Raw genomic sequence first — 43,534 nt, 5'->3', positions numbered from 1 at the left:
ATAAAACTGCTGGAGGCTCTTTTAGGTCAAGGACGGGCGCAGCCCGGCGATAGCGAATCCTTGACCTAAAAGAAGCCGGAAGCAGTAAAATTTAAAGATTAGTGGTGATAATTTAACCTGATTCTAGCCAGAGGGAATTTTACACAAAAATTTGGACTTGATCTGAAAATGCCATATAGGCAAACTACGGATCATGATTATTGGATTGACGATGTAAATTCACCTGATTATAACAAATGGGTGACATATGAAGGAGACCCAAAAGAAAGATGGAATTCTTTTGAAAAGCTAAGGATTCCTGCGTATAAATATGCCGTGGTTATAAATTATAATGTTACCAACATAGAACCTGGCAAGGGAAGTGCTATATTCTTGCATATATGGCAAGGGCCAAACAAAGGCACCTCTGGATGTACGGCGGTATCAGAAGAAAATATGTTGAAAATATTGAAGTGGTTGGACCCTAATAAAAAGCCTATAATTATCCAGGGTACTCAGTCATGGATTAATTCACTGACAAAATGATGTTATTTTCACATTGCTGGTTGAGATGGATAAATCGACTTTGACCCCTTGCTGTTATTGACATTCGATAGTACATATGTCGTGTGGCAACCCACAGGGCCACTTAAATTGCTTGAAAAACGGTAGGCGGTACTGTATAATAAAGTCGATGATAGGGCTATCAGGTGGGTTGTCTTAACTATGTTTCAAGAGGTGTAATAAATGGATGACACCACGTTGACTGTTAGACAGCGAATAATGCGGTTTATTGATGGGATTGAAAGTCGCGATGATATAAAGCTCGAGGAGATACCCGAATATCGCCTTTATATTTCTCAGCTGGAGGAGTTTTTCGAGAAAAAGCTTGGCAAGGCCCTGGGTGATGATGAGGAGAAGCGAACCATTTCAAAAACCATGATTCAGAACTACATTAAAGAAGGGCTGTTGATGCCTCCAAATGGTAAGTGTTACAACCGTGCTCATATTATATTGCTTACGTTGATATACAATTTGAAGTCTATACTCACTATCAAGGATATTAAGAAATTGCTTTCGCCTCTGTTGAGCGAGGCCAATGACGAAGCAAACATTGAGAAGATCGAGCATCTTTATAACGTCTATCTGGCTTTGAAAAAAAGGGATACATATGCCGACTGTATCATGGATAGCATGGAGACCATCAAAAATTATTTAGATGATGATAAATTGTCAGGAGAGAAGGATGAAAAAATCCGTTTGTTTCTTCTGGTTTTGATTTTAATTGAGCAGGCCAATGTGCGTAAAAAGATAGTTGAATACATTATAAATGAATTCTTTGGCAGCGAATTAGAGAAGGAGCCTTAAAATAATAGGGCTCCTTTTTTTATATTAAAAATCAACAAAAGTTATGCCAGTTAATTGTTGGGAATGTAGTATTTAGGAATATTTTGTATCTGTCGTTGAAAAATAGTTTTGAATACTATATAATAAAGGTAGTCATTATCACAATAAAATGTAATGGACAATGATTATTTAAGTACATTAATACCATGTAAGGTTGTATCCATATATTTTAAAATATCGGATAGCCTTAGGATATAAACTTCTCTTTTAAGAAAATGCTCAATATATAAAATTCCCAGAATGATCAGCTACACCATGGTTAGCATGCTGTACATAAAAATGCCTTATGTTTTGCACAGAAACAAAGGGCAAGGGTAGGGCGCGTATTCTTTCAAAAGGGTGTTATGTGAAATGTAAACGATTTAAAAATTTAACATTGAGAAAGGAGTGAACAAAGAACCATGAAGAGAAAGGGGGTAAAACATGGCAGGGTCAAAAAGCGTGGGACTTTGGTAAAAACCAGCTGTTTTGCAGGTAACTACATATACGTCACCGACCATGCTATAAAGCGCTATCAAGAAAGGTTTAAGAGGGTAAGCGAGAAAAATGCCCAGCGCGCCATTATAGAAGGCGTAAAGAGGAGTCGCCTGATTGCCTTGACTAGATTCGGTGGAAGGGAGATCAGGGAGAACCGGGGAGTGCTGTATGTCTGCGAGCTCCAGGATAACTATTTATCGGTGATAACCGTTCTTATAAGCAAAGTGAAGCTGAGATTTGTAAGCTAAAACGGACTTACGTTGTTTATGCTACCAGACTTCTCACTAAGCAACCGCCTCTATAGGTGGTTGGTAGTTCACACCGCAAAATAGCTAGGATAGTAGTGTTTTGGCGTAGCGCTGCAGGAGATAGCGGATAGAATTGTGCCACTTTAAGCGAAGAAAGTTTAAAGGTGATGGCAGACCTTGAAGGGTCTGCTTTTTTGTTTAGGATAACTTTTGTTGTCGGGCTTATGATATAAGCGACTTTTAAAAAGCCAGGATATCTGATAAAAAGCAAAACAAAAAGATGTCATTCGACCCCACGAATTTACAAAATTTACAGGACAACTGTTGTATATTATCTATAAGGGGGGTTAGAGCAAATGAAAAAGATGTTTAGCATTGCAATACTGGGATATAACAGGCGCGAAGTTGAACAATATCTCTCTGATATGCGTAGGGATTATGAGGAAGAGCTTTCCAAGAAAAAGGAACGTATGCTGGAGCTTGTGGAGGAGAACAATAGGATAAAGTCGCAGATCAAAGAATTGGAAAAAAAGCTAGCAGAATTTTCTGAGAGAGAGGCTTATATTTCAAAAGCATTAGTCCGAGCTGAGCAGAAGGCTCAGGCTATTATAGAAGAAGGCCGTCAAAAGATTGCGGCGGAGATGTATCAGCTGGAAATGGAAAAGAACAAGTGGAAAGCAAGATGCAAAGAGATACGTCGTCAGCTATTGGAATTTGAACACATGGTGTGTACTCTCATGGAGAACTTCTATTCGGAGATTAATTATCTTAAATCTAAGGAATTGAGCGAGGAGCTTTTCACAGAGGGAGATTGTGAGGAAGGAAGACAGGAGGAGGGTTCTGGCTTGCTGAGCGTATCATAAAAACAAAAAGCGGTCGCCTTTATCAGGCAACCGCTTTTCTCTTCCCAATTAATACATTTCAGCGTTTTTGCCGCCAGGCATTGCCGGTTCTTTCTCAGGAATCTCGGCTACCAGGCTTTCTGTGGTTAATACCATAGCTGCTATGCTAGCAGCATTCTGCAATGCCGAGCGAGTAACCTTGGTAGGATCAATTATTCCCTTGGCTACCATGTCGCCATATTCGCCTCTCAACGCATCAAAGCCGAAGTATTTATCCTTGCTGGCCTTGACTTTTTCAGCTACCACGGAGCCTTCCATACCAGCATTGATGGCGATCTGACGCAGTGGCTCTTCTAAAGCGCGTTTTACTATGTTGATACCAGTCAGCTCGTCGCCTTCGGCCTCAAGTTTTTCTACTTCTTCTATGGCTTTAATAAGCGCTACGCCACCGCCGGGAACTATGCCCTCTTCTACTGCAGCTCTGGTAGCGTTGAGGGCGTCTTCAATTCTCAGTTTCTTCTCTTTCATCTCGGTCTCGGTTGCAGCGCCAACCTTGATTACGGCTACGCCGCCAGCCAGCTTAGCCAAGCGCTCCTGCAACTTCTCTCTATCATAATCAGAGGTGGTCTCTTCAATCTGAGCCTTGATGGAGGCTATACGGTTTTTGATCTCCTGCGGATCTCCAGCCCCACCCACAATGGTGGTATTCTCTTTATCGACCGTTACTTTAGTAGCACGACCCAGCATGTCAATGGTGGCTTCTTTGAGGGTGAGACCTACCTCTTCAGAGATTACGGTACCACCTGTCAAGATAGCGATATCCTGCAGCATAGCTTTGCGCCTATCGCCAAATCCGGGAGCCTTTACACCCACGCTGATGAGGGTGCCTCTCAGCTTGTTGACAACGAGGGTAGCTAGAGCCTCACCTTCAATGTCTTCAGCGATAATCAATAGCTTTTTACCATGCTGTACTACTTGTTCGAGTATGGGCAGAAGGTCCTGTACGTTGCTGATCTTCTTGTCGGTGATCAAGATTAATGGCTCATCTAATTCTGCGACCATCTTCTCGGTATCGGTTACCATGTAGGGAGAAATATAACCCCTGTCAAACTGCATTCCTTCCACTGTCTCCACTTCGGTAACCAACGACTTGGATTCTTCGACGGTGATGACGCCGTCTTTGCCTACTTTCTCCATAGCTTCAGCGATTAATTGTCCAATTGTCTCATCGCCAGCCGAAATGGAAGCTACCTGAGCGATGGCTTCTTTCTTTTCAATGGGCTTGCTGAGTTTTTTCAGTGCTTCAACAGCTGCATCCACAGCCCTCTGGATGCCTCTCTTTAACAACATGGGGTTAGCCCCTGCTGCTACATTTTTCAAGCCTTCACGGATAATAGCTTGTGCCAATACTGTTGCGGTGGTGGTACCGTCACCGGCTACATCGTTGGTCTTGCTGGCTACCTCTCTGACGAGCTGAGCGCCCATATTCTCATATGGATCTTCCAGCTCAATTTCCTTGGCGATAGTTACGCCGTCGTTCACGATTTGTGGAGAACCATACTTTTTCTCCAGTACGACGTTACGCCCTTTGGGGCCAAGGGTTATCTTTACAGTGTCAGCCAATTTGTTAACGCCACGTTCTATTGCTCTTCTCGCTTCTTCGCCATATATAAGTTGTTTGGCCATATGTATTTACCTCCTCCTTTTATTGTTTATTCAACTACTGCAAGAATATCGCTCTGGCGAACGATAATATATTCTTCGTTATCGAGTTTGACTTCAGTGCCGGCATACTTGGAATAAATGACTTTATCGCCAACTTTTACTTCCATTTTAACCTCTTTGCCGTCGACCATGCCACCAGGTCCTACAGCGATAACTTCTGCCATTTGCGGTTTTTCTTTTGCTGAACTGGGTAATACAATGCCGCCCTTTGTGGTTTCTTCAGTTTCCAACGCTTTGATGACAACTCGATCGCCCAATGGTCTTAGTTTCATAACTATTACCCTCCTTCTTGTGTTGGATTGGTTATATACTTTTCAATATCTATTAGCACTCATCATCGGTGAGTGCTAATCACAGTAAATAGTTTATATAAAAACCAGAAGGATGGCAAATACTGTTGTAAACGAATTTTGGTTAAATAGTGTTAATTTTAAGAATTATAAGAGTAAATCATCTATTTGCTCGTTGTATCTAAAAATAGATAAAAAATTCAAAGTTCAACATTGGAATTACAGATTACTGATTTCCAAGGATATTTTGCTGAATTCCCTGTTTGTCTACAAAATTTGACAAGAAGTGAAAGAACACCGCCTCTAAAAAAGTTGCAGTGCTTAAAGATTGTATATAGAATATATTCTAAGAATTGTTTGAGGAGGGGTCTTGTGGATAAATGGGATAAGAGGTTTATGGAGCTGGCTGAGGTGATTGCCAACTGGTCTAGCTGCTATCAGCCCAACAGGAAGATCGGGGCTGTAATAGTGAAAAACAAGCGCATACTGACGACCGGTTACAACGGTGCTCCGGCCGGCTATACGAGCTGCATGGAAAGAGGAGAGTGCTTGAGAAGGAAGGCAAACATCCCTTCCGGGACCCATCATGAGTACTGCTATGCGGTTCATGCCGAGCAAAACGCTATTGCTCAAGCAGCAAAGATGGGAATATCGATTGACGGCGCCACAATGTACTGTACCCATCAACCCTGCGTTATATGCGCCAAGCTCATCATCAACAGCGGTATCAAAAGAGTCGTATACAAATACCCTTATCCTGATGAGCTAGCGGTGCACATACTGACGGCGGTTGGGGTCAGCCTCGAGAAGTACGAGGAGTGACTGGTTCCCTTGCTGACCGTAAATGTTTCAATCCATAAATTTTCCCGTGAGCTTCTGTATGGTACGAGGAAGCGAATCCTTTGCGCTTCCCAGAGGTTTGTCCTGGTTGCGATAGTCAAATTTATTGATGAACTGATATAGCTCCTGTTCCAGATTGTGAAAGGATTTAATCTGTAGCGGGATTACATCGGCAAGCCAGAGAGTTTGCTTGGGTGCAGGCAGGGTTTCTCTGGCTATTTTTGTTGTCAGGGCCAGGTGTTTGAGGCAGAACCCCTTTGAGGATTCAAGGGCCTTTTTGAATTCCTTATCTGTATCCCACAGATAAAGAATGGTGTAGGCGTACCGGTTCATAGCGTTTGACATCCGGTTACATATGATACACTGACCATGCTGCATGGTAAGCCATCCTTCAAATTCCGCTATAAATTGGTCCACCTCTTTTTTTCTTCTAATTATATTGTTTATGACAGAAGAGCCTTTGTTCTTAGTGGCTCTTAAAAGTGCATTGCAGTGGTGTTCGAACTTCTCCATAAACTCCTTAAGATGGGTATGTGTCATGAGGGCCAGGCCTAATCGATTTTGAGCGGCATACAGCAATTTAAAATGGTGCGAACAAAATCCGGTTTTATTAACCTCTATCCTGGTGTCGGGCTCCATAACCGAAGCCCCCAGAAACGAATCTACATAGCTTTTCTCCAGCCTATCTTCCAGGTTGCACAGGGGACACTCTCCTCCCTGGTGGTAGGCATCCCATACAGGAATGGTATCGATATGGTATTTCATCGGTAACCTCCATTAAATAGAATACCACGTCCTGAATATCATTTTATCATAAATTAAGTGGACCTGCCATAGATATAAGTATGAAGTTTTCCTTCAAATAGCAATGTAAATCAAAGGAGGAATCTTTATGCGTTACTCACGGTTAAAGAGGAGAAACAGGCGGCGTTATACTTCGATGATCCTTTTAGGGCTTTTACTGTTTTTGGCTGTATATATAGGTTCTGCCAGCGCGGCTGGCAATTTCATAAGCCGAATCGTCACATCCTTTCTGGGCAGCTTTACCAGCACTAACCAGGGTGAAGACGACGCTTCTGTTCAGGCTCCCAATACCCAGCTTACCGTCCCTAATAAAACCGATAAAACCCCAAATGAAGGCTCAAGCCAAAAGGTGACCGAACAGCTCGATATAGCTCCTTTTAATCTGTATGCTATACAGCTGGGTGCCTTTACCAATAAAGAAAATGCCGAGGTGGCTGCAAAGGAGCTTCAGGCAAAAGGAGGGGCAGGGTACATTTTAAACGACAAGTATTTTCGCCTTTTGGCCATGGGTTATGCTTCCGAGGCTGATGCTCAAAAGGTAAAGCAGCAGCTGGAAAAGGAAGGAATAGAAAGCCAGATATATTCCATTTCGGCACCCGGCGTTAACATGGAAATAACCGCTTCGGCAGATAAGGTAAACAGCGTCAAATCAGCCTTTTCGCTGTGGATTGACAAAACCAAGGCCTTGGAAGGGATAGTGAAAAATCTTGATACTTCGGCTATATCGGTAGAGGATGCCAGGAAGGATATTGAAGCCATGGTTGGCGCGTTTAACTCTACTCTTGAGCAGCTCAAAGCGTATTCAGCCACACAGGAGAGCAACCATATATTGGCAGGACTTCAGGAGTTGTATCAAAACAGCATCGAAAGCCTAAACGGAATATTTGCTGAAAATGTTGTGGACAGGGTAGCAACTTCATCAAAAATAAAGTATACTTATATTGATATGGTTTATAAGTACAAGCAGTACATGGATAAAATAACCAGTGAATAAGGGGGAACTAATAATTGAAAATAGAAGAGATACGCGATTTGTTGAACGCGAAACTTCTGACGGGCGAGGATTTGCTGGACAGAGAGGTGTTTTCGGCCTGTGCATCAGACCTTATGAGCGATATATTATCCTATGTAAAGAAGCAAACGGTGTTGCTCACCAGCCTTACCAATGCCCATGTCATTAAGATGGCTGAAATCCTAGATGTTACTGCCATAGTGTTTGTTGGAGGGAGAACACCCGCACAGGAGATCGTCGATATGGCTAAAAAAATGGGTATTGCCGTGCTTGCCACCGAATACACCATGTATGAGGCGTGTGGAAGGCTATATAGTGCGGGATTACCGGGCTGTACGAGGGAGTCATAGATGACGGGCGGTTATTATTCCATTGAACAGGTGTTCCATGTTAAAGCCGGGGATTTTGCTTCAGCAGGAGAGGCTTCCAGCCAAATAAAAAAAATATTAAAGCAGCTGGGGATTGATTCCACCCTGGTGCGGCGGGTTAGCATAGCAGCCTATGAGGCCGAGATGAACCTGGTGATACACTCCGTTGGCGGGGAGCTGAAGCTGAAGGTGACTCCTCAATCCATTGTCGTAACAGCCGAAGATAAAGGCCCTGGCATTCCAGATATAGATTTAGCTATGCAGGAAGGGTACTCCACAGCTCCTGAAATAGCAAGGGAGCTAGGATTTGGTGCAGGAATGGGGCTGCCCAACATCAAGCGCTGCGCTGATCGTTTGAATATACAATCTAAAGTGGGAGAGGGAACGCTCTTGGAGATATATTTTGACATAAAAGCAAGGTGATGAAATTGAAGGAATATTATCATTCGGTTACTTTGAGAAGGGACAAGTGTAGGGGATGCACCAATTGCATAAAGAGGTGTCCTACCGAGGCCATAAGAGTGAGGGATGGAAAGGCCAGGATAATTGCCGAGAGGTGTATAGACTGCGGAGAGTGCATCAGGGTATGCCCCTATCATGCTAAGGTGGCTGTTACAGATCCTTTATCTTCCATAGAGAGGTTTCGCTATCGTATCGCGTTGCCTGCCCCAACGCTGTATGGGCAGTTTAAGAATGTGTCGGATATAAATGTCATTCTTGCAGGACTTAAAAATCTCGGCTTTGATTATGTATATGAGGTTGCAAGAGGAGCGGATTATGTGACTGCGTTTGTTAAGCAAGCGCTCAAAGATCCGAACCGTAAAAGGCCTATCATATCCTCATCCTGCCCTGCCATTGTAAGGCTGATTCAGGTGCGCTTTCCTGAGCTGATAGACAACATAGTGGATGTGGACTCGCCTATGGAGATCACAGCTCAGCTTGCCAGAAACGAATTTTGTGAGAAATACGGCGTAAAGCCCGAGGAAGTGGGCGTATTTTTTATCACGCCCTGTGCTGCCAAGATGACCAGCATACGGAATCCGGTGGGGAGAAAGGAATCCTCGGTGGATGGCGCCATCTCCATCCAGGAGATATATGGCCAGTTGTACAACCAAATAAGCAAGCTGAAAAGGGAAGACGTCGCACAGATGGCATCGCCATTTGGAGTAGGATGGGCCAATTCAGGCGGAGAGAGCCTTGCGCTGGGGATTGACAGTTATCTGGCGGTTGACGGCATACAGAACGTCATACGCGTCCTAGAAGAGATAGAGGATGATAAGCTGACTGACCTGGAATATTTTGAAGGGCTGGCCTGCCCCGGAGGATGCGTGGGCGGCCCCCTTACAGTTGAAAACGGCTTTGTAGCCAAAAACCGTATAAGGAAGCTGTCAGAGAAGGCAAAGGGTAGACCGGTGTCGGAAGATGAGCTACATGAGGTTGGGCAAAAGATAAGCTGGCGGCTTGATGAAAAGATACTGCCCAAACCGGTCATGAAGCTGGACGACGATATCGTGGAGGCTATGAAAAAGATGGAAACCATAAAGGAGATATACGAGAGCCTGCCAGGACTTGATTGCGGTTCCTGCGGTTCGCCCAGCTGCCGAACGCTGGCCGAGGATATAGTAAGGGGTTATGCTTCTGAGATGGATTGCGTCTTTAAATTAAGGGAAAAGGTGAAACAGCTTGCCCTGGAGATGATAGAGCTTTCTGAGAAAATCCCAGGGGGAAGAAAAGAAAAAGAAAGGCAGGAGTGAATGTCAATGAAAGTATCGCAAATCATCGAGGCTTTATCCCTTAAAGTATTGGCGGGAGAGAGTTTTCTGGACCGAGAAGTGTGTAGCGGTTATTGCTGTGACCTTTTGAGCAGGGTGATGGCAAGGGGAGAAAAGGGAATGGTGTGGATTACCGTGCAGACGCACATGAACATAGTGGCTGTGGCTACGCTTATTGAGATGGCTTGCATCATCATTCCGGAAGGCATTGAGGTGGAACGTAAAGTTTTGGACAAGGCCGAGGAAGAAGGCGTAATCATACTTTCATCCGATTTGACGGCTTTTGAACTTGCAGGAAAGCTGTATCAGATGGGCATTGTGCCTGTGAAAGTTAGATAATACAAGGGTGCCGCGCATTGATGTAAACCATTTTGTAAGGGTTTGCTGTGCCTTTATAACTTCCTGTAAATTTAATGCAGGGTGTTAGTTTTAGAAATTGAGGGAGTGCGAGGGAGCAGTAAGCCCCCCTTGATTTATTAAGGAGAGACGTCACATGAGGATAGCGGTAGACCTTCATATACATTCGGCGCTTTCTCCCTGCGCCGATGATGACATGACGCCAAACAACATCGTAAACATGGCCGTTTTGAAAGGGCTTGATGCCATAGCCATAACTGACCACAACAGCTGTGACAACGTTAAGGCCATCATGAAAGTGGCTGACGACCGAGTTCTGGTGTTGCCTGGCATGGAAGTGCAGACAAAAGAGGACGTCCATTTGCTGTGCTATTTTGATGATATAAAATCGCTGTTGGATTTTGACGCTCATATACGAAATTTCATGCCTAAAATGCCAAATGTTCCACATATTTTCGGCAATCAGTATATAATGGATGAAAATGATCAAATCATAGGAGAAAGGGAGCACTTGCTGCTTTCGTCGCTTGACCTGTCTGTTGATCAGATAGTACAGCTGGTCTCCCAAAGAGGCGGAGTTGTAGTACCAGCTCACGTTGATCGCCCTTCTTATAGCATCATTTCTCAGCTTGGGTTAATCCCTCCAGATCTAGGTTTTAACGTATTGGAAGTTTCAAAGTTTGACACGAATTACACAATGTATCTGCAGGGTTTTCGCTATATTCACTCATCGGATGCACATCAATTAGGCCAAATTCTGGAGAGAGAGATGTTAATTGACATATATAATGTATCATTAACTGCTATTATACAGTGGTTTAAACGTTCTGCTGTTATTTAACAAAATTATTACAAAAAATTTTGCAACAAAATTCGTTAAAATAATCGCAAACACTCTTGATTATGATGTGATTATATGAGATAATAACTGTTGTTGAATAACATCAACAATATATTATTTTAAAAAATGTGTTTATATGGTAAATCTTAAATATAAAAGCAATTGTAGCTTAGTTGCAGTTTATCTGTAGAAAGTATAATTAAGAAAAGTATAATATTAGAGTGTGGAGCGGATCAGTCAGATTTTTAAACATACGATAATACGCGGGCTTGAGCTGAATGAATTTCAACACAAGAGGTAACAGAGGAGGGAAATCACAATGGCGGTGTCTGTCTTGACCGAAAATAAAGAAAAGTTTGAAGAATTCAAAAAGGTGATTGAAGAGTATAAGGGCAAAGAAGGGCCGCTTATGCCCATATTGCAAAAGGCCCAGGAGATATTTGGCTGTCTGTCTCTGGATGTACAAAACTATATAGCAGAGGAATTGAACATTCCAATAACCGATGTGTATGGCGTTGCGACTTTTTATGCCCAGTTTACCTTAAAGCCCAAGGGGAAATATAAAATCGGAGTATGCTTGGGGACAGCCTGTTATGTAAAGGGCTCACAGAAGGTGCTGGACAAGCTGCAGGAAATTCTCAATATTAAGGTAGGTGATACCACCGACGATGGCAAGTTTACGCTGGAAGCTACGCGGTGCCTGGGGGCTTGCGGATTGGCTCCGGTCATGATGATAAATGACCACGTGTACGGAAGGCTCAAGCCAGAGGATGTAGAAGGAATAATTGCCAAATACAGGGATGAATAGGGGATGGAAGATATATCCCTTTATATACTGGACTTAGTACAGAACTCTATTGCAGCCGTGGCCACCCTTATTGAGGTGTCGGTAATCGAGGACCTGCAAAACGATAAGCTCATCTTAAGCATTAGGGATAATGGGGTTGGTATGGATTCACAGGTGGCCAAAAAGGTCACTGATCCTTTTTATACCACGCGGACCACCCGTAAAGTGGGTTTAGGCTTGGCGTTTGTAGAAGCGGCTGCTCAGGCCTGCGAAGGAAATCTACAGATTTTTTCCCAGCCCGGCAATGGCACCGAGGTAAGAGTAGAGTTTAAATATCACCACATTGATCGTCCGCCTCTGGGCAGGATTGATCAGACCATGGCAGCTCTGGTGGCCTGTAATCCATCGATAGATTTTGTATACACCCACATCACCCCTTTTGGTAGGCTGAACTTTGATTCCAGGGAGGTTCGGCAGAGGATAGGAGACCTGCCTCTTGACCATCCTGAGGTCGTTGAGTGGATTAGGGAATATATACGGGAAGGTCTTGATGAAATAAGCGGAGGTGGAGGAGTATGAAGTCTTTGAAAGAATTGGAAGAAATAAGGCAACGGGCTTTGGAGTCCGTCAATTTGAGAAAAGAAAGAGGTGGTACCAGGGTAGTGGTTGGAATGGGAACCTGTGGAATTGCCGCGGGCGCAAGGCCGGTGCTCTTGGCATTCTTGGAAGAGGTCAAGAAGCGTAACCTTCGGGATGTCATAGTCACTCAGACCGGATGTATAGGCGTATGCCGCTTGGAGCCCATGGCAGAAGTCTATAGGCCGGGAGAAGAGAAGGTTACCTACGTTAAACTGACGCCTGAAAAGGTAAGGCGGATCGTGGCTGAACACATTGTGAATGGCAAACCAGTGACGGAGTTTACCATCGGTGCTGCTGATAAGCAATGATGTGTTTGTGAGGAGGTAGATAACATGGAACTGTATCGCGCTCATGTGCTGGTCTGCGGAGGAACCGGATGCATATCATCGGGTTCTGCAGGTATTATCGATAAATTTAATGAGGAGCTTGAGAAGCATAACATAAAGAACGAGGTCAAAGTAGTACGGACGGGATGCTTTGGCCTGTGCGAAGTGGGGCCCGTCGTAATTGTCTATCCCGAGGGCGCTTTTTACAGCCGTATCAAAGTTGAGGACGTGCCCGAAATCGTTGAAGAACACCTGGTAAAAGGAAGAATTGTTAAGCGGCTTTTGTATCACGACAGCGTAGCAGAGGATCAGACCATCAAATCGCTGGATGAAGTCGGCTTCTATAAAAAGCAGATGAGGATAGCCTTCAGGAACTGTGGCGTGATTGACCCCGAAAATATAGAGGAGTACATCGCAGTCGATGGTTATAAAGCCCTGGGCAAGGTTCTTACCGAGATGACGCCCGAGCAGGTTATAGAGACCATCAAGGCGTCGGGACTGAGAGGAAGAGGCGGCGCTGGATTCCCAACGGGACTCAAATGGGAGTTTACCCGAAAGGCGCCTGGGGATAAGAAGTATGTCTGCTGTAACGCCGACGAAGGCGACCCCGGTGCTTTCATGGATCGAAGCATCCTCGAGGGTGACCCGCACAGCGTTATCGAAGCCATGGCCATTGCGGGATATGCAGTGGGGGCTGACCAGGGGTATATTTACGTCCGTGCGGAATATCCAATCGCTGTTAAACGATTGACCATAGCCATAGCTCAGGCCAGGGAATACGGCTTGCTGGGCAAAGATATCTTTGGGACCGGTTTTAATTTCGATATAGAGCTGCGCCTAGGAGCTGGAGCATTTGTGTGCGGTGAGGAGACCGCACTTATGGCTTCAATTGAGGGACGAAGGGGCGAGCCGCGACCCAGGCCACCTTTCCCGGCAGTCAAAGGCGTATTTTCCAAGCCCACGCTTCTCAACAACGTTGAAACCTATGCCAACATTCCGCCCATAATCCTGAAAGGGCCCGAGTGGTTCAGCTCTATTGGAACAGAAAGGAGCAAGGGGACCAAGGTATTTGCATTGGGCGGGAAGATCAACAATACCGGCTTGGTAGAGGTGCCCATGGGTACAACCCTGAGGGAAATCGTCTATGATATCGGTGGAGGAATTCCCGGTGGCAAGAAATTTAAGGCGGCTCAAACGGGTGGTCCATCTGGTGGCTGTATACCGGCGGAACATCTAGATACGCCCATTGACTATGAATCGCTCATTCAAGTCGGTTCTATGATGGGCTCGGGCGGACTTATCATAATGGACGAGGATACCTGCATGGTGGATATTGCCAGGTTCTTCCTTGACTTTACGGTGAGCGAGTCGTGCGGTAAGTGTCCGCCGTGCCGCATCGGTACCAAGAGGATGCTGGAAATATTGGATAGGATAGTGAGCGGTAAGGGACAGGAAGGGGATATTGAGAAGCTAGAGCTTCTGGCCAAGAACATCAAGGCGTCTGCTCTGTGCGGTTTGGGGCAGACGGCGCCCAACCCGGTGCTTAGCACCATACGCTATTTCAGGGACGAGTACGAAGCGCACATAAGGGAGAAGCGCTGTCCTGCTGGCGTGTGCCAGGCGCTGTTACGTTATGTTATTGTGGCCGAGCTGTGTAAAGGTTGTGGGCTGTGTGCCAGGAACTGTCCGGTGGGCGCTATATCCGGTGAGCCCAGGAAACCCTACAGCATAGATCCGGATAAATGCATTAAGTGCGGCGTGTGTATGGAAAAATGTCGGTTTAACGCCATCAAAAAGCAGTAAGCGCATTTTGAGGGGAAAGGGAGTGAGAGACATGGAAATGGTCAAAGTTACCATAGATGGCATCCAGGTTGAGGTTCCAAAAGGAAGCACTGTCCTGGAAGCCGCCCGTCTTGCCAATATAGATATACCAACCCTGTGCTATTTGAAAGGCATAAATGAGATCGGAGCATGTAGGATGTGCGTTGTGGAAGTAAAAGGGGCCAGGGCCCTGCAAGCTGCTTGTGTATATCCGGTTTCGGATGGGATGGAGATAAGGACAAACACGCCCGCTGTCCGTGAAGCTAGGAGGGTGAACCTGGAGTTCATTCTGTCCAATCATGACCGAAGCTGTTTGACATGCGTGCGCAACCAGAACTGTGAGCTTCAGGAGTTGGCTCAAAAGCTGGGCGTCAATAAAATACGGTTTGAGGGAGAGCGCATAGATTATCCTATAGACGATTTTTCGCCTGCCATAGTGCGTGACCCCAACAAGTGTATCTTATGCCGTCGGTGTGTGTCGGTATGCAGAAACGTTCAGGGCATAGGGGTAATCGGAGTAAGCGAGAGAGGCTTCGATACAATCGTTTCGCCGGAGTTTGGCATGAGCCTTAATGACGTTCCCTGCATCTACTGCGGGCAATGCATTGAAGCTTGTCCTGTGGGTGCTCTGAGGGAGAAAGATGACACCGAGAGGATATGGGATGCGCTCAATAACCCAGATCTTCATGTAGTGGTACAGACAGCGCCGGCAGTACGCGTAGCCTTAGGTGAAGAGTTTGGCATGGAGATGGGTACCATTGTCAAAGGTAAGATGGTAGCGGCGCTAAGGCGATTGGGGTTTGATAAGGTATTCGATACCGATTTTGGGGCCGACTTGACCATAATGGAAGAGGGGACCGAGCTGCTTAATAGGATCAAGAACGGCGGCAAGCTTCCTTTGATTACTTCCTGCAGCCCAGGTTGGGTTAAGTACTGCGAACACTATTTCCCTGAATTTCTGGATAATCTGTCAACCTGCAAATCTCCTCACCAAATGCTGGGCGCAATGATTAAGTCCTATTACGCCGAGAAGAATGGCATTGACCCTTCGAAGATATTTGTGGTTTCGGTGATGCCGTGTACCGCCAAAAAATTTGAAGTCACGCGTCCCGAGCTCAGGGCTACCGGTTATCCCGACGTCGATGCTGTGTTGACCACCAGAGAGCTGGCGAGAATGATCAAGCAGGCAGGCATAGATTTTGTAAACCTTCCTGATGAGGAGTTTGATCCCTTCTTTGGTGATTCCACCGGAGCCGGCGTCATATTCGGTGCAACCGGCGGCGTGATGGAGGCAGCCCTCAGGACGGTAGCCGAAATTGCGACAGGCAAACCGCTGGATAATGTCGAGATAATGGAAGTGCGAGGGCTGGAAGGGGTAAAAGAGGCCGAGATTTCACTGGGAGACATCACCATAAAAGCGGCGGTGGCACATGGTACTGCCAATGCGAAAGCCCTTCTTGAGAAGGTAAAATCGGGAGAGAAGGAATATCACTTTATTGAGATAATGGGATGCCCGGGTGGATGTGTCAACGGAGGCGGCCAGCCAATAGTCAAGGCCAAGGACAGGATGGATGTGGATTCCCGACAGGTAAGGGCTGCTGCCATCTATCGGGAAGACAGAAATCTGCCGCTCAGGAAGTCCCATGAGAACCCATCGATAAAGAGGTTATATGAGGAATATCTGGGCCATCCTAACAGCCATAAAGCTCACCAGCTTTTGCATACCCACTATGTACCAAGAAAGAAGTACTGATTTTATTGAGCTATGAAGGGAATAATGAATAATAGTACAAAATAAAGGAGCCTATACCGGGGATGTACCGGAGGCTCCTTTTATAATATTAGTTTTGGATATAAATAGGATTTTGTGCAGAATATACAAATTTTGGGTGTGAGTATAGCTTAAACGACACAATTTTTAGGATTTCTATTGACTAATATTATTTAATGTAATAACATAATTTGTAAAGTAAACAAACGAATATGAAGGGAGTGCACACTTATGGCTTATTTTGAAAATATCAAGCCCATCGCTTATGAAGGTCCTGATTCTAAAAACCCTCTCGCGTTTAAGTATTATAATCCTTCCGAAGTTGTTATGGGAAAAACAATGGAGGAACATTTGAGATTTGCGGTAGCTTACTGGCATACTTTTACTGGTACCGGTGCGGATCCGTTCGGAGAGAAAAACATGGTTCGTCCCTGGGATAAATATACAGGCATGGATTTGGCGAAGGCTAGAGTGGAGGCGGCTTTTGAGTTTTTTGAAAAATTAAGTGTTCCATTTTTCTGCTTCCATGATCGCGATATTGCTCCCGAGGGTGAGACCCTAGCGGAGACCAATAAAAACTTGGACGTAATAGTATCCATGATAAAGGAATACATGAAGACCAGCAAGGTAAGGCTTTTGTGGAATACCGCTAATCTGTTCAGCCATCCCAGGTACGTACATGGGGCTGCTACGTCCTGCAATGCTGACGTGTTTGCCTACGCGGCAGCACAGGTTAAGAAAAGCCTTGAGATCGCTGTGGAGCTTGGTGCTGAAAACTTCGTATTTTGGGGTGGTAGAGAAGGGTATGAAACGCTGCTCAATACGGACATGAAATTTGAGCTTGATAATCTTGCCAGGTTCCTACATATGGCAGTGGAGTATGCTAAAGAAATCGGCTTTAAAGGGCAATTTTTAATAGAGCCAAAACCAAAAGAGCCCACCAAACATCAATATGACTTTGATGCAGCTACAACCATTGCATTTTTGCAGCATTATGGTTTGAAGGATTATTTCAAATTAAATATAGAAGCGAATCATGCTACGCTGGCAGGACACACCTTTGAGCACGAGTTGAGGGTGGCAAGCATATATGGCATGTTGGGGTCTATTGATGCAAACCAGGGAGACCTGCTTTTAGGCTGGGATACCGATGAGTTCCCCACCGATTTATACATGACCACCTTGGCAATGTATGAAATATTGAAAGCCGGTGGTTTTACTACAGGTGGAATCAATTTTGATGCCAAGGTAAGACGAGGCTCTTTTGAACCTGAGGACCTGTTCTATGCTCATATTGCAGGTATGGACGCTTATGCCATAGGCTTGAAGGTAGCGGCAAAGCTGATTGAAGATAAGGTAATAGACAGGTTCATAGAAGAGCGGTATAGCAGTTACAAGAGCGGCATAGGGCTGGATATAGTCACCGGTAAAGCCAATTTCCGTACCCTTGAGCAGTATGCAATGCAGAATCCTGGAATCAAGAACCGCTCTGGAAGACAGGAAGTGATAAAGATGTTGATAAACGAGTATTTGCTCAATGTTAAATGATTATCGTTATGATAACAAGGAAGAGTATAGGAACTTCAGAACAAGGAGGAACTTGTATGGCTGAAGCTTTATATAAGGATAAAAATCAGCCGATTGAAAAGCGGGTTGAGGATCTGCTGTCTCGAATGACGTTGGACGAAAAGATAGCTCAGCTAAGCGCAGTGTGGGTATATGAAGTGTTGGATGATACAAAGTTTTCACCCGATAAAGCTGCTTCCAAGATTGGGCATGGTATTGGTCAGATTACGCGCATTGCGGGGGCTAGCAATTTGGACCCTGAATCATGCGCCAAGATAGCAAATGAAATTCAGAAATATTTAATGGAGAATACCCGCCTTGGGATACCGGCCATCGTACATGAGGAGTCATGTAGCGGTTTTATGGCAAAGGGAGCCACTTGTTTTCCCCAAACGATCGGTGTAGCAAGCACATGGGAGCCCGAGCTAGCCAAAGCGATAGGTGAGGTAATAAGGACGCAGATGAAGGCTGCAGGGGCTCATCAAGCTTTGGCCCCTCTGCTAGATGTGACGCGTGATCCTAGATGGGGTAGAACCGAGGAGACTTTTGGAGAAGACCCGTATTTGGTGGCGCAGATGGGGATTGCGTATATTAAGGGTCTGCAGGGTAGTGGATTGCACGACGGAATTATGGCCACAGGAAAACACTTTGTGGGCTATGGAATGTCCGAGGGCGGGATGAACTGGGCCCCAGCGCATATTCCAGAGCGAGAGCTTCGCGAAGTGTATTTGTTTACCTTTGAAGCAGCTGTGAAAGAAGCCAAGTTGGCTTCAATTATGCCGGCTTACCATGAAATAGATGGTATACCATGCCATGCTTCAAGCCGGTTGTTGAAGAATATTTTGCGCGATGAGTGGGGGTTTGAGGGCTTAGTAGTTTCCGACTATTTTGCTATCAATATGCTATACGAATATCATAAACTTAATCCCGATAAGGTATTGGCGGCTAAAAAAGCGATTGAAGCAGGAGTGGATATAGAGCTTCCAAGCACTGACTGTTATGGTTTACCTTTGAAGATTGCTGTGGAACAGGGTATTGTCTCTGAAGAGGTTATTGACAGGGTTGTGGCACGGATTTTAGAGCATAAGTTTAAATTGGGGCTGTTTGAGGATCCATACGTCGAGCCTTCTAAGACTAAAGCGGTGTTTGATATTCCAGAGCAGCGTCAGCTTGCGCGAAAAGTGGCGCAGAAGTCAATTGTGTTATTGAAAAATGAGAATGATCTTTTACCGTTAAGCAAAGATGTACGTTCGATAGCAGTTATTGGGCCCAATGCTCACAATGTTCGCCACATGATAGGGGACTATGCTTATCCGTGCCATATTGAGACACTGCAAAACATGGCTGATGCTTTTGATACGGCAAGGCCCGAACATGTTGATTTGGCTGATAAAGAACTGTTTGTACCAATGGTCAGCATACTGGATGGTATAAAGGAGAAGGTGTCTGACAATACCGAAGTTATGTACGCAAAAGGCTGCGATGTGCTGGGCGACGATACCAGTGGTTTTGATGAAGCAGTTGAAATCGCTAAGAAAGCCGATGTAGCTGTTGTAGTTGTTGGCGATAGGTCTGGCCTCATACATGGTTGCACTTCAGGTGAGGCTAGAGATAGAGCCGATTTGAATTTGACAGGCAAACAGGAGGAGCTTATCAAAGCGGTGCATGCTACTGGGACGCCAGTGGTAGTTGTACTGGTCAATGCCAGGCCGCTTTCGATCACCTGGATCCATGAGAACGTTCCTGCAATAGTTGAAGCATGGCTCCCTGGTGAGGAAGGCGGTCGAGCAGTTGCAGACGTGCTGTTTGGCGATTACAATCCAGGTGGCAAGCTGCCGATTAGCTTCCCGCGCACGGTAGGACAGGTGCCGGTATACTATTCCCATAAGCCGTCGGGAGGACGCTCCCATTGGCTGGGCGACTATGTAGAGTGCAGCACAAAGCCGCTGTATCCGTTTGGCTATGGACTGAGCTATACAACTTTTGAGTACAGCAACCTGAAGATAATGCCTCAGGCTGTTGATATGAGCGGTGAGGTCCGCATACAGATCGATGTTACCAATACCGGTAAAATGGCAGGGGATGAGGTGGTACAGCTGTATGTCCATGTTCCAGCCCAAAATGTGACTAGGCCCGTGAAGGAGCTCAAGGGATTTAAACGCATCAGCCTTGAGCCTGGTCAAACAAAGACCGTTGTATTTGAACTGCCGATTGCTTTGCTGGGATTTTATGATGAGAACATGGACTTTGTGGTAGAACCGGGCAAGGTTGACGTTTTCATTGGCAGTTCATCCGAAGATATAAGGGCTACAGGTCAGTTCAATCTCGTAGGAGAGAAGCTGATCATAGGGAATAACAAGAAGTTTACTACAAAGGTAACAGTAAAAGATTGAAGTACTTTTTAAACTTTTGTGACTGACAAACATAGCGCCTGTACATTTGTTGCTGAAGCCAAAAATGTACAGGCGCTAATTTTATTTACCTAAGTGGTGAAAAAGTAAAATTACGCATCAAATTCAAGTCTTCGACTTTTTAGAAGGTTATTAACAAGATAAGAACATATGGTCCGAAGTTAAAAATATTTAATGTGGATATAAAATTTTATAAAATTAATACCAAAAAATATTGAAAATATTAAAAAACATATTGAAAAAATTAATTTTAGTGATATAATGGTAACTGGATAGCGATGATATAGATTTAATTTTACTTGTAGGGGGATCAGCAGTTGCAAAACAATATCATAACAACATGCGCGGTATGTGGTACTAAGCTAGAAGTGACAGAATTGCATTGCTGCCGATGTGATACCACATATAAAGGGCATTTTAAGCTAGATAAGTTCAGCTATTTAACGCCTGAGCAGAAATATTTCATCGAGGTATTTCTAAAATGCAGGGGCAACATCAAAGAAGTGGAGAAGGAACTCAACATTTCATATCCAACTGTTCGTAGCAAACTTGATGATGTTATTTGTAGCCTGGGTTACGATGCTGATGGTAATGAGAAAAAACAGATTAACAAAAGGGAAATTTTGGAGCTGTTAGACAAAGGGGAGATTACCTACGAAGAGGCAATGAAGATGATGAAGGGGAATAGTAAATAAATTAATGAAAGGATGGGTGTGATGAAGGAAGAAATAAGAAAGATTTTGAAAATGGTGGAAGAAAAGAAGATTACTGCGGAAGAGGCAGAAAAACTTATTGATTTGGTTGAACCGGAAAACACGGGTCTTATGCAGTATGATTCAAGTGCAAACGGAAATAATGAGAAATTTTTGAGAATTAAAGTAGTTGAAAACGGGGCTAATAAAGTGAATGTAAATATTCCACTGTCATTACTTGAGGTGGGATTAAAACTGGGAACACAGGTTGGGGCACAGTTTGAGCCTAAATTGGAAGCTTTGAAAAATATTGATTTTAACGAGATCGTACAGTCTATTAAGAATGGAGCACAAGGAAAGCTTGTCGAAGTAAGAAGATGATGATACTTATGTAAGCGTTGTAGTTGAATAACGTGTGAATTGTGAAAAGTTTATTTGAGGATGATAGAAAATGGATGACATTGAGATTTTAGAGAAACTGGATAAAGGGCAAATTGATTTTAATGAGGCTTTTACCTTGATGAAAAGGAATCGGGAGACTGTAAAAACTACTAAGGGACGTTTTTTAAAGGTTAACATTAAGGATGGAGAACGGCGTTTCCCTATAGTGATACCATTGTTTTTGATTAATACGGGTTTTTCACTGGGCAAAGCAATAGTTAGACTTATTCCGAAGGATAAGCGAGACGGTAAATTAGAAGAGGCATGCAAGATTTTAGATAAAATAGAAAGAAGGGATATAAAGAGATTGGTTGATGCTTTAAGAAGGTGTAGATCATATCCTTTGGTTCGGGTAGAGGATGGTAATACCCTTGTGGATATAAGCATTATATAATTTCTTCATCAAAGGGTTGTGTGTCGAAAGGATAATATTGTTTTTGAGAGATTAAAAGCCTTTTTAAAGGCTTTTTTATTTTTTAAGCTATACAGATGAAACAAAAACAAAGGATATTACAGATTGGCTGCTTGACAAATTGCATACTACAAGAGGCTGTCCAAAATTTTGTGTATGGATAAAAATAATAAAGCTCTTTTCTGGCTTGGTTTTTAAACCTCACCTTAGCCAGAAAAGAGCTTTCGTTTTTATAAAATTAAGTATGGCTACTGTGGATGCTTACTCTTTTTTGCGTCCAAATGCTTTTCTGTTGTTGATATTGTCGCTGTTTTTGGAATTATTGCTTTTTACCATATTCTGAATATTTCCCGCTTTTTGAATGTTATTGTTACCTTGTGTATCATTTGTATCCTTATTTTTGTCTTTTGTTTTATCTTGGCTGTTTTGAGCGCTATTACCATCATCAATATTTTCTTCTTCAACTTCCTGGACAGGCTGCTGTGCGTTTACTTCTTCATTTTCATCGACGGGTTGTTCTTGGTCGGTTTCATCTACCTCATTATTTTCCTTGTTTTCCTTTTCGTTATCCTGACTGCTTTGGTTACGGACTCTGTTTTTTACGGCTGCTTTCTTTTGTGTTATTGCAGCATTTAGCTGTTCTTTGGCCTCAAGCTGAACAGCTTGTTTCTGCTCGACCAGCTTCTGCGCTTCCGCAATTTTTTCTTCATCTCCGGTTTTCATGGCTTTTTTGAGCTGTACTTCTGCCTTTTTGAGTTCCTGCTTGGCGGTATTGTATCTGTGTCTAGCTTCTACCATCTTGGCTACAGCTTCTTTCTTTTCTGTCTGCATTTCTATTACTTTTTCTATTCTTTCCCTAGCCTGTTCCGGCAGTTTATCCTTTATAGCGTTTAAAGCCCTTATGCTGTTTTCTTGCCTCAGCCTCAGCCTTACTTCTATGGTATTTGGCTCACTATTTTCGGAACTGTCATCAGGAATATCCGTGTTACTGTTGTTTTCTTCGGCTGGAGTTTGTTCGCTACCCGGATTTTCTAATCCTTCTTCTTGGGAGCTTTGTTCTGTTTCAGTGCTTTTTGTGTTTTGTTCGGTATCGGTGTTTTGTGCATCCTGCTGTTCATTTTGACCTGCCTCGTTGGAAGTGTTTTTGTTGGTAGGTTCAACTTTATTCCCGTTTTCTAGATTTTCTTGTGCTATCTGTTCTAATTTTTCATATGCTTGCTGCATTTTTTGGCTGTATTCTTCTACAAGCTCCAGCGCTTTTCCTTCGTCGCCTTTTTCAAGCATGACTTCGCTTTCGCCAAGCCTTTCTTCGGCAACATCAGTGAGCGCAATCGTCTTGTTTTCATCTCCTATTGTGAGGAAGACTTTTAGGTCATCCAGCGCAACATCAACGGGATAAAAGATGCTGCCGGGAGTTATGCCGGCTTTATCAGCATAGGAGATGACGTTGTTTTCCTGGGCAAAACCAGGTATTGCCAGGCTCAACATAAACATAAAAGCTGATGTTAAAATCAAACATTTTCTCATTTGAAACCCCTCCCGCTTTTTACAGTTTGTTTTTGCCTTTCGTCTATATATACGAATGCTGTGTAATGTTTTTGGGAGTTATACTTATCGGAAATAAAGAGTTAACAAACCCCTTAAAAACGGGGATTTAATCGTATATATGGTCGGGAGGGAACATAATCTTGAACAAGGATGTGATAAATAGCTCCCGCAGTGAATTCATAGAAAGCAACAAGGGATTTATATACAGAACGGCATGCAGTGTATGCAAAAGAAAGCTGGATTTTGATAACGATGATGAAGTCTCAATAGCGATGATTGCCTTTAACAATGCATGTGAGAGCTATAATGAGAAATACGGGAACTTTTTTGCATATGCTGCAGTGGTGATACGCAATGCCCTTATTGACTATTTTAGAAAATCCAAAAACTCTCCTGTAGCCGTGTTTTCTGATGATGACCAGCTGGATTACATAGATTATAGGGCATCAATGAGGGATTATGAGTTGAAGGTAGAGAATGAATTCAGGGCGCAAGAGATAAATGAACTGTCCGGTGAGCTCAAAGCATATGGCATTGATTTTGAATCGCTGGTTTCCTGTTCTCCAAAGCACAAGGATACCAGGGATGCCCTTTTAAACATAGCCTTGTATTGTGTAAGGGACGCTGAGTTGCTCGATAAGATAAGGACAAAGAAGGCTTTGCCGGTAAAGGAGTTGACAGAAAGGCTTGGCACGAATAAAAAGATGTTTGAGAGGTGGAGAGAAAGTATATTATTGCCCTGGTTGTCATTCTTGCGGGGGATTATCCCTATATCAAATCCTATTTAAACATCAAGGTAGGTGAAAAAGAGTGAAACAGGAGGGTGTAGTGCTCAAGGTAAAAGGCACAACGGCGGTGATAATGACATCTGATGGACGATTTATAAAAGTAAGAGTTAAAGGGCGTCCTCCTGCGGTAGGAGAGCTGTATTGCGGCAAAACGCTGGGGAGCAGTAAAACATTTATCAGATATGTAGCCATGGCTGCAGCCGTTGTGCTGGTGCTGCTCTTATTTTCTGCGCTAAAGCTGTATTATACGGCCTATGCCTCGGTTGTGGTAGATGTAAATCCTTCTATAGAGCTTATGATTAACCGATGGGAGAAGATAATAAAGGCCGTTCCGCTAAATGAGGATGGCGACAAAATCCTGTCGAGAATCGAGTTGACCAACGTTTCTTTGGATGCAGGGCTAAAAAGGATTGTCGATGAGTCAATAAAGCAGAAGTTTATAGATGGTGATCGTGCTGTGGATGGCAGCAGCATAAGTGTAAATATTTACTATATCGGCGATGGAAAGAAAGTTGACCTGTCGGGTTTTGAACGGTATCTTACCACGGCAAACGTAAAATACGAGATAAAACAGCGATCTGCTGAGAAGTATCGCCGTGAAATAAATAGCCGTGAGACAGGTGCTACAGAAGAAAACATCAAAGGTGATGGTATTGGAAATCATAAAGGCAACATGGATGGTAAGACGGATGATGGTACTAAGCATAATGATGGGTATGATGAAAACCAGGGAAGAAAAGACAACAAAGAGGATGCACAGAATAAAGGTAATACGGGGGAAAACACAGAGAAAGGAAGTACTAGTCCAAAGGTAGATAAAAACTTAAACAACAGCAGTGCCGCTGATAAAGGAAACAGCGACAACAAAGGTGGTACAAACAACAAGAACAAAAAAGAAACCGGCAGCGACAAAACCGGCACAAATAACAGCAGCAATAAAGGAAACGATGACAGCGGCCAGAAGGGCCAAATTTATGGTAGCGATGAAAAATTCCCTGCAGGGGATAAGAATAAAAATACTGAGAGGAACGAAAATGTCAATGAATACCATGAAACTAAAACGGAAAAGTTAAACAGAAATGCACGGGGAAACAAAGCGAACCGCGGTAATCGGTCCGGCAAATAGGGAACTACAAATCCTGCGAAGACCGGTGATGTTAAAGATACCGTAAGTAACGGGAGAAACAAGGATTAAGGTATTCAAATGACAGGATGTTTGTGGTACACTTTTAGTGTACCTTTTTTATACTAGTAAAATTAGAAGTTCAATTTAGAGTGTTTAAATTTGTTAAAACTTGGGAGGCTTTTAAATGGAAGGCAGAATGGATACACAGGATAAGATCATAGCCACAGCTATAGACATGGTCGGGCGTCAGATTAATTTAGATTTTACCGTAAGGGAGATAGCCGAAAAGGCCAATGTAAACCTGGCATCGGTTAATTATTACTTTCGTTCAAAATATAATCTTCTCAATGAAGTTGAAAAGCATTTTGTCCTCGAAAGCCATCGCATATATGAGGAAGTGGCCCGCTTAAATGCCGGCCCCAGGGAAAAGATAAAATTCTGGGCCATGAAGACCATGGAACACATGATGGAATATCCAGGCATTATATATCTTATAGTTACCAAGTTGCTTCACCATAAGGGTAAAAACGCGGGGATTGTGGGATTGATCGATACGCTGGAACACAGCATTATGCCACTTGTTAAGGAGTTGACGGGGGTCGCTGACGATTTTACGGCTTCGGTAAAGCTGATGCAGTTATTCTCAGGCGTTGTAGCACCTGTGCTTTTTTATTATGGAGCCGGGCGCACGTTTAATATAGACATGCGAAGCAGTAAGGACAGGGAAGCGTACGTTGAGTTGCTGATCGAAAGTATATTATAGACTTATGCCACACAGCCTGATCCTATTTGTTTGCCGTTGTTTAAAGTCAGGGTGATTTTTAGGCAAATGTGTAATGTACTTGCTGGGCGAATGGATTACCAAATATAAACCCCATGATGAATACAATGCTACCAGGATTAAGTGTGATTTTCGGGAGCAAAGCACGTGTTTGTCGGCAATTGTTGAATAAAGAGCTGTTTTTTGCCTTGACAAACGCTTTTTTAAGCGCTATATTTAAACATACATATTAAACAAATGTTTTAAACATACATATTAAACAAATGTTTAATATGGACGTTTGCCAAGTACTTTTTGCGACCTATATGACGAGGTGAGATATTATCATGATTACGTTTAGCAGGTTTGTCGTGAAGCACAGAAAAGCAGTACTCGCGCTGTTTTTGGCCCTCTTGATTTCGTCTGTTTTCGGCATATTCTTAACGCGAGAAAATTACGACATATTATCGTATATGCCCAATTATTTGAACTCCCGGAAAGGAGAAGAGATTTTAGAGGAAAATTTTAACCTTTCGGGGCAGGCTTTCCTGGTGGTTAAAGACAGGGAAATGTGGGAAGTTAAGGATATAAAATCCCGCATTGAGGCTGTAGATGGAGTGAAAGACGTAATATGGGTTGACGACTTTGAGGATATAATTTTGCCAATGGAGTTTATGAACCCTGATATCCGAGAAAACTTCTTTTCGGGCAGATCCACCATTTTGCAGATTCAGTTTGTCGACAATGCCAGGTCTGAGTCCACAATGCGGGCAATAAATGAGATAAGGAAAATCATAGACAGGGATATGCTGTTTGGCGGAGAACCTGTCATCATGAATGACCTCAAGGTCATAACTTCAAAGGAAATGGTATATTACATGGTCATTGCTGTAATATCTATATACCTCATCCTCTCGGCTTCCATGACCTCGTTCATTGAACCGCTTCTGTTTCTCGTTTCAATAGGAATTGCCATTTTGCTGAATATGGGTACCAACATTATAAAAGGCGAAATATCCTTTATAACGGCCTCTATAGCTGCCGTTATGCAGCTGGGCGTGTCCATGGATTATTCCATTTTCCTGCTACATAGGTTTGAAGAGGAAAGGCAAAAGCATCCCAATATAGATGATGCCATGGTTGCAGCCATGTCAAGGACAGGAGTGCCGGTGATGGGCAGTGCCCTTACCACCATTGCAGGGTTTGTGGCGCTGATGTTTATGAAGAACGGCATAGGCCGCGACTTGGGGTTTGTCCTTGCCAAGGGAATAATATTCAGCCTTCTGATGAATATTACTGTTCTTCCTTGCCTGATCCTGATGTTTAGCAAATATGCAGACAGGCACAGGCATCAACCCATCATTCCTACCTTTAAACGGGTTTCTCGATGGATTGTTAGGTTCAGATGGGTTTTCCTTGTCATAATAATAGTCCTGGCTGTGCCTTCATTTCTAGCACAGCGAAATCTCCAGTATTACTACAGCATAGAACATTATTTGCCCGAGAATTCGCGGGCTGCGGTAGATACCGATAAGATTAGGGAAAGCTTTATGAATACCGAAGTTGTATATGTCGTGATTCCCGATGAAGGAGCAATAAAGGAAAAGGAATTGATAGACAGGATTGAGGCTCTAGATGCGGTGGATTCGGTAGCCGCTTTATCCCAGCAGGTTGATGTAACCATACCAGAAAACTTTATTCCCGGCGATATAAGGGAAAGATACGTAAAAGGAAATTACAGGTATTTTGAGGTGCGCCTGCTGACTCCTGCGGATGACCCGCGGACGTTTGAAGCGGTTGACCGTATAAGGGAAGCCGCTGGAGAGGTGTTTGACGAATATTATGTAACGGGGTCGCCAGCACTGACAAGGGATCTGGCTGGTCTGGTGGAGGCAGATAACAGGATGGTCTCCATAATATCCATAGGCCTGATATTGGCCATCATAGGTTTCAGCTATATGTCGCTTTCTCTTCCGTTTTTGCTCGTGCTGGTGATTGAAATGGCCATATGGATAAACTTAAGCATACCGTATTTTCAGGGGATCACCGTCTCATCCTTGACGCCGATAGTTATAGGAGCCATTCAGCTGGGAGCCACAGTGGACTATGCCATTTTGTTTACCAGCCGTTACAAGGAAAACCGTGAAAGGATAAAGGATAGGCTGGAGGCCATAAGGCAAACGATAGAGGATACCGGCCGTTCTGTATTAACCAGCGCTCTGACCATGATAGCTGCCACGCTCGGCATTGCATTGATTGCCAGCATAAAGGCAACGGGAGAGCTGACCATGATGATTGGAAGGGGTGCGGCTATAAGCATGGCGGTGATCTTTCTCGGGCTGCCTTCTGTATTTTTGATATTTGACAGGCTGATCGGCTGGACCACAAAAAGCTGGGCAAGAGCTGGGAAAGCCAGTAAATAGGTTTTAAGGGTATGTAAACAAACGTGTAAGGGGTGAGTATTTATGAACATGAAAAAGATGTTATCAAGAGCACTGCTGTTTTCGGTTGTACTTTGCTTCGTATTGATGCCAATGGGTACGACCTATGCTTATAGAGGTTTAAAAGTAGCATTGGCCCAACCATCTGACAAAAATGCGGATGATGGTTCAGGCTTTGTTTCTAAAGATGAGACTGTTTACGTGATTTTGGACCATGACGGTAAGGTGCTGGAGCAAAGGGTTGTCAACCGCATTTATGGGAAAGGAGAGATAAAACAGATACGGGATTATGGCCAGTATAGCTCGGTCAGAAACATGGAAACTTCAGCTGAACCGAAGGTTCAGGACGGGCAGATAGTATGGGATGGTCAGTTGCTGAAAAAAGGCGACATATATTATGAGGGGATAACCGATAAGGAACTGCCCATTGAAGTATCAATAAGGTATTTCTTGGACGGTAGAGAGGTTGATGCACAGAGCCTGGTGGGCAAGAGCGGCAATTTGAGGATTGAGATAGGAATTAAAAACAAGCTGAAGGTGACACAGCCCATAACCTATGAGAGCTATGAAAAGGGCAGCATATCTAAAGAGTATGAGCACTATGTACCTTTCCTGGTACAGGTGTCTTATCCCGTTGACCTCAACATATTTTCTGATGTAAAAGCCGACGAGGCAGTGAAGGTTGTAACCGGTAGGACCATGAACTTGAGCTTTGCCACGTTTCCGTACCCTGATGCCAAAGTGACCTTTGAGATGAGGGGCAGCAACATAGAGCTTAAGCCCTTAACGTTTACGGTTATTCCGCAAGTGCCGCCTGTGCCGGATGTCGACATGGAAGATGAACTGAAGAAAATGCTGGATGGCGTGCGGGAGATCCGCGATGGATTGAAGCAGTTTGGCGCTGCTACGCAGCCTCTGGCGAGCGGCGGCAAGCAGATGGCTGAGGGCAAACAGGCGCTTGAGCGAGGGATTTCTGCTCTTGTTGCAGGAAGCGATGAATTAGATGAAAGCTCAGATGAGTTGATAGCAGGCTTTGATGTCAGCGTTCAGGGCTTTAATGAGTTAAAGGATGGGGTGACAAAGCTGGCCGAGGGTTTAAATGAAGTGGCTGCCGGGATGAATAGATTGGCCGGTTCTGCGGGGGAAGTGTCTTCTGCTGTAAATTCTCTGGCGCAGGCTGCCAGCCAGCTACAGGATGCTGCCAATGGTTGGGCACAGAACATGGCGCCTGGACTGTTACAGCTTGTAAATATAAACGAGGAAATGTTGACTATAGCCCAAAAGCTGGTGCAGGAACAGCCTGAAGGTTCTGATTTGTATAAGCTGGGACAGATGGTCATTAAGCAAAACAGGCTTATTATAGAGAGTATGGGTGGCCCAGAAAGCATTATAAACAGTGGCGCGCAGCTTTTAGGGGCAATAAATGGGGTGAAAGAAGCGGTAGATAAATTAAAAGAAGGGTTGGACAGCCAGTTCATTCCTGGAATTCAGGCCATAAACGATTCAATTGCCAGTTTGGCATCTGGTGCTAAGGCTACCCTTGATGGAATGGAAGAATACCAAAAAGGGCAAACGGCTTACAGGCAAGGTCTTGTAAAGTATGTTGAGGGAGTGGGGGACGTTGCTGATGGCTTGGATGCCTTGAGCGGAAATTTAACCAGGATGTTCACGGGAATGGATTCTTTGGTCAAGGTTTTGGAAAAGATGGATGAGGGCTTAAGTGCGATGGATTCGCAGGGCCTTTCCGAAATGGAAGAGGGGATTATACAAGCAATTGACGACATGCGCTTTGCCAAGGCATTGAAACGGCGAATGGAGGAGCTGGCTGACGGCTACAGGTCCTTTATGGATAACGAAAGAAACAAGAACAGCAGCGTCCAGTTTATCATGAGAACCAGAGAAATAGCGTATGAAGAGGAGGCAAAAGAAGCGCAAGATGTTCAGGATATCCAGCCCAAGATGAATTTATGGGAACGCTTGCTCGATTTGCTCGGTCTATAGAAAATTTACCATCTTTGAAGGAATTTTCGAGTTTTTATCGAATATACAATATGGTAGGGGACCTGCGATTAGCTATGAAATGTAAATGCTTGTAAAGTATTATTGGCTTTGAAGTAAGTGTTTCAAGATGCTTTGAGAGATATAAAAGATACTTTGTGAGAGATAGATGCAGTAGAAGGACGAGATTTGTAAAATGAGCCCTTTGGATTTTATGACAAGCTAAAATTTTGCAAGAAAGGAGGAGTGGCGCAGAAGGCTCTGTTTTAAGGGGTCTTCTGCGTTACTGTATAATTAGATGATAAAAATAAGGTTTTTAGGCGCGGTAGATGGGGTAACGGGGTCATGCCATGTAATCGAGTTTAATGATAAGCTTATACTGCTTGACTGTGGCCTGTATCAGGGGAAGGATGAGGAGCTGAACTATGCGGAATTTGAGTTCAATCCGGCTGACATCGACTATTTATTTTTAAGCCACAGCCATATAGACCACAGCGGAAGAATTCCCTTGCTGGTCAAGAAGGGCTTTAAGGGAACCATATATTGTTCAAAGCCCACCTATGATTTGTGCGAGGTTATGTTGCTTGACAGTGCACACATTCAGGAAGCCGAGGCGGAATGGAAAAACAGGAAAGCAAAGCGTTCGGGCAAGCCGCTGGTTGACCCGCTTTATACCCAAGCCGATGTACACGACAGCCTGAGATTTTTTAAGCCGGTACTGTATGGCCAGATCGTTAAGGTGGATGACGATTTGACAGTGAGGTTCAGCGATGCCGGGCATATACTGGGTTCTTCCATAATCGAGATGTGGTTTAAAGATGAGAATGAGGTGATCAAGATTGTCTACTCAGGAGACCTGGGCATGAAGGAAAAGCCTTTGCTGAAGGACCCGGCAGCGATCGATAGCGCAGATTATGTTATAATGGAGTCAACGTATGGGGACAGAGAACACAAGGACGTTGAGCAAGCGGAACAGCAGCTGATCGACATAATACTGAAAACTGCTGAGAGGGGAGGCAGTGTCATCATACCCTCTTTTGCGGTGGGCAGAACCCAGGAGATAATATATCACCTGAACAAGTATTATGACAAAAAATTGAGTGAAGCGGGGGAAAGGGAAAATAGATTGAGGAAAATACCAGTATATGTAGACAGCCCACTTGCCATAAAGGCGACCGAAGTATTCGCTCGCAATGCCCATGTGTTTGACGAGGAAGCAAGGGATTATCTGATGAAGGGAGATAATCCGCTGTATTTTGAAAATCTCCATTTTATTCAAAGCGTTGAGGAATCTAAAATGCTCAATTTCTCCAATGAACCCAAGATAATCATCTCGTCCAGCGGCATGTGTGAGGCAGGACGAATTAAACACCATCTGAAACATAATCTGTGGAAAAAGGAGTGCAGCGTGGTATTTGTTGGATATCAGGCTGAGGGTACCCTTGGAAGGAGAATTTTGGATGGCGCCAAAGAGGTCAAGATACTGGGAGAGGATATTCGTGTAAACGCTGAGATATATGATGTGGAAGGTTTTTCTAGCCACGCCGATAAAAAAGGGTTGATAAACTGGCTCAAAAATTTTAGCGAGAAACCCAAAAAGGTGTTTTTAGTACACGGGGAGTCTGAAGCCAAGGAAGGGCTTGCAAAAGAGATAAATGATATTTTAGGAATCGAATGCCTAATTCCGGCTTACAATACGGCCTACGAAGTAAGAGGCAAGGCCGAGGTGAAAGAGATAGATGTTGCGGGTAGAGAAGAGTTAGAGGTTTCAGGACAGGTTGAAAGAGTATATATAGAAAAGCTGAAGAATGAGATTGTGAATATAAAGCACCTGATTGAAAATGCCTTAAAGCTCATCGAAGAGTATCTAAACAGCGATAACGTGGATATGGAAAAGTACAGAAAGATCAACAACAGTTTACTGGAGATAGAAAGCAAAGTCATGGACCTTACCATATTGAGTGGAAGGTAGGGCGAGAAAAAGAAGTTTTTTCTGTAGCAAGTCTGGTCGATGGTACAGGAAGCCACCACCTCCATAGGTAGGTGATAGTTCACATTGCTAATTGTGGTTAATGAATTATAAAAGAAAAACTTGGTAATTGTCTATGCAAAAGAGGTTTGAGCTTGTCAAATCAATGTTTAAGGCTGATGGTGGAGAGAATCATCGCAAGCTTGTCATTGGAGAGGGTGGACACCGTTTTTATGCGCAGATGCTGCCTGGCCAGTCATGAATGCCTACATAAATCAAGATTAGGGTGTATATAACCTTCTGTATGAAGATAATGCAAGAAGCCGCTGGACAATTGAAGACTAAATCAAATCTGGATTAAAATAGTTAAAGTGGAGCCTTGACAGCATGTGGTAAGTTATGATAAGTTTTATTTAAAATTGAAACCATGAAGGTTTCAGAGAGGCATATCAAAAATTTTGTTTAAATTGAGCACATGAAGGGAAAACCCATGAAGGGTTATAGAGATGTTGAGTATTGCCTTTTATGGGTTATTTTATTTTTTTAAAGGAGTTGGTGCTATGCATATGGCTGATGCCTTGATTTCACCGGCCGTTGGTGGAACCATGCTGGCAGCTACTGCTGGAATTGCGGCTTATTCTGCTAAAAAGGTTCAAAATGATATGGATGAGAGCAAAATTCCTCTGATGGGAGTTATGGGTGCGTTTGTCTTTGCGGCACAGATGATCAATTTCTCGATACCCGGCACCGGTTCCAGCGGACATCTTGGCGGAGGAATGCTGCTGGCAATACTTCTGGGGCCTTACGCGGGATTCCTTACAATGGCATCGATTTTGCTGATACAGGCACTGTTCTTTGGTGATGGTGGATTGCTAGCTTATGGGTGTAACGTTTTTAATCTTGGCTTTTATACCTGCTTTGTAGCTTATCCTCTTATCTATAAAAAGCTTGTGCGTAAAGGCGTTAATCCAAGGAGTATTTTTGTTGGTTCTATGGTTTCATCGATGGTTGGCTTGCAGCTTGGGGCTTTCAGCGTTGTGGTTCAGACGCTCTTGTCAGGGAAGACTGAACTGCCTTTTGGCCAATTCTTGTTGCTTATGCAGCCTATACACCTTGCCATTGGAGTCATTGAAGGGCTGGCTACTGCAGCAATAGTTACCTTTATATGGAGAGCTAGACCCGAAATATTAGAAAGAGTAGCTTTTGGGAAATCGCTTGGTGGCGTGCCCATCAAGAAGGTCCTGACAGGGCTTGTGGTTGCGGTGGTTATAGTAGGTGGTTTGCTTTCCTGGTTTGCCTCCACCAATCCTGATGGTTTGGAATGGTCTATTGAAAGAGTAGCGGGTACAGCTGAACTGGAAACTCCCGATGGTATTCACAAGATATTTTCTGAGATTCAAAGCAAGACTGCGTTTTTGCCTGATTATGGCTTTAAAACAGATCAAGATGATGTTCAAAACCAACCGGCTGTAGAGGATGAAGAAGCCTGGCCTTCAGTTGATGCCGGAACAAGCGTTTCGGGTATAGTAGGAGGAGCTATGACGCTTGTGTTGGCCGCATTTATGGGATGGATTATAAACATCTCAAAGAAAAAGAGGGGTAAAGCCGTTGTTTAACAGGGCTGTTGTTTAATATTTTACCTTTGGGAATGGTCTGTATGTCGAATATTGTAGATTCGCTATATAACATAAGGTTGCTGGATGACCTGGCTAGAAAAAAGACGTTCATACACATCATTCATCCCCTGATAAAACTGCTTACCACCATTGTTTATGTGGCTGTGCTTGTGTCGTTTGAAAGGCATGAGGTTAGCGCTCTTTTGCCTTTTGTCTTTTATCCTGTATTCATTCTTTCTTTTGCCGAGATACCAGTGGTTCCGATTCTGAAAAGAGTATTGCTTATTGAGCCTTTGATTATAGGAATCGGAATATTAAATCCGTTATTTGACAATTATAGTGTGGTGTTTGGTGACATTGTTGTTTCAAGGGGATGGCTTACTTTTTTGTCCATTTTTATAAAATGCAGCTTAGCGGTGACGGTCAGCATTTTATTGGTAGCAACCACGGGGATGGACAAATTGGCCCTTGCTCTGCGGATGCTTAAAATTCCCAGGATTCTTGTCCTGCAGCTTTTATTGACCTACCGATATATATGGTTGCTGATTGAAGAGGCTTTAAGGATGATGCAGGCGTATTCCCTGCGGGCGCCAGGCCGAAAAGGAGTGAAGATAAATGATTTGGGCTCTTTTTTAGGCCAGATGTTGCTTAGGGCTTTTGACAGGGCACAGAGGATATATCAAGCAATGAGCTTAAGAGGCTTTACGGGTGAGTATAATGCCGGTGATATATCGAAGATAAGGTTTAGGGATTTCGTATACTTTGCGGCATGGAGCCTGTTCTTTATTATTGCTAGAATCTACAATATCGCCGTATTAATAGGGGCATTGCTTACAGGAGTGGGTAGATAGATGAGCCATCATAAACTTGAAGCTAGAAGTTTGTATTTTTCATATCCGGATGGACACGAGGCCGTGAAAAACGTGTCTTTTACTATTTATCACGGGGAATCTGTAGGGTTAATTGGTGCCAATGGGGCTGGGAAGTCCACGCTATTGATGCTGCTTGTGGGGATTTTGTTTCCAAGCCGCGGAGAAGTGCTGGTTGGAGATGTTAGGTTGACAAAAAAGACGTTACCTGCTATACGCCAGAGATTAGGGTTCGTTTTTCAGAACCCTGATGATCAACTGTTTATGACCACTGTTTATGATGATGTGGCTTTTGGACCGCGAAATTACGGGCTTGATGAAGACGAAGTAAAGATTAGAGTAGAAAAAGCGTTGGAAATGGTGGGGATACCTCACCTGAAGGATAGGGCGCCCTTTAAATTATCAGGTGGAGAAAAACGGGTAGCTGCAATTGCATCCGTTTTATCCATGCAACCCGATATATTGATAATGGATGAGCCAACATCTGCTCTTGACCCTAAATCAAGACGGAGGGTAATAACTTTACTAAAAAACTTTAAACACACAAAGATAATCGCCAGTCATGATTTGGATATGGTGTTTGAGACCTGCAGAAGGGTGATTGTGTTAAATGAAGGTGAAATAGCGGCGGATGGAATGGCGGAGGAGATTTTGTTCAACAAGGAATTGCTGGAAAGCTGTGGGCTGGAAATACCTCTTTCTCTTCAGAATTGTCCTGTATGTGGGGCTTTTAAATATAAATCGATCTAAAAATTTTGATTTTGGTCTCAAACTTCGCATATAAGAAATGAGCTGTGAACATTTGAAAATTGCAATATTAAATGCAACACTTTTTTAAGGAAAAGTATGATATAGATATCCAAATTTTTACTTCTATAAATTGTAAAACCTAACGTTGTCAAGGGAAGGGTGGAGATTTTCGAGCGTAAGCGAGAAAATACTACCCGACCTTGACAACGTGCGCAAATGATATAATTGTTTCCAGGCCTTTTGGCATATCTATCCAAAAGGCCTTAACTATACACTATCATTACATTTTTCTCTTCAAATATCTGCTGTATTAGTCTGCCTGGGCATACTGTTCTCCTAGCGCTCTGCCTTTTTCCTTGTATATCTTCAATAGCTTTCCTAAAAAATATTCCTCTAGTAGTGTCCCCTAATTCAGTATTTTCCTGGGGTATTGATTCATCCATCTCTCTATCTCCTTAACCTTTGATAGTTGTCACCGTCGGTGTATAATTGACCCAGGAGCAACGAAAAGGAATTGACCCACCCCCCTGGCGAATTATCCCTCTGATTAATCCTACAAAGAATCGGAGGGAAATAAATGCTAGGGAGTGGATCTATTATCATGTTACACGAATTAAAAGCTAAGGGCAAGAGCATTTGTCCAATCGCTAAAGAGACTGGCCTTTCAAGAAATACTGTAAGGAAATACCTGAGAGCAGATGGTATTCCTCAAAGAAAACCTCATCCTAAAAGAGAGTCAAAGCTTGACCCATACAAGGATACTATTCAACAGATGATAAATTCAGGAATATTTAATTGCGAGGTCATTTATGAAAGGATTAAGGAGGAAGGTTACACCGGCGGCCGTACTATCCTGAGGGATTATGTAAGGCCGTTTAGGCCTCCTAGACAGGTTCCTGCTGTGCGCCGCTATGAAACTAACCCCGGCCAACAAGCCCAGGTTGACTGGGGAGAATATACCTACATTGCTGAAGGAAGCTGGCCAGGTGCGTAAACTTTATATCTTTGTTATGGTGTTAGGGTATTCGAGGGCTATATACGTGGAATTTACAAACCGCTGCAATATCCATACTTTCATTTGTTCCCTCATTCACGGATTTGAATATTTTGGTGGAGTAACTGATATAGTGTTCACAGACAGGATGAAAACCGTAATACTTGTTGATGAGAACAACAGGCCGATTAAGAAAAAAGTTCTATTGGAAATTAGATGCGACATTTCTGAAGGGAGATGTAAACAATTGAAATTATTAATAAAAAATGATATATTTTTGACTGAGTGGTAATAGGTGTTACTAACTATAAAGGTTAAAGAAATATAAATAGTTTTTGTTGAAAAACGCTCTCTTTTCTATGAGGACACTTGAACCTTGAAAACCATCCCTTTCAACCCATCCCGGTCGCCTGCCGTTCGTATTGCCGCCGGGTTTCGTCTTTTTTCCCCAACCCGTTTCGGTAGGCAGACATGCCGGATGCCTGAGCCACGCAAAGCAGCTTCGTTCTCCACACTGTACATCCCACGTGGTCGGCCGTCACCTCTGCAAAGACTTTCCCTGCCTTCTCCTGGGCCCGGCAGACCGCAGGAACGGCTATGTGAACTTCCCAGTGGAGGATTAGCCCTTGTTCGTTGGCAGCAACAAGCGTCTTGTACCCGAACTCCACCGGCTTGCCGGCTTTCCCTTTCGAAATGGGCCGGGTTTTCCGGCCGAAGAGATTGACCATGCAGTTTTTGATCTTTTCCCCTCGCTAGCTGCTGTCAAGCCTGCAGGGTAACACGGCCCAGCGTCTCGTGGAAGACTTCAAGGTCGTCGAGGAGAGACTCCTTTATGGTTCGGCCTCATTTGGCTAGGGACTCTTCTGCTTAGTGTAAGACCTCTCCTGGCCGGCGAAGGGTGTCCTCGGCTCTATGATGGCGAGCCTCCTCAAGATCCGGCGAAATTTGGCCCTGCCTTCACCGGTTCGTTCCCGGAGGCTTCGCATGGCCTTCCGGAGAAGCTTCTTGGCCTTCCGGGTGTGGTCCACAAAGGAGTGTGCCTTGAACAAACCCTTCTCTCGGAGCTTCTCCACCAGCCGCCCAAGCTTCTGGTAGAGGAGTCCGGTATCCGTCGAATAAGTAATATTGCTCTCGGTCACCGTGGTGTCCACCTTCCTTGAGTTTTCTACACTTTAACTTCTTCTTCCCGGCAAGATGCTGCAGGATGGCTTGGTTCATTTCCTCGAGTGTTCCCGAGCCGAACCAGTGGCCGATTTTGCAGATGGTCGAGTAATCGGGTGCTCTGGCGGTAACGGGTATATGGCAGAAAACCCGCCAGGAGATACGGTCCCGGACCTGGAGAGAGCTCTCGGTAGGGGAGGTCGTACATGAACTTGAGGAGGACCATGGCGGCGAAGGTATGCAAGGGGACCGTGGGCCGGCCGCTATTCTTCAAGCCGGCCTCGGCCGTCGCCTTATGATATCTTTCAACGAAAGGTTCTAGCGTCTCGGGGTTGTCAAGAATAGTCGCGATTTTCTCAAGTTCCGGATTCAGCCGGAAAAGTTCTTCGGAGAGAAATGGCATCCATAATTGGTTCTAGGTATATTTCCGGTTGTCGCGGATTAGCACTGAATCTCACCTCGAGGCCATCTTACCATATTTGGATGGCCTTGTGGATGGGGTGAATGTAGATTTGATAAGGGTTTGAAGGGGATGTTTTTCAACGGAAACTATTTAAGACTGCAAATTAAAGTATGAATACTTTTAAACAACAGGCTTGTATGTCATTTAAAATATAAAGAAAGGAGTGATGTGATGGATTTTAATAATCAAAAACTAAATCGGCTTGCTTCACCATGGAGGTATGCTCTTGGAATGCTTGGACTTACTATTCCCAATATGATGTATACCTCTTATGGAACATTCTTTTATAACGATAAAATAGGACTATCAATATCTTTAATTGCGTTTGGTACAATGTTGTTTTCTATCTGGGATGCTGTTAATGATCCACTGATGGGTTTTCTGTCCGATCGTACTCGAACAAGATGGGGTCGACGACGACCATGGCTTTTGATTGGCGCTCCTTTGTATGCAATTGCTATGACCCTGTTTTTCAATCCGCCAAAATCACTTGGGAATGGTACAAAACTTGCTATTTATTTCACTGTATTCCTTATGTTGACTGAAACAATGGGTACCATTACAGGCACTAATTACCATTCACTATTTCCAGAGTTATTTCGTGAAATTAAAGAGCGTACTGTTGCAAATGGTATTAGGCAGGCACTTCAGTTAGTGGGATTGATTATAGGTGTATCACTAACTCCAATGCTTGCGAAGAGCATTGGTTATTCTCTGACTGGAACATTATTTGCTTTTTTGGGTATGGGGATTTTTATATTTTCTGTATTAGGATGTAAGGAAGATCCAGAGTTTAGCAAATCCACAGTTCCCGGACTAAAGGAATCTTTCAAAGCAGTTATTACAAATAGTAATTTTTGGGCTGTTAGTTTTGCGAACTTTTTTTATCAGGCGACCTCAGCATTGTTATTAGCAGGTATCCCATTCTTTGTCAAATACACACTGAAGCTTCCTGATAGCCAGGCTACTTTTCTGACTGGAACAGTGTTTATTATTGCTATTCCTGCTGTTGCAGTATGGAGCTGGCTTGCTCGCAAGATAGGCTCTGTAAAGACATGGAGAATTGCTTTATTATGGCTTGGATTATCATTGCTTCCTTTTTTGTTTGTCAATTCTCTGATGCAATCAATAATTGCAGGTGCTTTTATTGGTATTGGCATCGCGGGTGTTACTGCAACACTTGATCTGGTCATTGCTCGTATTATTGATGAGGATGCAGCAAAAAGTGGGCTTCGCCGCGAAGGTATATATCAATCAACTGTAAGTTTTATCATCCGATTTTCAGGTCTTATGAAAAGTCTTGCGTTTATATTGCTTGCCATTTGGTTTGGTTTTGAAAGTGGGCAAAACCCTGGTCCTAACGCTGCACTTGCAAACCGGATGATGGTCTCGGCATTCCCTCTTGTGCTGATGACACTATCCTATGGATGTTCGTTGATAGTACGTTTTAAAAATCAATCTGTAAAAAATGTATGATTAAAGGAGGAATACAAAATGGATGAAAACAAGATCAAACAAATGCTTACTCCTCCTGACCTGATGGCAAGTAAGCGAGTTCTTTGTGTACAGCCACATCCTGACGATAATGAAGTGGGTGCGGGAGGAACCATCGCAAAGCTTTCGGAGCAGGGTACGGAGGTATACTATCTCACAGTGACCAATGGAGATCTTGGAATCCCAAATGTCACGCCAGAGGAAGCAAAGACCATTCGTGCAAAGGAATTGGAAGATGCTGGCCGTTATCTGGGTGTAAAAGGTTTTTACTCGCTCGGATTCCCCGATAATATGCCTCAGAGTATAGAGGAAATTGTGCCAGCAGTAGTAGAAATCATTCGTGAGGTGAAACCAGACACTATTCTCTGCCCGGATCCATGGTTGCCCTACGAGGCGCATGCAGACCATCGCAAAACCGGTTATGCGGTGGCGCAGGCTTTCCTGATGAGCGGTAACTCCAACTATCCACGCGGGCAACAAAACAAACCGTGGGAGCCACAGGTTATTGCATTCTATTTCACCGCGAATCCGAATACTGTGGTTGATATCACTGCCACGATAGAGAAAAAATTTGAGGCTATGGCGAAGCATAAAAGCCAGTTTAATGAGGAACTGATGCAACTGTACCGATATTATTTTACCATGAAGGGTAGGGAGCTCGCACAAGGAAAGGGTTTTGCTGTAGGTGAGGCATTTAAAGTGATGAACAGGCTGTTTTTACACTGCTTTGTAGACGCTATTTATATGTAGTGACTCAAACTTCGCAGTTAAATATAGCTTTCTAAGCCTTGAAAAATCAATAATTCAGCCAGACTATATCCCTCTAAGACGCTTTTTTACGCTCCATTTTCCTCTTATAATACTCGGGAAGTTTTGCAATAAAAGCATCAATCAACTCCTTAATTTGTTCACTTGAAAGAAATAGGCGAGACTGTCCAAAATTTTGTGTATGGATGAATAATGAAGCTCCTTTCTGGATAAAATTAACAACATAAATCAGAAAGGAGCGCTTTATTATGGGTGTTTTACCAAAAGAAGTGGTAAGAGAAATAATCAAGGAAAAAATTCTTGAAGGACTCCTTTAAGGATATCCTTCAAGAAATGCTAGAGGCAGAAATGGACGCAGAGATACCATAATTGGGACCATGTACTGAATCAGCTGTTGATAATTTACGGCAGCAGAATATATGTTATATAAGTTGTTGTTGAAAAATTATTAAGAGAGTAAAATATTGGCTTTTGCTACAAAATATTCCTGAAAAGCTTTTTGAGATTATGTAAAGGAAGGAGGAGGGCATACTACGCCAGCATAAAAAATTATTACCGAAAATATTCTATTTTATGCATAAAATACAAATAAAAGGTAACAATAGTAATGTATGAAAGAAATTGTTACCAGGTTAAAGTGACACAATAAACAACGCCAGAAAGGAGCCAAAAGCTCCCATACACAAAAATATTTACACTCCCAATTAAGTTTCCTTATTTAACCATTTGTTAGAGTTTTGTTTGTACAAAACGTAGGTAACTAGTATGTTTAAGAATACGAGGGGCAGCAAGCTCATCTTTTTTGTTTTTGACTCTTGGATTTGTAAAAGATTTGTTTTTGGTTTTCAAAAACAAATCCGAGGATCTAATGCGATCCTCGGAATCCTTGATTTTACTGGTGCGAAAGGGGGGACTCGAACCCCCACGGGTGTAAACCCCACTAGATCCTGAATCTAGCGTGTCTGCCAATTCCACCACTTTCGCACGTCATTTTAATGGTGGAGGGGGATGGATTCGAACCACCGAAGGCTGCGCCAACAGATTTACAGTCTGCCCCCTTTGACCACTCGGGCACCCCTCCACGTTTGGTGCCTCGGGGCGGAATCGAACCACCGACACGCGGATTTTCAGTCCGCTGCTCTACCAACTGAGCTACCGAGGCTTTTGATTGGCGACCCGGAAGGGACTTGAACCCTCGACCTCTAGCGTGACAGGCTAGCGTTCTAACCAGCTGAACTACCGGGCCACATTTATGGTGGGCCTTCAGGGATTCGAACCCCGGACCAACCGGTTATGAGCCGGCTGCTCTGACCGCTGAGCTAAAGGCCCATATCAATCTCTTGTTTCATTCATTTATGGTGACCCCTAGGGGATTCGAACCCCTGTTACCGCCGTGAAAGGGCGGTGTCTTAACCACTTGACCAAGGGGCCACTCTCTGGTCGGGGTGGAGGGATTTGAACCCCCGGCCCCATGCTCCCAAAGCACGTGCGCTACCAAGCTGCGCCACACCCCGACTCTTTCTAGTTACTTTCCAAAGGCAAATATTAATATACAGCATTTAATTTGTTCTGTCAAGAGGGAAAAAATTTTTTTATTTTATTGCTTCAATATGGTATAATTACAGTGCAGATACCTGTACTTTGAAGAAAGGGGAGGATTGCATGAACATAACCCACAATTACAATCCCTCTACCAATACGTGGGAGGTTTCCCTGTCAGGTGAGGTGGACGTATATAGTGCGCCTCAGCTGAAGGAGGTCCTTCACAGCCTTTTGGACCAGCATAACTCAAGCATAGTTATAGACTGCCAGGACCTTAAGTACATCGATAGCACTGGGTTGGGCGTGTTGATCGGGGTTTTGAAGAGAGTGAAGGACAACAACGGCAATATATCCATAAAGAATTTGAAGCCCTACATCAAGAAAATTTTTACAATCACCGGACTTGATAAAATATTTTTGATTGAGGTGCAGGAATGATGACCATGGACAGCGTTTATTTAAAAGTGCCGGCAAAGCCTGAGTATATGCTGGTCATACGGTTGACGACTTCGGCGGTGGCCAGCCGAGCTGGTTTTGATGTGGATGAGATTGAGGACATAAAGCTGGCGGTGTCTGAGGCTGGGACTTTTATGATGAATGAGGACAAGGGCGTTGAATGGCTGGAGCTTACTTTCAAGGTGGACAAGGAAGAGGGTATTTGGATTGATATATTTGCATCTGAAGCTGTTGATGAGGCTGTGCTGTTTTCGAAAAATGAGCAGACAGAGCTCAGCTTCTATATAATGGAGTCCCTTATGGATGGAGTGGAAAAAGCAATTGATAATGGATTTTTAAGGGGTATAAAGATGTACAAAAAATTTGGGGGTTAGTTTTTAATGAGCGTACAGACATCTACAAAGTCAGGTGCCGAAAATTTGGAAGCTTTGCTGAAGGAGTATTGTAAGACCAGGGACATAGAGCTGAGAAACCTTTTGGTGCAGAAATATTTATATATTGCCGAAATAATAGCCAAGAAGTTTGCCAACCGGGGAATCGACTATGACGATTTGTACCAGGTGGCTTCTCTGGCTTTGATAAAGGCTCTGGAGCGTTATGATATAAACAAGGGCTACAAGTTTTCCAGCTTTGCAACTCCTACCATAATTGGAGAGATAAAGAATTATTTCCGCGACAGAAGCAGAATAATCCGGCTGCCCAGGAAAGAGAGCGAGATGCTTAAAAAGCTGGAAGAAGCCCGGGCGTATCTTTCGGCTACTCTTGGGCGTTCGCCCAAACCCGAGGAACTGGCCGACTATTTGGATATAACCACCGAAAAGGTTTTAGAGCTGATGGAGTCTAACCAAAAGTCTAATCCCTTTTCGCTGGATTATTATATAGATGAAGATAATGAGACCGACCTGTCAGCAGTAATAGGCCATGAGGAAAAGGGATACATCGACATCGAAAATAAGGACTTTG

At 43.8% G+C, this 43,534-nt stretch carries 42 protein-coding genes, 7 tRNA genes and 2 pseudogenes (1 of these 51 running past the window's edge); 36 read left to right on the top strand and 15 right to left on the bottom strand.

Going from position 1 to position 43,534, the window contains the following annotated elements; all coding sequences use genetic code 11:
• Positions 1-168: 168 nt before the first annotated feature.
• From BM241_RS01685 to BM241_RS01670, 4 genes are all read left to right on the top strand, one after another.
• On the top strand, positions 169-525 hold the full coding sequence (locus BM241_RS01685; protein ID WP_092281879.1) for a L,D-transpeptidase family protein: 357 nt from the start codon (positions 169-171) through the stop codon (positions 523-525).
• A gap of 201 nt (positions 526-726) precedes the next feature.
• On the top strand, positions 727-1,347 hold the full coding sequence (locus BM241_RS01680; protein ID WP_092281878.1) for a DUF1836 domain-containing protein: 621 nt from the start codon (positions 727-729) through the stop codon (positions 1,345-1,347).
• A gap of 440 nt (positions 1,348-1,787) precedes the next feature.
• Positions 1,788-2,111 carry a hypothetical protein gene (locus tag BM241_RS01675; RefSeq protein ID WP_025747017.1) on the top strand — a complete coding sequence of 108 codons (324 nt, stop codon included), beginning with the start codon at positions 1,788-1,790 and terminating at the stop codon, positions 2,109-2,111.
• Positions 2,112-2,467: 356 nt separating this feature from the next.
• Positions 2,468-2,974 carry a DivIVA domain-containing protein gene (locus BM241_RS01670; RefSeq protein WP_025747016.1) on the top strand — a complete coding sequence of 169 codons (507 nt, stop codon included), beginning with the start codon at positions 2,468-2,470 and terminating at the stop codon, positions 2,972-2,974.
• A 48-nt stretch (positions 2,975-3,022) separates the two neighbouring features.
• Here the strand turns inward: BM241_RS01670 and groL are convergent, their stop codons facing one another.
• The gene (gene groL / locus BM241_RS01665) at positions 3,023-4,639 is read right to left on the bottom strand and encodes a chaperonin GroEL (RefSeq protein ID WP_025747015.1); all 1,617 of its coding nucleotides are present in this window, start codon (positions 4,637-4,639) and stop codon (positions 3,023-3,025) included.
• 26 nt (positions 4,640-4,665) lie between these two features.
• Complete coding sequence (groES, locus tag BM241_RS01660) at positions 4,666-4,950, bottom strand: co-chaperone GroES (protein WP_025747014.1); 285 nt, start codon at positions 4,948-4,950, stop codon at positions 4,666-4,668.
• A gap of 390 nt (positions 4,951-5,340) precedes the next feature.
• On the opposite strand from groES, the gene BM241_RS01655 reads away from it, so the two are divergent.
• Positions 5,341-5,790: a deoxycytidylate deaminase gene (locus BM241_RS01655; RefSeq protein ID WP_278291803.1), complete on the top strand. Its 450-nt coding sequence runs from the start codon at positions 5,341-5,343 to the stop codon at positions 5,788-5,790.
• Between the two features lie 27 nt (positions 5,791-5,817).
• On the opposite strand, the gene BM241_RS01650 is transcribed toward BM241_RS01655, so the two are convergent.
• The gene (locus BM241_RS01650; protein ID WP_025747012.1) at positions 5,818-6,573 is read right to left on the bottom strand and encodes a DUF6062 family protein; all 756 of its coding nucleotides are present in this window, start codon (positions 6,571-6,573) and stop codon (positions 5,818-5,820) included.
• 127 nt (positions 6,574-6,700) lie between these two features.
• Here BM241_RS01650 and BM241_RS01645 point away from each other — a divergent pair, with 127 nt between their 5' ends.
• The 16 genes from BM241_RS01645 to BM241_RS01570 all read left to right on the top strand — a co-directional run bounded on the left by BM241_RS01645 (position 6,701) and on the right by BM241_RS01570 (position 21,810).
• A complete protein-coding gene (locus BM241_RS01645; RefSeq protein WP_092281877.1) occupies positions 6,701-7,606 on the top strand; it encodes an SPOR domain-containing protein in 906 nt (301 codons plus the stop codon).
• Between the two features lie 14 nt (positions 7,607-7,620).
• Complete coding sequence (locus BM241_RS01640) at positions 7,621-7,974, top strand: DRTGG domain-containing protein (RefSeq protein WP_025747010.1); 354 nt, start codon at positions 7,621-7,623, stop codon at positions 7,972-7,974.
• A complete protein-coding gene (locus BM241_RS01635) occupies positions 7,975-8,415 on the top strand; it encodes an ATP-binding protein (RefSeq protein WP_025747009.1) in 441 nt (146 codons plus the stop codon).
• Complete coding sequence (locus BM241_RS01630; RefSeq protein WP_035146024.1) at positions 8,415-9,746, top strand: [Fe-Fe] hydrogenase large subunit C-terminal domain-containing protein; 1,332 nt, start codon at positions 8,415-8,417, stop codon at positions 9,744-9,746. Before BM241_RS01635 ends, BM241_RS01630 begins: the two co-directional genes overlap by 1 nt.
• 6 nt (positions 9,747-9,752) lie before the next feature.
• Complete coding sequence (locus BM241_RS01625) at positions 9,753-10,103, top strand: DRTGG domain-containing protein (RefSeq protein ID WP_025747007.1); 351 nt, start codon at positions 9,753-9,755, stop codon at positions 10,101-10,103.
• Between the two features lie 154 nt (positions 10,104-10,257).
• Positions 10,258-10,962, top strand: coding sequence for a PHP domain-containing protein (locus BM241_RS01620; RefSeq protein ID WP_025747006.1), 705 nt, complete (start codon positions 10,258-10,260; stop codon positions 10,960-10,962).
• A gap of 319 nt (positions 10,963-11,281) precedes the next feature.
• Positions 11,282-11,770: an NADH-quinone oxidoreductase subunit NuoE gene (gene nuoE / locus BM241_RS01615; RefSeq protein WP_025747005.1), complete on the top strand. Its 489-nt coding sequence runs from the start codon at positions 11,282-11,284 to the stop codon at positions 11,768-11,770.
• A gap of 3 nt (positions 11,771-11,773) precedes the next feature.
• A complete protein-coding gene (locus BM241_RS01610) occupies positions 11,774-12,328 on the top strand; it encodes an ATP-binding protein (protein WP_025747004.1) in 555 nt (184 codons plus the stop codon).
• Positions 12,325-12,696: a (2Fe-2S) ferredoxin domain-containing protein gene (locus BM241_RS01605; protein WP_025747003.1), complete on the top strand. Its 372-nt coding sequence runs from the start codon at positions 12,325-12,327 to the stop codon at positions 12,694-12,696. The genes BM241_RS01610 and BM241_RS01605 overlap by 4 nt, the downstream gene beginning before the upstream one ends.
• A 24-nt stretch (positions 12,697-12,720) precedes the next feature.
• Positions 12,721-14,517, top strand: coding sequence for an NADH-quinone oxidoreductase subunit NuoF (nuoF, locus tag BM241_RS01600; protein ID WP_092281876.1), 1,797 nt, complete (start codon positions 12,721-12,723; stop codon positions 14,515-14,517).
• Positions 14,518-14,548: 31 nt separating this feature from the next.
• On the top strand, positions 14,549-16,288 hold the full coding sequence (locus BM241_RS01595; protein ID WP_092281875.1) for an NADH-dependent [FeFe] hydrogenase, group A6: 1,740 nt from the start codon (positions 14,549-14,551) through the stop codon (positions 16,286-16,288).
• A gap of 249 nt (positions 16,289-16,537) precedes the next feature.
• On the top strand, positions 16,538-17,854 hold the full coding sequence (xylA, locus tag BM241_RS01590; RefSeq protein WP_035146022.1) for a xylose isomerase: 1,317 nt from the start codon (positions 16,538-16,540) through the stop codon (positions 17,852-17,854).
• A gap of 56 nt (positions 17,855-17,910) precedes the next feature.
• Complete coding sequence (locus tag BM241_RS01585; protein WP_025747000.1) at positions 17,911-20,265, top strand: glycoside hydrolase family 3 N-terminal domain-containing protein; 2,355 nt, start codon at positions 17,911-17,913, stop codon at positions 20,263-20,265.
• Between the two features lie 335 nt (positions 20,266-20,600).
• Positions 20,601-20,978 carry a DUF2089 domain-containing protein gene (locus tag BM241_RS01580; protein ID WP_025746999.1) on the top strand — a complete coding sequence of 126 codons (378 nt, stop codon included), beginning with the start codon at positions 20,601-20,603 and terminating at the stop codon, positions 20,976-20,978.
• A 21-nt stretch (positions 20,979-20,999) separates the two neighbouring features.
• A complete protein-coding gene (locus tag BM241_RS01575) occupies positions 21,000-21,356 on the top strand; it encodes an SHOCT-like domain-containing protein (protein WP_051456311.1) in 357 nt (118 codons plus the stop codon).
• 70 nt (positions 21,357-21,426) lie between these two features.
• A complete protein-coding gene (locus BM241_RS01570) occupies positions 21,427-21,810 on the top strand; it encodes a hypothetical protein (RefSeq protein ID WP_025746998.1) in 384 nt (127 codons plus the stop codon).
• Positions 21,811-22,089: 279 nt separating this feature from the next.
• On the opposite strand, the gene BM241_RS01565 is transcribed toward BM241_RS01570, so the two are convergent.
• On the bottom strand, positions 22,090-23,355 hold the full coding sequence (locus BM241_RS01565; RefSeq protein ID WP_092281874.1) for a DUF5667 domain-containing protein: 1,266 nt from the start codon (positions 23,353-23,355) through the stop codon (positions 22,090-22,092).
• Between the two features lie 161 nt (positions 23,356-23,516).
• On the opposite strand from BM241_RS01565, the gene BM241_RS01560 reads away from it, so the two are divergent.
• The 9 genes from BM241_RS01560 (at position 23,517) to BM241_RS01520 (ending at position 35,693) form a co-directional block, all read left to right on the top strand.
• A complete protein-coding gene (locus BM241_RS01560; protein ID WP_177206060.1) occupies positions 23,517-24,164 on the top strand; it encodes a sigma-70 family RNA polymerase sigma factor in 648 nt (215 codons plus the stop codon).
• A gap of 22 nt (positions 24,165-24,186) precedes the next feature.
• On the top strand, positions 24,187-25,290 hold the full coding sequence (locus BM241_RS01555; protein ID WP_025746996.1) for an anti-sigma factor domain-containing protein: 1,104 nt from the start codon (positions 24,187-24,189) through the stop codon (positions 25,288-25,290).
• 184 nt (positions 25,291-25,474) lie between these two features.
• On the top strand, positions 25,475-26,053 hold the full coding sequence (locus tag BM241_RS01550; RefSeq protein ID WP_092281871.1) for a TetR/AcrR family transcriptional regulator: 579 nt from the start codon (positions 25,475-25,477) through the stop codon (positions 26,051-26,053).
• 344 nt (positions 26,054-26,397) lie between these two features.
• Positions 26,398-28,473 (top strand): efflux RND transporter permease subunit, encoded by a 2,076-nt coding sequence (locus BM241_RS01545; RefSeq protein WP_025746994.1) that lies wholly within the window; start codon positions 26,398-26,400, stop codon positions 28,471-28,473.
• A gap of 42 nt (positions 28,474-28,515) precedes the next feature.
• Entirely contained in the window at positions 28,516-30,492 is a 1,977-nt protein-coding gene (locus BM241_RS01540; protein WP_025746993.1) for a methyl-accepting chemotaxis protein, read from the top strand.
• Positions 30,493-30,790: 298 nt separating this feature from the next.
• Entirely contained in the window at positions 30,791-32,461 is a 1,671-nt protein-coding gene (locus BM241_RS01535) for an MBL fold metallo-hydrolase RNA specificity domain-containing protein (protein ID WP_092281886.1), read from the top strand.
• A 557-nt stretch (positions 32,462-33,018) separates the two neighbouring features.
• On the top strand, positions 33,019-34,074 hold the full coding sequence (locus BM241_RS01530; protein ID WP_092281885.1) for an energy-coupling factor ABC transporter permease: 1,056 nt from the start codon (positions 33,019-33,021) through the stop codon (positions 34,072-34,074).
• Between the two features lie 41 nt (positions 34,075-34,115).
• On the top strand, positions 34,116-34,925 hold the full coding sequence (cbiQ, locus tag BM241_RS01525; RefSeq protein ID WP_092281870.1) for a cobalt ECF transporter T component CbiQ: 810 nt from the start codon (positions 34,116-34,118) through the stop codon (positions 34,923-34,925).
• The gene (locus BM241_RS01520; RefSeq protein WP_025746989.1) at positions 34,926-35,693 is read left to right on the top strand and encodes an energy-coupling factor ABC transporter ATP-binding protein; all 768 of its coding nucleotides are present in this window, start codon (positions 34,926-34,928) and stop codon (positions 35,691-35,693) included. It begins immediately after the preceding gene.
• A gap of 263 nt (positions 35,694-35,956) precedes the next feature.
• Here the strand turns inward: BM241_RS01520 and BM241_RS01515 are convergent, their stop codons facing one another.
• Positions 35,957-36,136: a hypothetical protein gene (locus BM241_RS01515; protein ID WP_025746988.1), complete on the bottom strand. Its 180-nt coding sequence runs from the start codon at positions 36,134-36,136 to the stop codon at positions 35,957-35,959.
• A gap of 134 nt (positions 36,137-36,270) precedes the next feature.
• Between BM241_RS01515 and istA the strand changes: the two are divergent.
• Positions 36,271-36,877: pseudogene (istA, locus tag BM241_RS01510) on the top strand (IS21 family transposase); the annotation flags it as partial.
• 202 nt (positions 36,878-37,079) lie between these two features.
• Here the strand turns inward: istA and BM241_RS01505 are convergent.
• The 3 genes and pseudogenes from BM241_RS01505 to BM241_RS13060 form a co-directional block, all read right to left on the bottom strand.
• A complete protein-coding gene (locus BM241_RS01505) occupies positions 37,080-37,415 on the bottom strand; it encodes a hypothetical protein (protein ID WP_051456308.1) in 336 nt (111 codons plus the stop codon).
• 123 nt (positions 37,416-37,538) lie between these two features.
• A complete protein-coding gene (locus tag BM241_RS12730; RefSeq protein ID WP_025746987.1) occupies positions 37,539-37,826 on the bottom strand; it encodes a hypothetical protein in 288 nt (95 codons plus the stop codon).
• Positions 37,827-37,914: 88 nt separating this feature from the next.
• Positions 37,915-38,088, bottom strand: a pseudogene (locus BM241_RS13060) (transposase); the annotation flags it as partial.
• Positions 38,089-38,482: 394 nt separating this feature from the next.
• Here BM241_RS13060 and BM241_RS01495 point away from each other — a divergent pair.
• Together BM241_RS01495 and BM241_RS01490 are read left to right on the top strand one after the other, a co-directional pair.
• On the top strand, positions 38,483-39,787 hold the full coding sequence (locus BM241_RS01495) for an MFS transporter (RefSeq protein WP_025746986.1): 1,305 nt from the start codon (positions 38,483-38,485) through the stop codon (positions 39,785-39,787).
• An 18-nt stretch (positions 39,788-39,805) separates the two neighbouring features.
• Positions 39,806-40,555, top strand: coding sequence for a PIG-L deacetylase family protein (locus BM241_RS01490; protein WP_025746985.1), 750 nt, complete (start codon positions 39,806-39,808; stop codon positions 40,553-40,555).
• A 914-nt stretch (positions 40,556-41,469) separates the two neighbouring features.
• Here BM241_RS01490 and BM241_RS01480 read toward each other — a convergent pair.
• The 7 genes from BM241_RS01480 to BM241_RS01450 form a co-directional block, all read right to left on the bottom strand.
• Positions 41,470-41,557, bottom strand: a tRNA-Leu gene (locus BM241_RS01480).
• 12 nt (positions 41,558-41,569) lie between these two features.
• Positions 41,570-41,654 (bottom strand) — tRNA-Tyr (locus BM241_RS01475).
• 5 nt (positions 41,655-41,659) lie between these two features.
• A tRNA-Phe gene (locus BM241_RS01470) sits at positions 41,660-41,735 on the bottom strand.
• A 7-nt stretch (positions 41,736-41,742) separates the two neighbouring features.
• Positions 41,743-41,819 (bottom strand) — tRNA-Asp (locus BM241_RS01465).
• 7 nt (positions 41,820-41,826) lie between these two features.
• Positions 41,827-41,902 (bottom strand) — tRNA-Ile (locus BM241_RS01460).
• A gap of 27 nt (positions 41,903-41,929) precedes the next feature.
• Positions 41,930-42,004, bottom strand: a tRNA-Glu gene (locus tag BM241_RS01455).
• Positions 42,005-42,010: 6 nt separating this feature from the next.
• Positions 42,011-42,087 (bottom strand) — tRNA-Pro (locus BM241_RS01450).
• A 148-nt stretch (positions 42,088-42,235) separates the two neighbouring features.
• Between BM241_RS01450 and BM241_RS01445 the strand changes: the two genes are divergently transcribed.
• The 3 genes in view from BM241_RS01445 to BM241_RS01435 are tightly spaced (at most 6 nt apart) and all read left to right on the top strand, a layout consistent with a single transcriptional unit that may run on beyond the window.
• Entirely contained in the window at positions 42,236-42,553 is a 318-nt protein-coding gene (locus BM241_RS01445) for an STAS domain-containing protein (RefSeq protein WP_025746983.1), read from the top strand.
• Between the two features lie 5 nt (positions 42,554-42,558).
• Positions 42,559-42,945 carry an ATP-binding protein gene (locus BM241_RS01440; protein WP_143094034.1) on the top strand — a complete coding sequence of 129 codons (387 nt, stop codon included), beginning with the start codon at positions 42,559-42,561 and terminating at the stop codon, positions 42,943-42,945.
• Between the two features lie 6 nt (positions 42,946-42,951).
• Positions 42,952-43,534, top strand: the 5' portion of a protein-coding gene (locus BM241_RS01435; RefSeq protein WP_025746981.1) for a sigma-70 family RNA polymerase sigma factor. The gene runs 179 nt beyond the window's last position; 583 of the gene's 762 nt are visible here — the first part of the coding sequence; it begins with the start codon at positions 42,952-42,954; its stop codon lies off the right edge, out of view.

The sequence above is a fragment of the Caldicoprobacter faecalis genome, from assembly GCF_900115765.1.
Lineage (GTDB): Bacteria > Bacillota > Clostridia > Caldicoprobacterales > Caldicoprobacteraceae > Caldicoprobacter > Caldicoprobacter oshimai.
Note: the sequence above shows the minus strand (reverse complement) of the source record. Positions and strands in the feature narration are given on the sequence as shown.

Excerpts from the sequence above, each read along its gene's own strand:
- BM241_RS01685 (WP_092281879.1), top strand. The coding sequence starts at position 169 with ATGCCATATAGGCAAACTACGGATCATGATTATTGGATTGACGATGTA.
- BM241_RS01680 (WP_092281878.1), top strand. The coding sequence starts at position 727 with ATGGATGACACCACGTTGACTGTTAGACAGCGAATAATGCGGTTTATT.
- BM241_RS01675 (WP_025747017.1), top strand. The coding sequence starts at position 1,788 with ATGAAGAGAAAGGGGGTAAAACATGGCAGGGTCAAAAAGCGTGGGACT.
- BM241_RS01670 (WP_025747016.1), top strand. The coding sequence starts at position 2,468 with ATGAAAAAGATGTTTAGCATTGCAATACTGGGATATAACAGGCGCGAA.
- groL (WP_025747015.1), bottom strand. The coding sequence starts at position 4,639 with ATGGCCAAACAACTTATATATGGCGAAGAAGCGAGAAGAGCAATAGAA.
- groES (WP_025747014.1), bottom strand. The coding sequence starts at position 4,950 with ATGAAACTAAGACCATTGGGCGATCGAGTTGTCATCAAAGCGTTGGAA.
- BM241_RS01650 (WP_025747012.1), bottom strand. The coding sequence starts at position 6,573 with ATGAAATACCATATCGATACCATTCCTGTATGGGATGCCTACCACCAG.
- BM241_RS01645 (WP_092281877.1), top strand. The coding sequence starts at position 6,701 with ATGCGTTACTCACGGTTAAAGAGGAGAAACAGGCGGCGTTATACTTCG.
- BM241_RS01635 (WP_025747009.1), top strand. The coding sequence starts at position 7,975 with ATGACGGGCGGTTATTATTCCATTGAACAGGTGTTCCATGTTAAAGCC.
- BM241_RS01630 (WP_035146024.1), top strand. The coding sequence starts at position 8,415 with ATGAAATTGAAGGAATATTATCATTCGGTTACTTTGAGAAGGGACAAG.
- BM241_RS01625 (WP_025747007.1), top strand. The coding sequence starts at position 9,753 with ATGAAAGTATCGCAAATCATCGAGGCTTTATCCCTTAAAGTATTGGCG.
- BM241_RS01620 (WP_025747006.1), top strand. The coding sequence starts at position 10,258 with ATGAGGATAGCGGTAGACCTTCATATACATTCGGCGCTTTCTCCCTGC.
- nuoE (WP_025747005.1), top strand. The coding sequence starts at position 11,282 with ATGGCGGTGTCTGTCTTGACCGAAAATAAAGAAAAGTTTGAAGAATTC.
- BM241_RS01610 (WP_025747004.1), top strand. The coding sequence starts at position 11,774 with ATGGAAGATATATCCCTTTATATACTGGACTTAGTACAGAACTCTATT.
- BM241_RS01605 (WP_025747003.1), top strand. The coding sequence starts at position 12,325 with ATGAAGTCTTTGAAAGAATTGGAAGAAATAAGGCAACGGGCTTTGGAG.
- nuoF (WP_092281876.1), top strand. The coding sequence starts at position 12,721 with ATGGAACTGTATCGCGCTCATGTGCTGGTCTGCGGAGGAACCGGATGC.
- BM241_RS01595 (WP_092281875.1), top strand. The coding sequence starts at position 14,549 with ATGGAAATGGTCAAAGTTACCATAGATGGCATCCAGGTTGAGGTTCCA.
- xylA (WP_035146022.1), top strand. The coding sequence starts at position 16,538 with ATGGCTTATTTTGAAAATATCAAGCCCATCGCTTATGAAGGTCCTGAT.
- BM241_RS01585 (WP_025747000.1), top strand. The coding sequence starts at position 17,911 with ATGGCTGAAGCTTTATATAAGGATAAAAATCAGCCGATTGAAAAGCGG.
- BM241_RS01575 (WP_051456311.1), top strand. The coding sequence starts at position 21,000 with ATGAAGGAAGAAATAAGAAAGATTTTGAAAATGGTGGAAGAAAAGAAG.
- BM241_RS01570 (WP_025746998.1), top strand. The coding sequence starts at position 21,427 with ATGGATGACATTGAGATTTTAGAGAAACTGGATAAAGGGCAAATTGAT.
- BM241_RS01565 (WP_092281874.1), bottom strand. The coding sequence starts at position 23,355 with ATGAGAAAATGTTTGATTTTAACATCAGCTTTTATGTTTATGTTGAGC.
- BM241_RS01550 (WP_092281871.1), top strand. The coding sequence starts at position 25,475 with ATGGAAGGCAGAATGGATACACAGGATAAGATCATAGCCACAGCTATA.
- BM241_RS01545 (WP_025746994.1), top strand. The coding sequence starts at position 26,398 with ATGATTACGTTTAGCAGGTTTGTCGTGAAGCACAGAAAAGCAGTACTC.
- BM241_RS01540 (WP_025746993.1), top strand. The coding sequence starts at position 28,516 with ATGAACATGAAAAAGATGTTATCAAGAGCACTGCTGTTTTCGGTTGTA.
- BM241_RS01530 (WP_092281885.1), top strand. The coding sequence starts at position 33,019 with ATGCATATGGCTGATGCCTTGATTTCACCGGCCGTTGGTGGAACCATG.
- cbiQ (WP_092281870.1), top strand. The coding sequence starts at position 34,116 with ATGTCGAATATTGTAGATTCGCTATATAACATAAGGTTGCTGGATGAC.
- BM241_RS01520 (WP_025746989.1), top strand. The coding sequence starts at position 34,926 with ATGAGCCATCATAAACTTGAAGCTAGAAGTTTGTATTTTTCATATCCG.
- BM241_RS01515 (WP_025746988.1), bottom strand. The coding sequence starts at position 36,136 with ATGGATGAATCAATACCCCAGGAAAATACTGAATTAGGGGACACTACT.
- BM241_RS01505 (WP_051456308.1), bottom strand. The coding sequence starts at position 37,415 with ATGGTCAATCTCTTCGGCCGGAAAACCCGGCCCATTTCGAAAGGGAAA.
- BM241_RS01495 (WP_025746986.1), top strand. The coding sequence starts at position 38,483 with ATGGATTTTAATAATCAAAAACTAAATCGGCTTGCTTCACCATGGAGG.
- BM241_RS01490 (WP_025746985.1), top strand. The coding sequence starts at position 39,806 with ATGGATGAAAACAAGATCAAACAAATGCTTACTCCTCCTGACCTGATG.
- BM241_RS01445 (WP_025746983.1), top strand. The coding sequence starts at position 42,236 with ATGAACATAACCCACAATTACAATCCCTCTACCAATACGTGGGAGGTT.
- BM241_RS01440 (WP_143094034.1), top strand. The coding sequence starts at position 42,559 with ATGGACAGCGTTTATTTAAAAGTGCCGGCAAAGCCTGAGTATATGCTG.